At 35.7% G+C, this 47169-nt stretch carries 46 protein-coding genes; 6 read left to right on the forward strand and 40 right to left on the reverse strand.

The genetic code is table 11. The annotated features are described in order from the left end of the window. Nucleotides 1-13: 13 nt before the first annotated feature. From ilvC to pdxR, 7 genes are all read right to left on the reverse strand, one after another. The gene (ilvC, locus tag ACZLXV_RS06160; protein ID WP_482382825.1) at nt 14-1039 is read right to left on the reverse strand and encodes a ketol-acid reductoisomerase; all 1026 of its coding nucleotides are present in this window, start codon (nt 1037-1039) and stop codon (nt 14-16) included. A gap of 84 nt (nt 1040-1123) precedes the next feature. Then, nucleotides 1124-1627 carry an acetolactate synthase small subunit gene (ilvN, locus tag ACZLXV_RS06165; protein ID WP_022224787.1) on the reverse strand — a complete coding sequence of 168 codons (504 nt, stop codon included), beginning with the start codon at nt 1625-1627 and terminating at the stop codon, nt 1124-1126. 98 nt (nt 1628-1725) lie between these two features. Beyond that, nucleotides 1726-3000: a transglutaminase domain-containing protein gene (locus tag ACZLXV_RS06170; RefSeq protein WP_482382826.1), complete on the reverse strand. Its 1275-nt coding sequence runs from the start codon at nt 2998-3000 to the stop codon at nt 1726-1728. A 48-nt stretch (nt 3001-3048) separates the two neighbouring features. Continuing rightward, the gene (locus ACZLXV_RS06175; RefSeq protein ID WP_022224789.1) at nt 3049-4368 is read right to left on the reverse strand and encodes an ATP-binding protein; all 1320 of its coding nucleotides are present in this window, start codon (nt 4366-4368) and stop codon (nt 3049-3051) included. Nucleotides 4369-4387: 19 nt separating this feature from the next. Beyond that, on the reverse strand, nt 4388-6154 hold the full coding sequence (gene argS / locus ACZLXV_RS06180) for an arginine--tRNA ligase (protein WP_482382827.1): 1767 nt from the start codon (nt 6152-6154) through the stop codon (nt 4388-4390). Nucleotides 6155-6160: 6 nt separating this feature from the next. Further along, nucleotides 6161-7525, reverse strand: a complete 1365-nt coding sequence (locus tag ACZLXV_RS06185) for a 3-phosphoshikimate 1-carboxyvinyltransferase (protein ID WP_022224791.1) — start codon at nt 7523-7525, stop codon at nt 6161-6163. Nucleotides 7526-7655: 130 nt separating this feature from the next. Then, a complete protein-coding gene (pdxR, locus tag ACZLXV_RS06190; protein WP_022224792.1) occupies nt 7656-9146 on the reverse strand; it encodes a MocR-like pyridoxine biosynthesis transcription factor PdxR in 1491 nt (496 codons plus the stop codon). Between the two features lie 230 nt (nt 9147-9376). On the opposite strand from pdxR, the gene pdxS reads away from it, so the two are divergent. Both pdxS and pdxT read left to right on the forward strand, forming a co-directional pair. Then, nucleotides 9377-10249: a pyridoxal 5'-phosphate synthase lyase subunit PdxS gene (gene pdxS, locus ACZLXV_RS06195; RefSeq protein WP_022014755.1), complete on the forward strand. Its 873-nt coding sequence runs from the start codon at nt 9377-9379 to the stop codon at nt 10247-10249. Nucleotides 10250-10338: 89 nt separating this feature from the next. Further along, the gene (gene pdxT, locus ACZLXV_RS06200) at nt 10339-10902 is read left to right on the forward strand and encodes a pyridoxal 5'-phosphate synthase glutaminase subunit PdxT (RefSeq protein WP_482382828.1); all 564 of its coding nucleotides are present in this window, start codon (nt 10339-10341) and stop codon (nt 10900-10902) included. Between the two features lie 173 nt (nt 10903-11075). Here the strand turns inward: pdxT and ACZLXV_RS06205 are convergent, their stop codons facing one another. From ACZLXV_RS06205 to ACZLXV_RS06240, 8 genes are all read right to left on the reverse strand, one after another. Beyond that, nucleotides 11076-12353 carry a glycosyltransferase family 2 protein gene (locus ACZLXV_RS06205; protein ID WP_482382829.1) on the reverse strand — a complete coding sequence of 426 codons (1278 nt, stop codon included), beginning with the start codon at nt 12351-12353 and terminating at the stop codon, nt 11076-11078. A 65-nt stretch (nt 12354-12418) separates the two neighbouring features. After that, on the reverse strand, nt 12419-13327 hold the full coding sequence (thiM, locus tag ACZLXV_RS06210) for a hydroxyethylthiazole kinase (RefSeq protein ID WP_482382830.1): 909 nt from the start codon (nt 13325-13327) through the stop codon (nt 12419-12421). Nucleotides 13328-13489: 162 nt separating this feature from the next. Next, entirely contained in the window at nt 13490-13990 is a 501-nt protein-coding gene (gene thiW / locus ACZLXV_RS06215; RefSeq protein WP_482382831.1) for an energy coupling factor transporter S component ThiW, read from the reverse strand. 138 nt (nt 13991-14128) lie between these two features. Continuing rightward, nucleotides 14129-15070 carry a transketolase family protein gene (locus tag ACZLXV_RS06220; protein ID WP_022224800.1) on the reverse strand — a complete coding sequence of 314 codons (942 nt, stop codon included), beginning with the start codon at nt 15068-15070 and terminating at the stop codon, nt 14129-14131. Nucleotides 15071-15087: 17 nt separating this feature from the next. Beyond that, complete coding sequence (locus tag ACZLXV_RS06225) at nt 15088-15918, reverse strand: transketolase (protein WP_022224801.1); 831 nt, start codon at nt 15916-15918, stop codon at nt 15088-15090. A gap of 86 nt (nt 15919-16004) precedes the next feature. After that, nucleotides 16005-16664, reverse strand: coding sequence for a fructose-6-phosphate aldolase (gene fsa, locus ACZLXV_RS06230; RefSeq protein ID WP_482382832.1), 660 nt, complete (start codon nt 16662-16664; stop codon nt 16005-16007). A 124-nt stretch (nt 16665-16788) separates the two neighbouring features. Then, nucleotides 16789-18624 carry an aryl-sulfate sulfotransferase N-terminal domain-containing protein gene (locus tag ACZLXV_RS06235; RefSeq protein ID WP_482382833.1) on the reverse strand — a complete coding sequence of 612 codons (1836 nt, stop codon included), beginning with the start codon at nt 18622-18624 and terminating at the stop codon, nt 16789-16791. Nucleotides 18625-18666: 42 nt separating this feature from the next. Beyond that, nucleotides 18667-19092, reverse strand: a complete 426-nt coding sequence (locus ACZLXV_RS06240) for an acyl-CoA thioesterase (protein ID WP_367335861.1) — start codon at nt 19090-19092, stop codon at nt 18667-18669. A 144-nt stretch (nt 19093-19236) separates the two neighbouring features. Between ACZLXV_RS06240 and ACZLXV_RS06245 the strand changes: the two genes are divergently transcribed. After that, nucleotides 19237-21087 carry an ABC-F family ATP-binding cassette domain-containing protein gene (locus ACZLXV_RS06245; RefSeq protein ID WP_022224805.1) on the forward strand — a complete coding sequence of 617 codons (1851 nt, stop codon included), beginning with the start codon at nt 19237-19239 and terminating at the stop codon, nt 21085-21087. 174 nt (nt 21088-21261) lie between these two features. Further along, the gene (locus ACZLXV_RS06250; protein WP_022224806.1) at nt 21262-21462 is read left to right on the forward strand and encodes a cold shock domain-containing protein; all 201 of its coding nucleotides are present in this window, start codon (nt 21262-21264) and stop codon (nt 21460-21462) included. 224 nt (nt 21463-21686) lie between these two features. Here ACZLXV_RS06250 and ACZLXV_RS06255 read toward each other — a convergent pair whose 3' ends face one another. The 10 genes from ACZLXV_RS06255 to mtaB all read right to left on the reverse strand — a co-directional run bounded on the left by ACZLXV_RS06255 (nt 21687) and on the right by mtaB (nt 30352). Then, nucleotides 21687-23144 carry an alpha-L-fucosidase gene (locus tag ACZLXV_RS06255; RefSeq protein WP_482382834.1) on the reverse strand — a complete coding sequence of 486 codons (1458 nt, stop codon included), beginning with the start codon at nt 23142-23144 and terminating at the stop codon, nt 21687-21689. Between the two features lie 66 nt (nt 23145-23210). Beyond that, on the reverse strand, nt 23211-24452 hold the full coding sequence (locus tag ACZLXV_RS06260) for a peptidase U32 family protein (RefSeq protein ID WP_367335863.1): 1242 nt from the start codon (nt 24450-24452) through the stop codon (nt 23211-23213). Between the two features lie 63 nt (nt 24453-24515). Then, nucleotides 24516-25190, reverse strand: coding sequence for an O-methyltransferase (locus ACZLXV_RS06265; RefSeq protein ID WP_482382835.1), 675 nt, complete (start codon nt 25188-25190; stop codon nt 24516-24518). A gap of 17 nt (nt 25191-25207) precedes the next feature. Continuing rightward, a complete protein-coding gene (locus tag ACZLXV_RS06270; RefSeq protein ID WP_482382836.1) occupies nt 25208-25597 on the reverse strand; it encodes a hypothetical protein in 390 nt (129 codons plus the stop codon). Between the two features lie 2 nt (nt 25598-25599). Next, a complete protein-coding gene (locus ACZLXV_RS06275) occupies nt 25600-25941 on the reverse strand; it encodes a YlbF/YmcA family competence regulator (RefSeq protein ID WP_022224811.1) in 342 nt (113 codons plus the stop codon). 45 nt (nt 25942-25986) lie between these two features. Continuing rightward, nucleotides 25987-27624 (reverse strand): ribonuclease J, encoded by a 1638-nt coding sequence (locus tag ACZLXV_RS06280; protein WP_367335873.1) that lies wholly within the window; start codon nt 27622-27624, stop codon nt 25987-25989. A 209-nt stretch (nt 27625-27833) separates the two neighbouring features. Continuing rightward, nucleotides 27834-28106 (reverse strand): DUF1292 domain-containing protein, encoded by a 273-nt coding sequence (locus ACZLXV_RS06285; RefSeq protein ID WP_482382837.1) that lies wholly within the window; start codon nt 28104-28106, stop codon nt 27834-27836. 40 nt (nt 28107-28146) lie between these two features. Next, nucleotides 28147-28572: a Holliday junction resolvase RuvX gene (gene ruvX, locus ACZLXV_RS06290; protein WP_367335866.1), complete on the reverse strand. Its 426-nt coding sequence runs from the start codon at nt 28570-28572 to the stop codon at nt 28147-28149. Nucleotides 28573-28601: 29 nt separating this feature from the next. Beyond that, nucleotides 28602-28862 (reverse strand): IreB family regulatory phosphoprotein, encoded by a 261-nt coding sequence (locus ACZLXV_RS06295; RefSeq protein ID WP_022014735.1) that lies wholly within the window; start codon nt 28860-28862, stop codon nt 28602-28604. Nucleotides 28863-28951: 89 nt separating this feature from the next. Next, nucleotides 28952-30352 carry a tRNA (N(6)-L-threonylcarbamoyladenosine(37)-C(2))-methylthiotransferase MtaB gene (gene mtaB / locus ACZLXV_RS06300; protein ID WP_482382838.1) on the reverse strand — a complete coding sequence of 467 codons (1401 nt, stop codon included), beginning with the start codon at nt 30350-30352 and terminating at the stop codon, nt 28952-28954. A 245-nt stretch (nt 30353-30597) separates the two neighbouring features. On the opposite strand from mtaB, the gene ACZLXV_RS06305 reads away from it, so the two are divergent. After that, complete coding sequence (locus ACZLXV_RS06305; protein WP_022014733.1) at nt 30598-30831, forward strand: HPr family phosphocarrier protein; 234 nt, start codon at nt 30598-30600, stop codon at nt 30829-30831. 197 nt (nt 30832-31028) lie between these two features. Here ACZLXV_RS06305 and thiI read toward each other — a convergent pair whose 3' ends face one another. From thiI to ACZLXV_RS06330, 5 genes are all read right to left on the reverse strand, one after another. Continuing rightward, complete coding sequence (gene thiI / locus ACZLXV_RS06310; protein WP_367335868.1) at nt 31029-32210, reverse strand: tRNA uracil 4-sulfurtransferase ThiI; 1182 nt, start codon at nt 32208-32210, stop codon at nt 31029-31031. Between the two features lie 101 nt (nt 32211-32311). Further along, the gene (locus ACZLXV_RS06315) at nt 32312-33505 is read right to left on the reverse strand and encodes a cysteine desulfurase family protein (RefSeq protein ID WP_022224820.1); all 1194 of its coding nucleotides are present in this window, start codon (nt 33503-33505) and stop codon (nt 32312-32314) included. 35 nt (nt 33506-33540) lie between these two features. Next, nucleotides 33541-34278, reverse strand: coding sequence for a 16S rRNA (uracil(1498)-N(3))-methyltransferase (locus tag ACZLXV_RS06320; RefSeq protein ID WP_482382839.1), 738 nt, complete (start codon nt 34276-34278; stop codon nt 33541-33543). 243 nt (nt 34279-34521) lie between these two features. Next, complete coding sequence (locus ACZLXV_RS06325) at nt 34522-35268, reverse strand: hypothetical protein (RefSeq protein ID WP_482382840.1); 747 nt, start codon at nt 35266-35268, stop codon at nt 34522-34524. A 189-nt stretch (nt 35269-35457) separates the two neighbouring features. After that, nucleotides 35458-37515, reverse strand: a complete 2058-nt coding sequence (locus tag ACZLXV_RS06330) for a YgiQ family radical SAM protein (RefSeq protein ID WP_022224823.1) — start codon at nt 37513-37515, stop codon at nt 35458-35460. A gap of 173 nt (nt 37516-37688) precedes the next feature. On the opposite strand from ACZLXV_RS06330, the gene ACZLXV_RS06335 reads away from it, so the two are divergent. Further along, on the forward strand, nt 37689-38489 hold the full coding sequence (locus ACZLXV_RS06335) for a Cof-type HAD-IIB family hydrolase (RefSeq protein WP_482382841.1): 801 nt from the start codon (nt 37689-37691) through the stop codon (nt 38487-38489). 187 nt (nt 38490-38676) lie between these two features. On the opposite strand, the gene ACZLXV_RS06340 is transcribed toward ACZLXV_RS06335, so the two are convergent. From ACZLXV_RS06340 to ACZLXV_RS06385, 10 genes are all read right to left on the reverse strand, one after another. Next, complete coding sequence (locus tag ACZLXV_RS06340) at nt 38677-39117, reverse strand: hypothetical protein (RefSeq protein ID WP_022224825.1); 441 nt, start codon at nt 39115-39117, stop codon at nt 38677-38679. 1 nt (nt 39118) lies between these two features. Then, nucleotides 39119-40144 carry a response regulator gene (locus tag ACZLXV_RS06345; RefSeq protein WP_482382842.1) on the reverse strand — a complete coding sequence of 342 codons (1026 nt, stop codon included), beginning with the start codon at nt 40142-40144 and terminating at the stop codon, nt 39119-39121. 49 nt (nt 40145-40193) lie between these two features. Further along, nucleotides 40194-41261, reverse strand: coding sequence for an aldose epimerase family protein (locus ACZLXV_RS06350; protein ID WP_482382843.1), 1068 nt, complete (start codon nt 41259-41261; stop codon nt 40194-40196). A 97-nt stretch (nt 41262-41358) separates the two neighbouring features. Next, complete coding sequence (locus tag ACZLXV_RS06355; protein WP_482382844.1) at nt 41359-41706, reverse strand: hypothetical protein; 348 nt, start codon at nt 41704-41706, stop codon at nt 41359-41361. Continuing rightward, nucleotides 41672-41938: a hypothetical protein gene (locus ACZLXV_RS06360; protein ID WP_482382845.1), complete on the reverse strand. Its 267-nt coding sequence runs from the start codon at nt 41936-41938 to the stop codon at nt 41672-41674. Before ACZLXV_RS06360 ends, ACZLXV_RS06355 begins: the two co-directional genes overlap by 35 nt. A gap of 174 nt (nt 41939-42112) precedes the next feature. Continuing rightward, a complete protein-coding gene (locus ACZLXV_RS06365; RefSeq protein ID WP_482382846.1) occupies nt 42113-43504 on the reverse strand; it encodes an LTA synthase family protein in 1392 nt (463 codons plus the stop codon). A gap of 87 nt (nt 43505-43591) precedes the next feature. Then, nucleotides 43592-44323 carry a hypothetical protein gene (locus tag ACZLXV_RS06370; RefSeq protein WP_482382847.1) on the reverse strand — a complete coding sequence of 244 codons (732 nt, stop codon included), beginning with the start codon at nt 44321-44323 and terminating at the stop codon, nt 43592-43594. A gap of 86 nt (nt 44324-44409) precedes the next feature. After that, nucleotides 44410-44622 (reverse strand): 4Fe-4S dicluster-binding protein, encoded by a 213-nt coding sequence (locus ACZLXV_RS06375; RefSeq protein WP_482382848.1) that lies wholly within the window; start codon nt 44620-44622, stop codon nt 44410-44412. A gap of 60 nt (nt 44623-44682) precedes the next feature. After that, nucleotides 44683-45618, reverse strand: coding sequence for a Coenzyme F420 hydrogenase/dehydrogenase, beta subunit C-terminal domain (locus tag ACZLXV_RS06380; protein ID WP_482382849.1), 936 nt, complete (start codon nt 45616-45618; stop codon nt 44683-44685). Nucleotides 45619-45622: 4 nt separating this feature from the next. Continuing rightward, nucleotides 45623-47169: lipopolysaccharide biosynthesis protein (locus tag ACZLXV_RS06385; protein WP_482382850.1), on the reverse strand; the 1547-nt coding region annotated here is incomplete at its 5' end.

Here is a 47169-nt window from a genome sequence, read left to right on the forward strand (position 1 = left end):
GATCAAAACCGAATTAGTTATTGATGAGTTTGTCTCCCTCATTATTCCAGCTGTAAAGCTTACGGATTTCTTCTCCGACTTTCTCTGACTGATGCTCTGAAGCAAGTTTTCTCATAGCCTTGAAGTGAACCTGACGTCCTGCTGGTGACATATCAAGAAGGAAGTCTTTTGCAAATGTACCATCCTGAATATCTGTAAGAATCTGTTTCATAGCTTTCTTTGTCTCAGCAGTAACAATCTTAGGTCCTGTGATGTAATCACCGTACTCAGCTGTGTTGGAGATAGAGTATCTCATTCCTGCGAAACCTGACTGATAGATAAGGTCTACGATAAGCTTCATCTCATGGATACACTCAAAGTATGCATTTCTTGGATCGTATCCTGCTTCAACAAGTGTCTCAAAACCTGCCTGCATAAGTGCACAAACACCACCGCAAAGTACAGCCTGCTCACCGAAGAGGTCTGTCTCTGTCTCTGTACGGAATGTTGTCTCAAGAACTCCTGCTCTTGCTCCACCGATACCAAGTGAATATGCAAGTGCAATGTCGAGTGCTTTGCCTGTTGCATCCTGCTCTACAGCAACAAGACAAGGTGTTCCTTTTCCTGCCTGATACTCTGAACGTACTGTATGACCCGGTGCCTTAGGTGCTATCATTGTTACGTCTACATCCTTTGGAGGTACGATACATCCAAAATGAATATTGAATCCATGAGCAAACATAAGCATATTTCCAGCTTCAAGATTTGGCTCAATGTCAGCTTTATACATATCTGCCTGTTTCTCATCATTGATAAGAATCATGATAATGTCAGCCTTCTTTGCAGCTTCTGCTGCTGTATATACTTTAAAGCCCTGCTTCTCAGCCTTTGCCCAAGATTTTGAACCTTCATAAAGACCGATAATGACATCGCAACCTGACTCCTTAAGGTTGAGCGCATGAGCATGACCCTGACTTCCATAGCCGATAATGGCGATTGTCTTGCCATCCAATAAAGATAAATTACAATCATCCTGATAAAAAATTCTTGCTTCTGCCATTTTTATTTTCCTCCTGTGAAAAATTAATTATTATATGTGAAGTACAGACCTTTGCCTGTGCTATCGCCAATTTTATATGTCTGCTTAATCAAACTCATCAAGCATAACCTCTGCCCCTCTGCTAAGACCTGCTATACCTGTTCTGACAAGTTCTTTAATTTCATAACCATCAAGAAGTTTAATGAATGCATTAAGCTTTGTCTGATTTCCGGTAAGTTCAATCATCATAGTGTCAACTCCTACATCCACTATCTTACCTCTGAATGTATCTGCTATAGCAATAATCTCCGGTCTGTTTGATGCCTGAACTCCGACTGTTATCAAAACAAGTTCCCTGCATACAGAATGTCCGCTTTTAAGTTCCTTTACACATCTTACATCTTCAAGTTTTGCAAGCTGTTTTTCTATCTGATCCAATATATGGTCATCACCTCTGACTACAACTGTCATTCGTGAATATTTTGGATTCTCTGTCTCTCCAACCGTGAGACTGTCTATATTGTAACCGCGTCTGCTGAACAAGCCCGATATACGGCTAAGCACACCCGATGTGTTGTCAACCAGTATTGATAATACCTTTTTCTTCATAAGTTTCCTCCAAAACCGGATTTTTTCTTTACCACCATGTTTCATTTTAGCAATATGCCTTTAGTTTGTCAATAAAGTTAAAAACAAAAAAACCGCTTTTACACAAACCCGCCTTTTTTTATTTCAAGTGAACCGCTTTTCACTTTATTATTTTTTGCATTAAGCACACTATACTTAATTTTTCCTGATGCACATTTTAACTGCACTATATAGTATGAATAACCGTATTTTTTTACAGGGCTCCAGACAAGTGCAGATTTATTGCTCTTGCTGCTGAATATATATAATCTGTTGTGCGATATATAATAATACTTTATGGAATTATATTTTATAAAGCATTTTCCCTGAACCTTATAAAGACATTTAGCCATATCTGAGTTAATATGTCTGCGCCTGTATATGCCTGATGAATTCATATAAACCCAATTGCCGCCACTATAATCAAAGGCACTTGTAACACTTTTAACATAACTTTTGTCATAGTTGGTATTTTGAGCTGCTGTCTTTTCATATCCATAATGCCCGTTCTTTTTCATATAACTGTCACTTGCAAGAAAATACTTGTGATATACGACCCCATCCTGATTTTTGCCTCTTATACTGTCAACCGGGTCATCCCATGTAACATCTATGTTATACCACTTTGCACCTATTTTCACCAGATTCCAGACATGCTCCATCGAATCCGAATTAACAAAACCGACTGAAAAGCCAAGCTTTTCCATAACCGCAGCATAAGCCAATGAATAGCCCTGACAGTTTCCTTTGTGTTTTACTAAAACACCGTATTCCGTAAGTCTGCTGTTGTTGGAACTTTTATTTTCATATGAAGTATTTTTTACAATATAATCATGAACAAATAAAGCCTTATCAACACTGTTCATTCCGGACTTTATCTGCGAAGTTATCTTTTTTATCTCTTTGTTAATTTTATTTGATGCCTTTTTTATCGCACTCTCATTTACATTTCCGCTTGAATTTTTGTATTCTGATGCGTACCCAAGCTGTATATTCACTATTTTTCCATTTAATGTATTGTACTCTAATGAATAACTGTGATTTGTATAAAATAGTGACGGGGTCTTATTTACAACCTCAGTCATTATATCTTTTATACTGCTTTTATCATCATTTATGTAAAATTCAAACGCACCTATATCCAATTCTGTTTTATATTCTTTGTATGCTTTTATCACCTTTGTTTTAAGCTTATCATAATCAGACTGCACTGCTGCCGATGCAGATTCTGCTCCGCACACGGAAACAATGCAGCCTGCAAAAATAAGCCACATAAAAACATATTTTTTTATAAATTTATATAAAAAATTTTTCTCTAAATCCTCATTTATTATGTTTTTTCTGTTTATATCCACACACCTGCCTAGTACAACTAATAATACCAAAACCATTGATACAGTACACTAGTTATCCGCAACACCAATAAGATGGTTGATAAATTGCTGTGCTGTTCGACCTGAGATTCCGCCATGGCTCAATTCCCATTTGTTCGCCTCAAGTCTGAGTTCGTCTTCCGTAAGTTTAATCTCCGGATACTTCTTCGCAAGATTGATAACAATATCAAAATACTCCTGTTGTGAAGGTCTGTAATAACCGATAGTAACACCAAACCTTGCAACAAGCGAAAGTTTTTCCTGCATGGTATCGGAACGATGAAGCTCATCTTTTGACATATCAGAGCGGTCACTCCATGTCTCTCTTATAAGATGTCGTCTGTTTGAAGTAGCATAAATAAGAATATTGTCAGGCTTTGTCTCAAGACCACCTTCTATAACCGCTTTAAGATATTTGTATTCAATCTCAAATTCCTCAAATGAAAGGTCATCCATATATATAATAAATCTGTAATTTCTGTTTTTAATCTCAGAAATAATTGTCGAGAGGTCTTTAAATTCATGCTTGTAGACTTCTATCATGCGAAGCCCCTGACTGTAATATTTATTTAAAATTGCCTTGATGCTTGTAGATTTGCCTGTACCCGCATCACCAAAAAGGAGTACGTTATTCGCCTTCTTTCCCTTGACAAACGCTTCTGTATTTTCAATAAGCTTCTGTTTCTGAGACTCATATCCGATAAGGTCATCGAGCGACATATTTCCCGTTGTCGTGATAGGCTCCAAAATCTCACCTGTCTGTCTTGCAGTCTCATTGTGATTTACCCTGAATGCCTTGTTTAATCCAAACTTTCCAACACCGTAAGTTCTGTAAAAGTCAGTGACAATCTTGTACATTTCAGTCTCATCTTCAGCCTTTTCTATATCACTGCTTAATTTCTGGACTTTCTCGCTTACACTCTTGTTGAAAATCTGCTCACTCTTAACTATTGCCTTATAATTTACCACAACGCTGAAACAGTCAATTCCAAGTTCTTTTTCAATAGCAGAAAAATCATAATCAAATAACTGCTTAAAGATTGCAAAGTCACCTTTTGCAAACTCATTTACTGTTCCCTCATTTGCACCTACTTTTTCAGAAACGAGTGTAAACGGATTTTCACTCATCGCAAGTAAAAAAGCAAGATAATTGTGCCACAGATTTTTGTCAAAACCGTAGCGTGTTGATAAGTCAAGAAGATTATGTATCTGGTCATAAATCTCAGTGATAAGATCTTCTTTCACATACTGGCCTGTTGAAAATCTCTGAAAAATATCAGCAAGCTTAAATAAAATACTGTCTTTTCCTATATTTCTGTATATTACAAGTTTTGATGTCAAACGATACATCAAAAATCGCCTCCATTCTCTACATTCTCTCCGGTGCCTCAAGTCCTAAAAGGTCAATTGCCGTTTCAAGAACTTTTCCAACCAGCGCACTAAGTTTTATATATGACTCTCTCTGCTTTTCATTTTCGTTTGTTACTATCTTGTTTTCATGATAGAACTTATTGAATGTGTCTGAAAGTTCATATACAAACTGGCATATCTTGTGTGGTGCATGTTCCTCAAATGCAGCATTAACTGTCTCTGACCATTTTGTGAGTGCAAGCATCACATCTGTTTCAGATTTGCTGTCGGCAGGCTCTATTGCACTATTTTCATCAACTGTTATATTCTGCGCTTTCACTTTTGCAAGAAGTGATTTTGTACGGACAATAGTATATAAGATATATGGTCCTGTATTACCCTCAAATGATGTAAATCTCTCAACATCAAATATATAATCTTTTGATGCCTGATTGCTGAGGTCACCGTATTTGATAGCGGCAAGGCTTATCTTAGCTGCTGCATCATCTATCATATCCTTGTCCATATCCCTGTCTTTCATCTTGTCAAGTACCTGCTCATTTACATCTTCAAGCAGTTTTTCAAGTCTTAAAACTCCGCCGTCACGAGTCTTAAACGGTTTGCCGTCCTTGCCGTTCATAGTACCAAATCCTACAAACTCAAGTTTTACATCTTCACCGATAATTTTTGTCTTTCTCGCACATCTGAATACCTGTTCAAAATAAAGCGACTGTCTTTTATCAACTACATAAATTATCTCATCCGGATCAAACAATTTGCGTCTTTCCACAATAGTTGCAAGGTCTGTTGTATTGTAAAGAGTTGCTCCGTTTGATTTAAGAATCATACATGGAGGAATCTCTTTTGTATCAGTATCTTCTTTTACATCTACAACAAGTGCTCCCTGATCTATATGTGCATATCCGCCATCTTTCATATCCTGAACCATCTGTGGAATGTAAGGCTGTGCGTCTGATTCTTTCTTCCATAAATCAAATTCAACATTTAACTTTGTATATATTTTCTTTAAGTCAGCTACAGATACATTTATAATATGCTGCCAAAGCGCAAGATAACCTCTTCTTCCCGACTGAAGTTCTGCCGTCGCAGTCTGTGCTTCTTCTTTATATTCAGGATGTTCTTTTGAATAACCTGATGCGTAAGGATAAATTTCCTCAAGGTCAGACATTGTAAAAGGAGGTTCTGTTGGATATTCTCCGTCAAAATTCTCATCAAAATATACAAGTTCAGGCTTGCGGTGTTTTAATTCTGTAATAATAAGACCAATCTGAAGTCCCCAGTCACCGAGATGCACATCACCGACTACCTTGTGTCCGAGATAACGTGCTGTTCTCTTTATGCTCTCACCGATAACGGCTGAACGAAGATGACCAACATGAAGCGGTTTTGCAACATTTGCTCCGCCGTAATCTATAACTATAGTTTCAGGTTTTTCTGCTTTTTCAAGGCCAAGTGTCTCCGAAACCGCCATTTCATTTATATAATCAGCAAGAAATTTGTCACTTACAGTCATGTTTATAAAACCGGGTGCCTGTGCCACTATCTCCTTAAAGCTGTCACTTCCGTTTAATAATTCAACAACTTCGTTTGCCATCTGAATAGGTGCTTTGTGATACTCCTTAGCTGCCGCAAGAGCACCATTACACTGATACTGGCAAAGGTCAGGTCTGTTTGAAACACCGACTTTCGCATACTTCTTATCATAACCTGCTTTCTCAAAAGCGGCACTGAGTTCTTCCTGCAATATTTCAATTACTTTCTTCATTAAATTCTATTCCTCCAATCTGTCTATTTCATCAAAAAATCCCGCAAATGTTTTTTTGCAGCATTCAGGATTTAATATTGTCATACCGTCACCCGCAAGTCCTGTAACTGCAAATGACATTGCAACTCTATGGTCATTGTATGTCTCTATCTCAACATTTTTCGGTGTACCCGGATATATTTCCACACCATCTGTCAGTTCATTACATGATATCCCCATTTTAGTAAGTTCGTCAACAATAACTTTTATCCTGTCAGATTCCTGCCCTCTGATATGTGCTATGCCTGTTATTGTCACTTTTGAATCTGCAAAAGGAGCAATAGCGGCAAGCGTAAGTGCCTGATCTGAAAAATCCGACATCTTTACTTCAATTCCTTTAAGCTTGCCATCAGGTCCTTTAAGCCAAAGATTATTTTCTTTACCTTTGTCCCATCTCACTTCACAGCCCATCTTTTCAAGCATACCTATAAATTTCATATCGCCCTGTAATGAATCTTTTCTCATTCGCTTTACCATTGCACGTTTACCCGTCGCTGCCGCAAGTGCATAAAAATAACATGCCGCCGATACATCCGGCTCTATATTATAATTCAGTGCGGTATATTTCATTCCTCTGACTCTGTAACAGTCACCGGCAAGCTTTTCAATCCCTGTATGACCAAATTGCTTCATCATCTGCTCCGTCATCTCGACATATGACCTCGCCTGTCTTGTCCCTGTCATTTTTATGGTAACATCATCAAAAGCTATCGGAAGCACCAATAACAATGCACTGAGAAACTGACTGCTCCTGTCTATATTCAAATCAACCTGTTTAGGCTCAATTACTTTATCTGCTATAACACCATTCAGATTCATTTCAGATTTTTTTGCCGAATTTATATCTGAATTTCTTCCATATAATATGCCCTTTACTTTCATAGGAAAAGTATATTCATCTTCGAGCCATGTAAATTCCGCTCCAAGACTTTCAAGTGCCACAAGAAGTTCCCTCATCGGTCTTTTTCTCATCTGGTCTGACGATTCAAGTATATATTCTCCATCCCCCATAGCCGTAAATGCTGTAAGAAATCTTGCAGCGGTACCCGCACTCCCAACATATATCTTTGCATTTTTATTTGGGATTTTTCCGCCGTGTCCCTCAATTACAACACTGCATTTTTTTTCATCAGCCTGTGCAGTAAATCCTAATTCTTTAAGTGCATTTAAAAAATGAACTGAATCTTCACTGAACGCAGCTCCCTCCAGCCTTGAAGTTCCATCTGCCATAGCCGCAAGCAAAAGAGCTCTGTTTGTAATACTCTTTGACCCCGGAACCTCAGCTACTATATCATCCTTCAAATATTTTTTAACTTTGTACTCGGTCATCATTTTATTCCTTAATCAATCTTATTATTTTTGATGCAAGGTTCAAAATACCTTTTGACCCTTGCATCATTATTTTCGCACCATAAGCGAAAAAACAAGCTACATAATAGTGTACGATACGATTATAAATTAGTCAAACAATAGTACACAATTTTTCAACTACTTTTTCTATATTATTTTCTTCAACTCCCAGATAATTCATCACAAACATATGCTCAGATTTATTTTCCTCCAAACGATAAAAACCTGACAGAGGCGACATTTTTATTCCCAGTTTGTTTGCTCTTTTCACAAATTCCTCGTCAGTGTATTTTGTTTTTATCTCCATAAGAAACTGCAGTCCCGCGTCCTCCTCATGTACTGTTACATATTTGTTTAATTTGCTTTTCTTTATTGCAGTCAAAAACTTCTTTTTCTTTTCAGTGTAATATTTTCTCATTCTGTTTATATGTTTTTCAAAACAGCCTTCATCTATAAACTTTGCAAGCGTGTATTGTTCAAAATTAGATACCGTGCAGGAATAAAAAAACAATGTCCTGTAAAACTTTTCAAGCAGCTTTTCAGGCAGTACCATATAACTTATCCTGACTGTTGAAGAAAGTGTTTTCGTAAATGTATTTATATAGATTACTTTTTCTGATACATCAATACTTTGAAGTGCAGGTATCGGCTGACCGTTCAGTCTAAGCTCACTGTCATAATCATCTTCTATTATGTATCTTTTTTCATCCTGATTCGCCCATCCAAGCAGTTCATATCTCCTGCTTATCGGCATAACTATCCCTGTCGGAAAGTGGTGTGACGGTGTAATGTGAAGAATATCAATCTTTTTTTCACTTACCTGCGACGGTATAACACCATATTCATCCATTCCTATATAATCCTGTTTTACACCATGACACCTGTATATCTTTGAAATTTTATCATATCCCGGATCTTCAACTCCGTATTTTTTATCCATTCCAAGAAGCTGTATTATAAGTCCGTAAAGATACTCTGTTCCAGCGCCGATTATTATCTGCTTAGGCGCAACAATCATCCCCCTAAACTCCTTAAGATGCTTTGCAATCGCTCTTCTAAGTTCCATAGCCCCTCCGCTTGGCGGATTTGTCATAAGCGCATTCTGCTGTTCAGATAAAACCTCCCTTATAAGTTTTGTCCATATCGTAAAAGGAAACATATCGGAAACCATCTTATTCTTTGTAAAATCGGCTATATATTTTCCCTCTGAGCCGTCATACGAAACAGAAAATTCTTCATCAATCCTGTCACGCATTTTTTCCTTTACAATCTCAATCTGTCTGGCACTGTTTTTCATATTGTCAGACATACCTCTTTCATGTCTGTTTACTTCATAATCACTATCCCAGTCATAAGTATCTTTAATGTCAGATACATAATATCCTTTTTTTGCAATTGAATAAATGTATCCTTCTGCAATCAACTGGGCATATGCATTCTCAACTGTAATGACACTTATACCCAGATTTTTTGCAAGACTTCTTTTTGATGGAAGTTTCTCATTTTTACCTAAAACTCCCTTTTTTATGTCATTTTTAATACACTTGTACAGGTGTTCATACAACGAATCTGAACCTATATCCGCAAATGAATATGTAAGCATACCAACTCTCCTCTTTAAACTGACCTTTTTGAATATATTTGTTTTGATGATTTTTTTATATCCAGAAGTTATTATATCATAAATTTGCAATGCAAGAGAGCTTGTTCTCTTGCACAAAATTTATGAACGACAAAATCAACTAGCACGAAGTGCGGCAGATGCAATGCATCTGGATTTTGGAGTTATTATATCATACACATATCAGTTGTAAAGAATATGGAGGAAACACAATGAATAAAAGATACGAACTTAATAAGGAACTCGCACAGATGTTAAAAGGCGGAGTTATAATGGATGTAACTACTCCTGAACAGGCAAAAATCGCACAAGAAGCCGGAGCATGTGCAGTTATGGCACTTGAAAGAATTCCTGCTGACATAAGAGCAGCCGGCGGCGTTTCACGAATGAGCGACCCTAAAATGATAAAAGGTATTCAGGAAGCTGTTTCAATTCCCGTAATGGCTAAGTGTCGTATCGGTCATTTTGCAGAGGCACAGGTACTTGAAGCTATCGAAATTGATTACATAGATGAAAGTGAAGTTTTATCTCCTGCCGATGACGTTTATCATATCAATAAAAGAGATTTCAAAGTTCCTTTTGTATGCGGTGCCAAAGACCTTGGCGAAGCACTTAGACGAATCAATGAAGGTGCTTCTATGATAAGAACAAAAGGTGAACCGGGTACAGGTGATATAGTTCAGGCAGTAAGACATATGCGTATGATGAACAGCGCAATAAGAAAACTTACAAGTCTCCGTGAGGATGAACTTTTTGAAGCAGCAAAACAGTATCAGGTTCCTTATGAACTTGTAGAATATGTACACGAAAACGGTAAACTTCCTGTTGTAAACTTTGCAGCCGGCGGTGTTGCTACTCCTGCTGACGCAGCACTTATGATGCAGCTCGGTGCAGAAGGTGTATTCGTAGGTTCAGGTATATTCAAATCAGGGAATCCTGCTAAAAGAGCTGCTGCCATCGTAAAAGCAGTAACAAACTATACAGACGCAAAACTTATCGCAGAACTTTCTGAGGATTTAGGAGAAGCAATGGTCGGTATCAACGAACAGGAAATTGCACTTCTTATGGCTGAAAGAGGAAAATAGTTATAAAAAATCATATGCGCAAATTTTTTATACCAAAAAAATCTGTGTTGATTGAATAAGATAAAAACTAGAAAAGAGGTAATGCTTCTATGAATATAGGAATTTTAGCTTTACAGGGTGCTTTTATTGAACACGAAAAGGTACTTGATAAGCTTGGTGTTGAATATACTGAACTTCGTCAGAAATCTGACCTTGATACCAGACTTGACGGTATAATTCTTCCCGGTGGCGAAAGCACTGTCCAGGGCAAACTTTTAAGAGAACTTGATATGTTTGACAATATAAAAGAACAAATTGAAGGCGGACTTCCTGTCCTTGCAACATGTGCGGGTATGATTCTTCTTGCAAAAGATATTGAGGACGACGCTACAAAACATCTCGCAACACTTCCTATCACGGTGAAAAGAAACGCTTACGGCAGACAGCTTGGAAGTTTTTATACAGAAAGTGATTATGAGAGACTTGGCGAAATTCCTATGACTTTCATAAGAGCACCTTATGTTGCCGAAGCAAAACCGGAAGTTGATGTAACGGCAGTAGTTAATGATAATATCGTGGGAGTAGAATATAAAAATCAGATTGCCATCTCATTCCATCCTGAACTTGATGAAAGCACAAAAATCCATGAACGATTTTTAAAGATGTGTCACTAGAAACAAAGCATGTTGTAACTGTTTCTGTTTTTTGTATATTGCAAATACTTTTTGCATACCATATAATGTCGTCAGACAAAAGATATCATATATCCATGTCGGATAATACACGCAAACCCCGAAAGTGTGTGAGACTTTCGGGGTTTTCTATTCCTTTTTTGAATAATTTTTAATTATTCCATCTTCGCTCTAAGTTCTTTAATCTTCTGCATAAATACCGGTTTATTTGCAAATGAAAAACTACGCTTGCTATAGTTGTAATTTATCACATCAAGCATATCGTCCTCCGTCCTTAATATGCAATCATTTATATCTATGTAAATCTTCTCTCCTGAAAGGTCATCTATATCAAAAATATTATCACATATTATAATTTCCTTTACATCGGCTTCTGCTCTTTCACACCAATTTATATCATATCCAAAATTTTGTGCAAGTAATCTTACTCTCTCTGCCATAACAGGATGATTATTTTCATTTATAAAAAAGCTCTGTGCACTCTCAAAAAGTTCTCTAAACGGCGTCTCATTAAAATCAAGTTCAAATATTCTGTTTTCGCCCGCTTTTCCTGTAATGCCATGAATTGCATCATCATATGCAAGCATTACGGTTTTTGCCCTGTTATATTCGCCGTTATGAAGCCCCTCATATACTATTTGGAACATTGAATTTAAGAATGTATCTGTCATTCTGTCAAGGTCTTTTTCAGGCGTATATTTCACGAAGAAATTTATCCAGTTTCTCCATGCATAATATGTAGGAAATGTATTAACTGTCTCCCTTTTTGCCCCCATTGCATGAAGTGCCTTTGACGTTCCTACTGATGCCACTTTCATTCCTGCCTTATTGCACAGATAACACCATTCTGTATCATCCCAATAAAGGAAATTCTCCTCCGGCATAAATCCGATTTTATCTATTGTACTTCTTCTTATCATGAGCGAGCATGCCGCTACGCTGTCTACATACAGATAATCAGGCATTGAACCGTCTTCATACATGTCAAGATGAGGTACATCCGTACAAAAATATTCAAAGTCAATCGTCTGTCCAAACTGCTGGATATAGTCAGGTGCTTCCAAATGATATATTTTTGACGCTGCCATACCAACCTCGTCATGCTCTTCAAGAAATTTATAGAGATTTCCTATTGCATTCTCATCAAGCATTGCATCATTATCTACACACATAAGATATTCATATCCCTCTTTATATGCAACACGAAGCCCTGTATTAAAACCACCTGAACCGCCAAGATTTTCTTTATTTACAATAAGCTTTACTTTATCACCATATTTGTCTCTTATAGCATCCGGTGCACCATCTGTTGACGCATTATCAACAACATATAAATCATAATCCGTAAATTTATTTTCAAGAATGCACTGAATACATTCAAGTACTTTGTCAACTTTATTAAAATTGCATATTACTATACCTATTTTCTTCATTGCTTTCCTCCACTTCCATTTTTGTGTTTATTTTTAGTTTCCTCCATTTATACACTTCCACTTATCTAACATTTTGCCATCATCTTCTCCAGTTCATCAAACAACATGCTGTGATATGTCCCTATCCCCTCACCATTTATATCGGCTAAAACTCCTGTGCTCTTCGCTGTTTCTTTCCAAACTTTTCCTGCCGAATAAGCGGCATAAAAATATTTTTCATTAATAATAGAATTTTCATCATCTGCTACATAGCTTACATTTTTTTCCGTTTTCGAGGCAGCATACATGCCTGCCGCACACAATGCACACAAAGCAGACAACATACATCCCGTACCGCTTACTCTTCTCATTCTGCTGTCACCGCCGTCTATCTTCAAAACAATATTTCCATCTGAAATCGTATCAAGCCTGCCACTGATGAAAGCTATTGTATCAAATTTATTTGCAAGGGCTATAGCAGTTTTTTCCTGCTCACTCTCTGTTAACTTTATACTGCTTTCAACTCCATTTGACACGATTTCACTATTTAGTCCCAGTAATACTTTTGCCTCTTCCTGATTGCACCGTATTATATCTGGTGTTACATTTGTAAGTATTTCATTTGCACAATTTTTCCTGTACTTACTTGCCCCAACACCAACAGGGTCAAACACAACCGGATGACCAAGTCTGTTTGCTGTTTTGCCTGCAGCAATATATGCTGCTATCTTCTCATCAGACGGAACACCCATATTTAAAAGTGTTGCCGAAGTAATCTGCGTAATTTCATCAACTTCCTTTATGTCCTGTGCCATTATTGCACTGCCGCCTGCTGCAAGTAACATGTTGGCTACATCCTGCATTGTCACAACATTTGTAAGACAATGTACATTCGGTGCTGTATTTTTTATATATCCGATATATTTTTTTACAATGTCATTTTTGACATTGTTATTTGCATATTTTATTTTACTACTTTTCCTATCTATTAACATACAAAATCCTCATTCTCAAATAATCTTTTATGAGATGTAAACCACTTCTACACATCTACACACTTACACCTTTTTAAATCTTGCAAATTTATGTGAAATATAAATTCTGAGGGTGAAAATTTTATCACCACAATGATTTATATTTTTCTACCGCTTTTACCTTTAATTTTCAAAAAACTCTGTCACGCCACTTTTCTTAAGTGCAGCCACAAGTATAAATGCAAGAACACTTCCTGCTACTGTTGATATAAGAAATGGTAAAACATACACAAATACACCTATATCAGGAACTCCCATCGCATATTTTGCTACCGGATATGCAGCGATGCCACCAAGAATTCCCGTTCCAAATGCCTCTGCAAAACATGTCGGAAAAACTTTTTTTGTATACTTATAAACAAGTCCGCAGCATAAAGCACCAACCATACTTCCCGGAAATGCTAAGAAGCTTCCAAGTCCTAAAATATTTCTAAGAAGGCTTGCCACGAATGCTATACCTACACTGTAACCCGGTCCCAAAAGGACAGCCGATAAAATGTTTATCATGTGCTGGACAGGTGCGCATTTGCTTGATGCAATAGGCACACTGAGCATACTTCCAACAACCGCAAGCGCAGTAAATACCCCTGCCATAGCCAATTTTCTTGTTGTTTTCGATTTCATTTTATACTCCTTTTTCAAAAAAACACTCCCAAAGCAATACTCTTTCGATTTCTCACTTTGAGAGTGTATATATTCATTTCTAATTTCTAATCTTCCTGACTTTAATCAAGAAATATCCCACGCTTTTAGTTCAGCTAATTAAGCCATAAAAGCCTTAACCTTTGCGTAAATTCCCTCACTGTCAAGTCCGTATTTCTTTATAAGTTCTACAGCCGGACCGGACTCTCCGTAAGTATCATTTACACCAATCTTGAGAACCTTTGTAGGAGCTTTCTCGCTGAGACAATCACATACTGCACTTCCAAGTCCACCGATAACTGAGTGTTCCTCTATAGTAACAACTTTTCCTGTCTCTTTTGCTGCTGCAACGATAAGTTCCTCATCAAGAGGTTTAATAGTATGAATATTGATAACTTTTGCATCTATTCCGTCTGCCGCAAGCTTCTCTGCTGCCTCAAGCGTCTCAGAAACTTCAAGTCCTGTCGCAACAAGTGTAACATCCTTTCCTTCACGAAGAACAACACCTTTGCCAAGTTCAAACTTGTAATCCGGTCTGTCGTTTATAACAGGTACGGCAAGTCTTCCGAAACGGATATATACAGGACCTTCATGGTCAAGTGCAGCTTTAACTGCTGCCTTTGCCTCTACATCATCTGAAGGGTTCATTACTACCATTCCCGGTATTGTACGCATAAGTGCTAAATCTTCACAACACTGGTGTGTAGCACCGTCTTCACCTACTGATATACCTGCATGTGTAGCACCAATCTTTACATTGAGTTTTGGATATCCTACTGAGTTGCGTACCTGCTCAAAGGCACGTCCTGCTGCAAACATTGCAAATGAACTTACAAACGGAATTTTTCCTGTTGTTGCAAGTCCTGCTGCAATACCCATCATATTACACTCAGCGATACCACAATCTATATGTCTTTCAGGATAAGCTTTCTTGAAGATACCTGTTTTTGTTGCTGCTGCTAAATCAGCATCAAGTACAACAAGATTTGGATACTGCTCTGCAAGTTCTGTCAAAGCATTACCATAGCTTTCTCTTGTAGCAATTTTCTTTACGTCTGCCATTTTTTCCTCCTATCCGCTTATTTCAAGCTCTCACCGATTTTGTCAAGGTCAGCCATTGCCTGTGCGTACTGCTCATCATTTGGAGCTGTACCATGCCAGCTTGCATTATTCTCCATGAAAGATACACCTTTACCTTTCACACTCTTCATAACGATAGCTGTAGGCATTCCTTTAGTTTCTCTTGCCTTCTTGAATGCATCTGCAATCTGCTCAAAATCGTGTGCATCAATCTCAATAACATTGAAATTGAATGCCTTAAACTTATCTGTAATAGGATATGGTGAACAAACATCCTCAATCTTTCCATCAATCTGGAGACCGTTGTTGTCAACGATAACAACAAGATTGTCAAGTTTTCTTGCTCCAGCAAACATAGCTGCCTCCCAAACCTGACCTTCCTGAATCTCACCATCACCAAGAAGTGTATATACTCTGTATGAAGCATTGTCAAGTTTAGCAGAAAGTGCCATACCTACTGCTGCCGATACACCCTGTCCGAGTGAACCGCTTGACATATCTACTCCAGGAATGTGCTTCATATCAGGATGTCCCTGAAGATAAGAACCAACATGACGAAGAGTCTTTAAATCCTCAACCGGGAAATATCCTCTCTGTGCAAGTGTTGAATATAATCCCGGTGCGATATGACCTTTTGATAATACAAAACGATCTCTGTCTGCTTTTTTAGGATCCTTAGGGTCAATATTCATCTCCTCAAAGTATAAATATGTTAAGAGATCTGCTGCAGATAAAGAGCCGCCCGGATGTCCGGATTTTGCGCTGTGCACTGCTGTAACAATACCTTTGCGGACTTCATTTGCAGTTTTCTTTAAAGCTAAAATATCCATGATATCTTCCTTTCTGATTTTATTATTTTTACTTTCAAATTCCAATTTTTTTGTTCGCTATGCTGTCAAAAAACTTTTCTCAGCCTCTACTCTCCAAAGACAGCTATGTAGTCCTTCTGGAATTTCTCGATTCCCTTGTCTGTAAGCGGATGTTTTGTCATCTGCTCAATTACGTTGTAAGGAACTGTTGCTATATCGGCACCTGCAAGTGCACAATCTGTTACATGAATTGGATTACGAACACTTGCTGCGATAATTTCTGTCTTAATTTCAGGATAGTTTGCAAAAATATCTGCAATACTCTGAATAAGATCAATTCCCGGTGTTGAAATATCATCAAGACGTCCAAGGAATGGTGAAACATAAGCTGCACCTGCTCTTGCTGCAAGAAGTGCCTGATTTGCCGAGAAAATAAGTGTTACATTACATTTGATTCCTTCGCTTGAAAGAACTTTTGTTGCCTTAAGTCCTTCTACTGTCATAGGAATTTTAACAATCATGTTCTTATGAAGTTTAGCGATTTCTCTTCCTTCTTCAATCATTCCCTCTGCATCAACTGTTGTCGCCTTAACTTCTCCGCTTATAGGACCGTCAACGATTTCTGCAATTTCCTTTAAAACTTCTTCCTGGCTCTTTCCGCCCTCTTTTGCAATAAGTGATGGGTTTGTTGTTACACCACAGATAACACCCATATCATTTGCTTTTTTAATGTCCTCAATCTTTGCTGTGTCTACGAAAAATTTCATACTCTTACTTCCTCCTTAAAAATATAGTTAGTTAAATAAACATTAAAATATTATACAAAACTCTAAATAGATTTGTTAATGTGATTATACAACTTTTCAGGTAACAGGTCAACGATTTTAGCTCTTAATAAAACCAAAAATTCTTCCAGTCATTTTTGTAAACTCTGTAAGCACCATCACTTGTTTTAAAGCTCTTTATAAGCTTTCCTGTCGCATCTGTTTCCATAAATTTGTTTTTGCTGCTGCAACAATATATGTACAGATTTTTGTCTTTAATTATGTTTCCATAATCAGATGTTTTTTCAAAAGCTTTTTTGGCAGTAACACGATAATTTTTTGCACTCTCATTTACTTTAAACTGATAGTAATATGAATTGTTGTTTGCTCTTTTCGCATATTTTCCTGAATTGTTGTTTAACATCGTGATAACATTACCTGACGAATTGCAAGTAAGCGCATTCTGATTATACTGTGACCTGAACGGATCAGGCTTTTTCTTTCCCTCATTGAGTATAGCATCTATGCTGTCAGGTTCCTCTGTTGCCTCAGCATCTGCCTGTTCTTCTTCCTCTTTTGAGTATTTTTTCAATACCTTTTTCTTAAGTTTTTTACATTTTTTCCATATCTCTTTATCTGCAATAATATAATCAAGTTTCGGAATAATACTTCCAACATTACTTACCTTAAAAATACTTGACAGAGATTTTGAACCTATTATAAGTTTGTTTGTTCCGCATACCTGAACGGAATTTATATCAATCCAGTTTGTCTTTTTGCCGGATTTATTATATATTTCTGAAAGCAATGAATCAAAGTCAAGCTTTAGACTTACATTGCCCGTTTCCAATTCAAGTCCCATTATCTTGCTGTTTCTCGTAGCCTTTCTTCCAAGTGCGGTAGCTATGAAATAAATATTTCCAAAACCGTCGTATGCAAATTCTCCATCCTGCCTGTATCCGTTTACCGAATAAACTTTAGTAACCTGTCCAAGCGAATTTACCATTGCAAATTTATTGTCTGCACACGGATAAACAATGCCGTCATATATCACCTGCATGTTCTTTGCCATATGACCGTCAAGCGGCATCTCACTTCTTAACACGCCTGAATTGTCATACATCGCAATTGCATATTTTTTTATTTTCCTGTTTACGGTCTTTTTTATTATTTTAGTTGTCTTTTTTCCGTTTTTGTTTATCTTCTTTGTAATAACTTTAACAGACTTTTTGTTCACGGTTCTTCCTTTTCCAAAGACCGTATAAAGACCGTTGCTTATCTCCTGCTTGCTTCTTCCGTTTATAACAGAAAGTCTTGTCTGCATGCCTGTGCTGCTCTTAGGAATATCTACACTGTACACCAGCTGTTTTGATAACTTGTCCTGTTTATTATACAATTTCAGTGTTATATAATTTTTCATTCCGGGTACAAGACCTATAAGCTGATATTCATGTTCCGTTGCAATATTTCCTGAACCGTCTGCTATCAATGTTCTTGTAAAATCTGGAATTTTCTTATCTTTAACTGAAATTGTATATTTACAATAACAATTTCCGTCTGTATTAAAATATACATACATCGAACAATAATTTGTACCGTATGGGTTGTATGCCCACAGTGCATCATCCGGAGTATATTCTTTTACTTTCTTTTTTATGTTTGTAAGCGTCTCTTCCGCTCTCGCCGACTTTGCCTGATTATAAACATCTTTTGGTGATTTATAATTTATGGTAACAACATTTTTTCTTTTACCTGAAAGATATAAATTTTTAATATCTATCGGATTCATATTATCTATAGCTTTTCCGCTTTGATTTTCAAGAAGATCCTTTTCTTCCTCAATCTTCGCTTTATCCTCACTGCTCAATTTGTCTGAAATACCACTCATCTTCCATACAAATATCCCCATCGCCGCAAGCATTACAACACTTGTAAGTAATGCCGTTATCAGTTTTTTCTTCATCACAATCCTCATTTCCTTGAAAATAATATAAATAATATTTTTCTATCTATCTTCAACCAATTCTTTTAATTTGTTATATATATCCGGATAATTTCTCTTTATATTCACAGGCTTCAAATCTTTGTCAAGCAGACAATGCTCACTTCTGCCTGTTGTAACCAGTTCTTCGTCCCTATTATAAATCTCATATTCTACAGTCAGCTTCATTCCATTATATTTTGCAACCCTTGAATTTACATAAAAATCCTCACTGAAATGAAGCGGCTTAATGTACTTACATTCAACGCCTAGAACAGGCATAATCAATCCCATGTCTTCAATCTTTTTATAATTCAGTCCGATTTTATCGAGAAAGTCTATCCTTGCCTCTTCAAAAAATCTGATATAATTCGAGTGATGAACTATCCCCATCTTGTCTGTTTCATAATAATTTACCTGACGCTTATACGCCAAACCCTTTTCATCCATAACCATATGCCTCCAAAAATAATGGTTGCTTTGCCTTTTGTAATAGGCTATACTTATTCACACCTAATTATAATTATAACTTATTAAATGTTGCTTTGCAACAGCAAAGGCATACATTATAAATTGAGAAAAGAGGAAATCAGTATGAATCTAATTACGGCAGAACATCTTACTCATTCATATACGGAAAGACTTTTGCTTGATGATACTTCATTTAGTTTGAATGAAAATGAAAAGGTCGGTATTATCGGTATTAACGGCACAGGCAAATCAACCTTACTAAAAATTCTAGCCGGAACAGTCGAACCCGACAACGGAAAAATTATTATGGGAAGAAATTTACGAATAGGTTATCTTTCACAAAAACCTGAGTTTTCTCAAAATATCTCTGCTCTTGAAGCAGCGCTTCCACTCCAAAAAGATATTTCAGACTCTCCTGCAAATTATGAACCTCAGGCAAAAAACATGATGAACAAACTTGGGTTTAAAAATCACAGCCAGCCTATAAATGAACTTTCGGGCGGTCAGAGAAAAAGAATTGCTCTCATCCGTACACTTCTCACTCCGGCTGACATCCTTATTCTCGACGAGCCGACAAACCATCTTGACAGTGCAATGAATGAATGGCTTGAAGACTATCTGAAAAAATACCGCGGAGCTCTCATAATGATTACTCATGACAGATATTTTCTTGACAGTGTCGTAAACAGAATCGTTGAGATTGATAAGGGTAAATTATACAGCTACGATTGTAATTATCTGGGATTTTTGGAAAGAAAAGCTCAAAGAGAAGAAATTGCAAACGCAACAGAGCGAAAGAGACAGAGTTTACTCCGCACTGAAATTGCGTGGATGATGCGTGGTGCCAGAGCACGTTCCACAAAACAAAAAGCACATATACAAAGATACGAGACTCTCCGTGATATGAAATCTCCTGTTACAGACAGTACTATTGAAATAAGCTCTGCATCGTCAAGACTCGGCAAAACGACAATCGAACTTGAAAACATTTCAAAATCATTTGATGGAATACCTGTTATCAATGACTTTACATATTTCTTTTTAAGAAATGACAGAGTGGGTATTATCGGACCAAATGGCTGCGGCAAATCAACTCTGATGAACATAATAACAGGAAAAACAAAGCCTGATTCAGGCCAGGTTACGATAGGACAAACCGTAAAAATAGGTTATTTCTCACAGGAAAACGAAGCCATGGATGACTCTTTGAGAGTTATCGATTATGTAAGAGAGGGCGGTGAATTTATCCATACGAAAGACGGCACCATATCCGCTTCCGTAATGTTGGAGAGATTTTTATTTCCACCAGACCAGCAATACTCAATTGTCGGCAAACTTTCAGGCGGTGAAAAAAGACGTCTTTATCTTCTGAGAATACTTATGGAAGCACCGAATATCCTTATTCTCGACGAGCCGACAAACGACCTTGACATTGCCACTCTCACACGACTGGAAGATTATCTTGATTCGTTTGACGGCATTGTTATAACGGTTTCCCATGACCGCTATTTCCTTGACAGGGTTGTATCAAGAATATTCTGTTTTGAAAACAGTACCATAAATCAATATGAGGGCGGCTACACAGACTATCTGAACCACACAACCCACAAACTTGATGTTACCGATGCAGGTTTAGCTTTATCAGAAAGCACTGACAATAACTGTAGTGAAAATCCCGAAAACAATTCGGGCAAATCAAAAGTGACAAAAGACAACTGGAAAGACGGTCAGGTTAAAAAGAAAAAAATGTCTTACAAGGAAGAAAAAGAGTTTGAGACTATAGAAGCAGACATTGCTGCCCTTGAACAGGAGATTAAGGAAACCGACAATGCCATGTTAAAAGCCGCAAATGACTTTGTAAAACTTGGAGAGTTATCATTAAAAAAAGAGGAGCTCTCACAAAAACTTGACTACAAAATGGACAGGTGGATGTACCTCGAAGAACTTGCCGCAGACATAGCAAATAATTCCTGATTTTACACACTGCCATATGGTGATAAAAGAAAGTATTCCGCCACAAAAATGCGTTGACACTGAACATTTTATATGATAGATTTAATTGTGTTGGTGGTTACATAGACACCATATCAGCCCTATGGCATGCCATTTTGGGCATAAATATTTTTTAAAGTTTTAGGAGGCAGTACAATGAAGGGTACAGTTAAGTGGTTTAACGCAAAAAAAGGTTTTGGTTTCATTTCAGACGAGACAGGTAAGGATGTATTCGTACATTATTCAGCACTTCAGATGGATGGTTTCAAAGTTCTTGACGAAGGTGAAGAAGTGGAATTTGACGTTGTAAACGGAGAAAAAGGACCACAGGCTTCAAATGTTGTAAAGGTTGGCTAATTTACCTTTACATTTGTTATAATCGAAGCATGGATTCATTCTTATTTTTATAGATATATTTTTATTTTAATTTTTTTGATTTTTTGACAAGATTATAATAAAGCATTAATTAAGGGACATCATTTTATTGATGTCCCTATTCTTATATATTTATGTTTTATAAATATCATGATTATAAGTTATATAAACATTTTTTGATTTTATATAGTCACACATTCTTATACCTATTTAAGTCTCATTCTGTACACAACAGGCTTGTCGCTCTTTACAAACGGTGCTTTTATTATCATTCTGTCATCTTCTCTGATAAACTCCGGCTGTTCATCATAACCGAGTGCCTTAAATTCCTCAATAATGCCATGAAAATCTTTGCTGTTTTCTCCCATGCTCTTAACGATTATATCTTCACCATTCTGCTTCATAGGTATTATGTAAATGCAATCTGCCTTACATGTAAATCGTATATCCTCAGATGTGAAATCTTTTCTTCCCTCTTCTGAGAACATTCCTTCTACAACTTCCGTACTTCCCTCTTCCTGAACTCTCCAAGGATGTGTACCGTAGATTGCCTCTCCATTTACATCCATCCACTCTCCGATTTCTTCCATTATATTTATCTCTTCGTCGCATATCGTACCGTCAGCTTTTGGTCCGACATTTAACAAAAGACAGCCATTCTTGCTGACAATATCAACCAAATCCTGAAGTATGTCACTTGATTTCTTAAATCTGTTCTGCTCAGTATAACACCATGAATTAAATGCCATAGATGTGTCTGCCTGCCAGTAAAATGGTTTTGCCTCCGAGAAATGACCTCGCTCCATGTCGAGTATTCCCGTTCCAAGCATCATGGCATCATGTTTATATGATATGCCAACTTTCATGCCCCACTCATTGGCACGGTTATAATAATATGCCGCAAATTTCTTTAAATATTCCTTTACGGAATCGTGCTGTATCCACCAGTCAAAATAAACCATTGACGGCTTATATTTTTCAACAAGTTCACAGTTTCTTGCAAGCCAGTCCTCAAGAAATTCCTTCGGAGGTGCAGGACTGAAAAGATCCTGATTGTCAGGTTCGGGCATTGCCGGCCAATAGAAATCACCGAGTTTCATAGGCTGCTTTATATCACTCTCAAACTCACAGCCATGTCCCATAAAGAAAGCATGCTCAACACGATGATTAGACTCACAAAAAACAAGACCCTCATCCTGAATTGCTTCTTTGAGTTCACCGAGTACATCTCTTTTCATGGCTTTTTTTACGCTTGTCCACTCACTTATCTCACTGTCATACATCTGAAATCCGTCGTGGTGCTCAGCTACAGGCATAACATATTTTGCCCCCGCTTTTTTAAACAATTTAACCCACTCTTTCGGATTAAATTTCGGTGCAGTAAACATCGGTATAAAATCCTTATATCCAAACTTAGTATGCTCGCCAAAAGTCTCTCTGTGATGTTTCCATTCTTCCATGTCCTGAATGTACATATTTCTTGAATACCATTCATTGTTGAAAGCCGGAACACTAAACAATCCCCAATGGATAAATATCCCAAACTTGGCATCTCTGAACCACTTCGGTGCTTCGTACTCAGACAAAGATACCCAGTCCGGCTTATACGGTCCTTTTTCAATCACTTCGTCTACAATCTTTAAATATTTTTCCTGTACTGTCATTCAGAAACCTCCATACTCTATATTATTGATGTTGAGGGCAAAAAGTATTTTGACCCTTGTAGCATATTATTTATTCTCTTCCTTAACTCTTATCAGATTCATAACATCCGGTGTTTCACTGAGAAGTATTTTCACAAGTTCTCCCGGATGAGGACAGCTCTCAACTTTTTCACCCTTTTCATTTTTCATGTCAAGAACTTTAACCGTCACATTCTCTCCCGATGGCTTCATTATCTCTATCTCATCACCCACGCAGAATTTATTTTTCTGTTCTATAAGTGCATAACCTTCCTCATCAACTTCCCTGATAATTCCAAGGAAAACATATCCTCTCACATATGTGTTGTTGTCATAAATCTGTGTCTCATGAGTAGTCGGTCCATAGAAAAATCCCGTTGTGAACTGTCTGTACGTACACTTTGAGATTTCTTCCATATAATAATCTTTTTTTGACTCATAAAGCTTTGGTGACTCGAAATAATCATCAATCGCCTGACGATAAGTTCTTGCCACATCTGCCACATAAAGTGCCGTTTTCATTCGACCCTCTATCTTAAAGCTGTCTATACCCGCATCTACAAGGTCAGGTATATGCTCTATCATACACAAATCCTTTGAATTAAAAATGTATGTTCCTCTCTCATTTTCTTCGATAGGAAGATACTCGCCCGGTCTGCTTTCCTCAACAATATGATACTTCCATCTGCATGGATGTGTACATGCTCCAAGATTTGCATCTCTTCCCGTAAAATAATTGCTGAGCAGACATCTGCCTGAATATGAAATACACATTGCACCGTGTACAAATGTCTCTATCTCAAGGTCATCAGGAATATTCGCTCTTATGTCCTTAATCTCAGCAACCGAGAGTTCTCTCGCTGAAACAACTCTTTTTGCCCCCTGTCTCTGCCAGAAAAGATATGTTGCATAATTTACATTATTTGCCTGTGTACTTACATGAATTTCAATTTCAGGACATACTTCTTTTGCTATTGTAAACACACCTGGATCAGATATTATCAGCGCATCCGGCTTAATCTCTTTTAATTCCTCAAAATATTTTCTGACGCCCTCAAGATCCCTGTTGTGTGCTGTAATATTCGCAGTTACAAATACTCTCTTTCCATATTTGTGTGCAAACTCTATTCCTTTTTTAATATCTTCATTTGAAAAGTTTTTTGCTTTCGCTCTAAGTCCATATAACTCCCCACCGATATAAACTGCGTCTGCACCATACATAACGGCAACTTTCAAAACATCAAGACTACTTGCAGGCACAAGTAATTCCGGTTTTCCATTTGCTAACATAATTTCCTCCTATTTTATCTCTTTGCATTGTTATTTTAAATTTTTCATTTCTTTTTCTGATTTCTAATCGTTATTACTGATACTACCAGGTACAACCTGTGACAATGCCGCACCGTCTCCGACCGGCAGCACAACAGTTTTAAACCTTTCAGAATGAGTCAGAAAATATAAATATTCTCTCATTCTGCCATGAATTGTCCTGTCACGCTTTGTTATCGCATATCTTGACTGTATAATATCCCCATCCTGTAAAACATTATCAGTCACCAAAAGACCGTCCTCGGCAATCATTTCAATAACAGGTTCCAAAAAATTAAGATACTGTCCCTTGGCTGCATCCATAAAAATAAAATCATATTTATTCCCTGCCGCCGCAAGTTCTTTTAAAACATCTGCCGCATCACCTTCAAAAAGATTTATTCTTTCTGTCTTTTCATATCTGGCAAAATTTTCTTTAGCACATTTTATGCGTATCGGAACTTTCTCTATAGTATCTATAATCGTATTATCTGATACATATTCACTCATCAACATACTTGAAAAACCGACTGCAGTACCTATCTCTAATACTGCCTTCGGTTTTTTTACTGTCAAAAGAAATGAAATAAGCGACTGCATGGGGCGTCTTATTATAGGTACACCGTCTGCCAAAGCCTCTTTCTCAACCTCTTTTAAATATTCAGGTATGCTCCAGGATATTGAATCAATATATGTTGACAACCTCTCATCAATAATCAAAACAAATACCTCTCTTTTCAATCGCTTTTTGTAAGCATATCAAGTATTTCTTCATAATCCATACTTGTATTTAATATATAATCTCCCGGTTTCAATTTCATTTCATCTCTGTCCATAAGCATGGTTCTTATATAAAATGAATATCTGTTTACAATCAATCCGTCATCATATAATTCTTTTGCCACCTTGTACATTGACTCGTCTTTTGAAATTGAAAACCGTATATCAGTTCCCGGTGCTTTTTCTACAACAACCGGACCATAAATTTCATAACAAATATCATAACAAATTTTGCATGCATGAAACATCATAAAAATAATTAAAACAGATACTAAAACATTGACCAGAAGAAGAATACCTCTGCGGAAAAAATTTAATGCCTGTCCTGCACTTCGGGAACCACTCATATCTATCCCTCCAGAAAATCAGTTTCAATACTGATTTCCTCCAAATAACACTCCTGAATTTTTCGTATCATCACACAATACTGATGTTCAGCCGCAAAATATTCATTTGAAAGACCAATATTCAGTAAGTCAGCAAATTCATTCTGAAGATTGTTATTTTCCTGAATAAAATTCTCATTATCCGAAAGCTGCAGAGCGAGACTTTTTCTTCTGTAATCACATATTCTTCCATATAATTCCGGTTCATTTTTTACTTTTTTCAAAAGTGTCTGATACTGATTATATTCTTTTGTCGATTTTATAACATTTATCAGTGCATTTAATGCATCATCAATTTCTTTCATTATCCCGCTCCCCTCTGTACAGCCATATATAGAACTAAGCCATAATTACTCAACTTCCATGATAATAGGTAAAATCATAGGATTACGTTTCATTTTCTTCCAGAGATAATCACTGAGACTGTCTTTTATTTCAGTCTTTATCTTGCTCCAATCAGAAACCTTATTGTCAAGACATCTTTCAAGAGCTGCATAAACTATACTCTTTGCCTCATCCATAAGGTACTCTGATTCTCTTACATAAACAAATCCCCTTGAAACAATATCAGGACCTGCAAGAAGCTGGTTAGTATATTTTTCAAGTGTAAGTACAATTATAATAAGACCATTTTCAGAAAGATGCTGTCTGTCTCTAAGTACAATATTTCCTACATCCCCGACTCCAAGACCATCTACCATTATGCCCTGAGCCTGAACCTTGCCGATAAGTGTAGCTCTCTCCTGTGTAAGTTCAAGTACATCACCTGATGACAATACTATTGTATTTTCTTTAGGTATACCCATTCCCTGCGCAAGTTCAGCATGTGCTTTCAAATGCTGATATTCACCATGTACAGGTATCGCATATTTTGGTCTTGTAAGAGAATATATAAGTTTTATCTCTTCCTGAGAAGCATGACCTGATACATGTGTATCCTGCACAATAACTTTTGCACCTTTCTGTGCAAGTTCATTTATGACCTTTGAAACATTTTTTTCATTTCCCGGAATCGGTCTTGAACTGAAGATTACAGTATCGCCTGGTTCTATTGAAACTTTTCTGTGAAGATTTGCAGCCATTCTCGAAAGAGCCGCCATCGCCTCACCCTGACTTCCGGTTGTGATAAGCACAAGTTTTTCAGGCGGATAATTCTTCATCTGTTCCATTTCTATTATTATATTTTTAGGAACGTCCAGATAACCGAGTTCTGTAGCCGTAGTAATAACATTTACCATGCTTCGTCCCTCAATTACAACTTTTCTTCCATACTTTTCTGCTGAATTTATAATCTGCTGCACTCTGTCAACATTTGATGCAAATGTCGCAACAATTATTCTGTGTTTTTCATTGTCGGCAAATATATTGTCAAAAGTTTTGCCAACGGTTCTCTCTGACATTGTATAGCCCGGCTTCATGACATTTGTACTGTCACACATAAGCGCAAGCACACCTTTTTTTCCAAGTTCGGCAAATCTCTGAAGGTCAATAGTCTCTCCGTTTACAGGTGTATAATCAACCTTGAAATCACCTGTGTGAACAACTATGCCTGCCGGTGAATATATCGCAAGTGCTGCCGCATCTGAAATACTATGATTTGTTCTGATAAATTCTATTCTGAAACATCCGAGATTTATTGACTGACCGTATTTCACAACTTTTCTCTTAACCGGTTTTGGAAGTACATGCTCTTTTAATTTATTGTCGATAAGACCCATTGTAAGCTTTGTCGCATAAACAGGTACGTTTATCTCTTTTAATACATATGGCAGTGCACCTATATGATCCTCATGACCATGTGTTATCACGAATCCCTTAACTTTGTCGATATTTTCCTTAAGATAAGTAATGTCCGGTATAACAAGGTCTATTCCAAGCATCTCGTCCTCCGGAAATGACAAACCGCAATCTACAACAACTATGCTGTCCTCATATTCAAATGCCGTGATGTTCATACCTATCTGTTCTAATCCGCCGAGTGGTATAATCTTAAGTCCTTTTCCAAGTGGAGCATCTTCTTTTTTCTTTGTGCTCCTTGCCGCAGTCTTTCTTACTGTTGCTGGCTTGTCAGTTGTTTTTCTTCTCGGTCTCCCCGGTCTTTTTGCAGTTTTTTCTTCCACCGCCGGCTCTTCTATATTTATGTTCTCATTCTGAGAATTTTCTGTCTCTGTTTTCAATTTTTTTCCCTGCCTTTCATTTAGTTTTCAAATTCCACATCGTCCAATAATTCTGCAAAAACTTTTGAGATTGCATTTATTTTATCATCATCTTCAAGCATCTCATAAAAGCTTTCTTCCGTGTTTTCAGAAACCTCTCTAAGAATATATGCATCCGCTTCATCATCTTCACTGTCAGTAACAAGGAGATAATTTTCCCCTGCTATCTTAGTTTCTTCTACCACAAAAAAAGGAATTTCCTCTCCATTATCCGTTGTAAAATTAACAACTTTAGTTTCCTTATTCTCTTCCATATTAAATTGTATCCTTTCGCTATAAACAGGCAGAAAGCACTTATTTCCGCTCTAAACTATCTAAGTAACTCTGTAAAATCAATGATGCTGCCATCTTATCTATATACTGCTTTCTTTTTTCTTTACGGATTCCGCCTTCTGAAAGCACACTGTCAGCCTGAACTGTTGTGAGACGCTCATCCTGATATATAACCTCAAGTCCGCTTCTTCTCTCTACCATTTCCCCGAACTCTCTTGTCTTTTCGCATCGCTCGCCTTCTTCGTTGTTCAGCTTTTTGGGCAGTCCTATAACCACTTTTTCTACATCATATTCTTTCATCAGAGTCTCAATTCTCGCAAGAGTCTGTCTGAGCTTTGTCGGACGTTCACGCCTTATTGTTTCGACAGGCTGTGCCGTGATAAGCATATCATCACTAATTGCTACACCTACTGTCTTTGCGCCATAATCAAGCCCCATGATTCTCATATTTTCACCCGTTTTTTCTTTCTGTATTTTTATTTAAAATTGTTATTTATATAGTCCTCTAAAAGAAGTTCAATTATCTCATCACGTTCCACACGTCTGATAAGACTTCTTGCTCCCTTATGACTTGTAATATAAGTCGGATCACCGCTCATAACGTAACCGACTATCTGATTTACAGGATTATATCCTTTCTCTGTAAGAGCTTCATATACTCTCGCTATAACATCTTTAACTTCAATTACCTGATCTTTTTGTACTTTAAAATATTGTGTATTATTTATTTCCTGCATAAAGGCAGTAAACCTCCATTCCTTTTCACGTTCAAAAATATATACATATATACTAATATATCCCACCAAAAAAAACAATATAATTTTTTTTAAAAGTTGTCATTTAACTCTGCAAGAACCACTTCATTATTCACTTTTCCGATAATTTTCACGCTGATTATCTTATTGCATTTACTTTGTGCATCCTCAATATTTTCAGCACTTACAGCAATTCTTATATATCTCTCATTATATCCTGTTATATATTTTTTCCCGTTTATCTGCGTAATTTCCTCAAATAAAACTTTTTCCTCATTTTTTAATGCACGTTCTCTAAATTCACTCTCAAGAACTTTTTCTTTTTCTATCAGCCTTTCACTTCTTGCTGATTTTTCACTCTCAGCTATCTGACCGTCCATCTTATCTGCAGCGGTTCCCTGTCTCCTTGAATACTTGAAAACATGAATTTGTGCAAACCGCACTTCTTTGACAAATTTAAGCGTTTCAACAAATTCATCTTCTGTTTCCATCGGAAATCCCACAATAATATCTGTCGTTATTGCCGGATTTTCAAAATATTTTTCAAGTATTTTTACTCCCTCGAGGTACTGTTCAGACGTATAATGCCTGTTCATTCTCTTTAAAACACTGTCACTTCCGCTCTGCAAAGACAGGTGAAAATGAGGACATATCGATGATATTTCCGACAACCTTTTTGCAAATTCATCGGTTATTATTCTTGGTTCAAGCGAACCAAGCCTTATTCTCTCAATCCCTGTGACGCTGTTTATTGCCTCCAATGCTTCAAGTAACGGCTTTCCCTCTTTTTCAAGAAAAGCACCTGACTTTTTGCCATCCACGCCATACGAGGACAGATGAATACCTGTAACAACAATCTCTTTGTATCCCTGTCTTGAAAGTTTTTCAACTTCTGCGGTAATCTCATCAATTGATTTGCTTTTCAACGGTCCTCTCACATACGGAATTATACAATATGTACAAAACTGGTTGCACCCATCCTGTATCTTTATATATGCTCTTGTATGTTCTTCTTCAACGGCTGCCTCTGACATATGAATATGAGCTGTTTCTTCAAACACTGTTTCACTGCTGTTTTGCTGCTGACTTTCCATATCCACGTCATCCATTTTTGTGTCATAGCTGCCGTTCTGAGATAATTTATTTAAAACAAGTTCTACAAGCTTTTCCTTGTCTTTATTGGAGATAAATAAGTCTACACTGTCATCAACCTCGCCTTTAGCTTTTGCCGAATCGACATAACATCCGGCAGCGACAATGACAGCGTCAGGATTTATGCGCTTCGCACGATGAAGCATTTTTCTTGACTTCCTGTCGGCAATGTTAGTTACAGTACATGTGTTTATGATATATGCATCCGCCTTTTCCTCAAATGCAACAACCATATGACCCTTTTTTTCAAAATTTATCTTCATCTTCTCAGTCTCATAAGAATTAACCTTACAGCCTAATGTCAAAAAAGCAACTCGCACTTTTTTCCTCCTTGTTATTATTTAATATAATTTTACATCGTATCAATTTTTAAAATTTATGCCAAAAAAACACCTCCGATTTTTGTTACATATTACAAAACATTTTAATAATTTATCAATTATTTGCAATCTGATAGTAACTATATACACACTTACGCCATTTTTTTTGGCAACATTGTATATTGACTTTTCATCATTCAATGTCTAGTATTATATGTGAACAAAATATAAGGGAGGTAGTTAGTATGAAAACCGTAAAGATTTCTTTAAACTCTATCGACAAAGTAAAGGCATTTGTAAATGATGTAACTAAATTCAATACAGATTTTGATTTAGTTTCAGGAAGATATGTTATCGATGCAAAATCCATCATGGGAATTTTCAGTCTTGACCTTTCAAAGGCAATTGACTTAAACATTCATGATGATGACAACATGGATGATATCCTCAAAACATTAGCACCTTACATCGTTGAGTAAAAGAGTGTGTCAGTTTGGACACAACAGTTTATACTAAACACCGGGAAGGCTGTGCCTTCTCAAATTTTAAATGCAATTTCAGAGAACACCATAGACATATCGTAAGGTGTTCTCTTTTTTTACGTTTAAACTTCTTAAAGCATTTTTTACTTTATTTTTTTCTGATGCCGGTGTCAAAATATATTTTGACCCTTGCATTATTTTCCTATCTCTATTATCTCAATAGTATCAAGAGCCTCTTTTACCATCTCGTCAATCTTTTCCGTAAGATTTTCTTCTGACTTGTTGATTGCTTTAAGATTTGGTTTTGTGACAGGATGTTTTGCCACGAAAATTGTACAGCAGTCCTCATATGGCTGTATTGATGTCTCATATGTTCCAATTTTTTCAGAAATATCGACTATATCCTGCTTATCAAATGCAATAAGCGGTCTGTAGACAGGTATATCACACACTTCATTTGTAGCTGCAAGGCTCTGCATAGTCTGGCTTGCCACCTGACCTATACTCTCTCCCGTGACAAGACCGAGACAGCCATTCTCTTTTGCAAGATGCTGTGCTATTCTCATCATGTATCTTCTCATAATGATAGTCAATTCTTCATGAGGGCACTGTTCGTAAATATACATCTGAATATCTGTAAAATTGACAACATGAAGTCTTATCTTGCCTGTATATTTTGAAACAAGCTTTGCAAGGTCAACAACCTTTTGTTTTGCTCTCTCACTTGTGTATGGCGGTGCATGGAAATAAACCGCATCTATCCAGACACCTCTCTTAGAAATCATATAACCTGCAACTGGACTGTCGATTCCACCTGACAAAAGAAGCATTGCCTTTCCTGCTGTTCCAAGCGGCATACCGCCTATACCCTTATAAACCTTTGAGTATACATATGCTTTTTCTCTTATCTCTACCCATATATATACGTCAGGATTATGCACATCTACTGAAAGTTCAGGAAATCTTTCAAGAAGATATCCGCCCATCTCCACACATACTTCCGGTGATGTATAAGGATAATGCTTATCGCTTCTCTTTGATTTTACCTTAAAAGAAAAATCACATTTGGCATACTGCTTTTCTACAAAGTCACCTACTGCTTTTGTTACATTGTCCCAACTCTTATCTTCAATCACTTCCACTGGACTGATTCCAGCAAGACCAAATACTCTCTGTAACGTCTCAATCACTTCATCAAAGTCAAAGTCTCCGTCAGCCTGAACAAATACTCTTCCTGATTCTTTCTCAACAGTAAACTCACCGTCAATCTCAGAAAGTCTTAATCTTATCTGATTGCATAACGCATCTTCAAACTTATAACGGTTCTTTCCCTTAACCCCTATTTCTGCGTATTTTAATAAAAATCCCTGCGCCATTTTTTCCTCCATTTTTTATTTTATCAGGTATTTATTCCGACAGCCTGCCGCACCTTATGTGTGCATGGCAACCCATTTTTGATTATTACCTGTGTTGTTTATTATTGTTTTGTAAAACGTTTCAATATCGGAAGCTGCTTCATCAATACTTCCAATGCATACTCTATCTGCTCTTTTGTCGTCTCAACAGAAAAACTGAATCTGATTGTCGAGTCAAGAAGTTCATCACTGACACCTATTGCTTTTAATGTTCCGCTAAGGTCAGGATGATTTGAAGAACATGCTGAACCCGATGAGACATAAACACCTTTTGAAGCAAGTGCATGAAGTAAAACCTCACTCTTTATTCCATAAAATGACGCACTAACTATATGTGGTGCCGTGTCTTTTATATCAATTCCATCTATGCCATTTATTACAACTCCACACGAACCGTCAGCACATTTATTCTGATTTCCTATATCATACAAACCATCAATAAGCATCTGCTTCAATTCATAAAGTTTCTCTATTTTTTCATTCTGATTATCATATATCATCTTTGCGGCAAGTCCTAATCCTGCTATCGCAGGAACATTTTCAGTTCCCGAACGCATGCCTTTTTGCTGTCCACCACCGAAAATTATAGGTCTTATTTTTGTATTTTCTTTTATATATATATATCCACTTCCCTTAGGTCCGTGTATCTTGTGACCGCTTACCGACATAAGATCAATACCTAACTTCTTTGGTACTATTTTATATTTGCCATATGCCTGAATCGCATCCACATGAAATATTATATTTTTATTTTTACTCTTGATTAGCTCAGATATTTTTTTAATATCTTCTACCGCACCAATCTCATTATTGACAAACATAACAGAAACAATAACAGTATCATCTCTTATTGACTCTTCAAGTTCTTTCATGTCAACATGACCAAGCTTGTCAACTTTCAGATAAGTCACTTCATAACCCATCTCTTCAAGAAAAGCCAGCGGTTCATGTACAGATGCATGCTCTATTCTTGTAGTAATAATGTGTTTTCCGGCTCTTCTGTTTGCTAACACCGTACCAATAAGCGCCATATTATTTGATTCTGTTCCGCCGGACGTAAATATAATTTCCTTAGGCTGGCATTTAAGTGTTGACGCAATATTTTCTTTCGCCTCATTTATATAATTTTCCGCCTGCATTCCTTTTGTATGCTTTGATGACGGATTTCCAAAATCAATCATCATAACCTTTTCAACTTCCCTGCATACTTCATCAAATGCCTGTGTCGTAGCGGCATTATCAAGATAAGCCTCCATTTGTATTCCTCCGTACTTTAAAATATCTCTAAATCTTAATCCTGCATCTCAAACATCATAATCGAAACAATTGCCATTCCTGCCGTCTCTGTCCTAAGAATTCTCTTTCCAAGCGATATTGGCTTTATCCCCTTAGATATAGCTTCTTCAACTTCTTCTTTTTCAAAACCGCCCTCCGGTCCTATAAATATTCCAACTGATTTTTTCGTGCAGCTTTCTTTTACTATTTTTCTCGACTCTTCAATTCCGTCCTGTAACTCATATGGTATCATATTGTACTCTAAGCTGCCCGCAATGTCAAATGCCTCTTTAATACTTACAGGATTTGCCACTTTAGGAATAATCCCTCTGCCGCTTTGTTTTGCGGCTGCCTCAGCTATAGCCTGCCACCTCTTTGCCTTTTTGTCACTCTTATTGTCGTCCAACTTCACAACACATCTTTTCATAGCAACAGGAACAATTTCGGACACGCCTAATTCCACAGCTTTCTGTATGATAAATTCCATCTTATCTTTTTTGGGAATTCCCTGAAAAAGCACAATCTTACACGGAAGTTCTGTATCTGAGTCCTGCACTTTTTCAACATCAAGCAAAATCTGCTCAGAAGATAAAGTATTTATTCTTGAAATGTAATCTGTTCCTTCTTTGTCACAGGCAATTATCCAATCACCCTTTTCCAGTCTTAAAACATTTTTTATATGATTTACATCCGTTCCCTCTATATAAATTTTATCAGCCGCAATCTGCTCCTTAGATACATAAAAACGATACATATTTTTTCCTCTCATCTTTAATTTTTCCGACCAGCCATAAACAAATACAAATAAAGTAAATTTATTTTCTGCCACATAAAGATACAGGCATGTCAAAGATTACAATGAGTATCCCAAATACCCTGTCTGCTTATCCATACACGCCTGTATTTTTATTTAAGTCTGATTAATTGTAATTAAAATGATGGTAGGATCATGACCCTTGCATCATTTTAATGCTGATATTGCATATTCAAATTGATACTACATAAGTCCCTCAAACCAACTGTTTGTGTTCGCAAATGTCGTATATGCACCGCTATAGGTGTATGAAGCTGCATGATTATTGTTAAATACAGCACTGTTTGCAATACCATAACTCTCATTTGCCTTTGATGATATTGTATCACTCAAAGAACCTACACCTGTAAATAAAGTCTTTAAAACATTAACATCTGTTTTCTTCAAAGTATCTTCATCAAGTGAAAGTTTATTATCTTTTCCGATGCTGATACCACTCTTTGAAAGCAGAACCGAATTCGCATTTGTGTTATTGACAATACTCACACTTCTTCTTAAAAGACTTGTCGAATCAGCATTTCCACTCGCATCAATATAATTATTATAGGCATCAACAAAATTTTTAACCGCACTTGTAATGGCATCTCTGTCATAGTCACTTTTTCCGTCTTTGTCTGTCTTTTTCTCATATAATGAAGTCTCTGACAACTTAGATAAAGATTGTTTTAATTTAACTGCAGTTGTCTTTATATCCACTAAATTTGCGGTTGAACCTGAAGTTGAAGTCCCATTGCTCTTATTATCTGTTTTTTGCGAAGCATAATATGCAGTTAAAAGCTTCTTGTAACTGCCTGATTTAATCATTGAATAGTCGCCAAGCAAAGTGCTTGTCTCACCAAAAATTGATGACACCGAATTATTTGAGTTTTTACTGCTGCTATCCGCAAAAAACATACTGTTTGCACCACTTATTGAAAAAACTGATGGCATAACAATCACACTCCTTTATCATCATATGCTCATTTCCGGTACATCGTAAATTACATCTTTGATATATTGATTATCAATTATTCATTGTACAAATACATCGTTTTTCAAATATCCTTTCTATAAACAAGGATGTTATTTGTACGATATACCATTTATCTATATTTTATATCGTCTGTTTTCTAATAAATTTTACCTTCTTTTTGATTTTGTACCATATCTTTTTTCAGATGTTACTTTTCTTTTTCCCGATGACTTAACAGTTCCCCTGTTTTTTCTGTTTCCATTTGTGGTATTGTCATTTTTGTTTAATTTGCTAATACTTCCTTTACCGCTTTCACCGTTCTTTCTCTTTCCTGAATTCTTTCCTGAATTCTGCCCTGTCTTGGAACTTTTACCATTTTTAGCATTCTTCTTTTCCCATGCCTCCTCACGCCACTTTTCTTTTCTCGGTCTGATAAGACATTTTTCGTCAAAGCCTATAAGATCCTCTCTTCCTGCTTTTATAAGTGCCTCTTTTACAAGATCATAATTTTTAGGATTCTTATATTGTATAAGTGCTCTCTGCATCGCTTTCTCATGCGGATTTACAGGTGTATACACCTTTTTCATTGTCCTTGGATCAACCCCTGTATAATACATACATGTTGAAATAGTTGACGGTGTCGGATAAAAATCCTGAACCTGTTCGGGCATGTAACCTAAATCCCTTAAATGAACGGCAAGTTCTACGGCTTCTTTAAGTGTTGAACCTGGATGTGATGACATTAGATACGGCACGACAAACTGTTTTTTACCAACCTTTCTGTTTATCCTGTCATACCTTGCCTTAAACGCTTCGTATACTGCATTTTCAGGTTTTCCCATATTTTTAAGGACTTCATCAGAAATATGTTCCGGTGCAACTCTCAACTGTCCGCTGATATGGTATTCACAAAGTTCTTTCAAAAATGTATCATCACTGTCTGCCATTATATAATCAAATCTAAGACCTGAACGCACAAAAACTTTCTTTACTCCGTCAAGCTTCCTGAGCTTGCGCAAAAGTTTAAGATAATCACTGTGGTCAACTTTGAGATTTGGACAGGGTTTTGGAAAAAGACATTGTCTGTTCATACATACCCCATGTTCAACCTGTTTGTCGCATGCTCTTCCTCTAAAATCTGCCGTCGGTCCGCCTACGTCATGTATATACCCTTTAAAATCCGTCTCTTTTATCATCTGTTTTGCTTCTGTAATTATTGATTCATGGCTCCTTGTCTGTAACACTCTGCCCTGATGAAACGTCAAAGCACAAAAGCTGCATCCTCCGAAACATCCTCTATTACTTGTAAGACTGAACTTTATCTCTGACAAAGCAGGTACTCCACCATCTTTTTCATACATAGGATGATATGCCCTCATATACGGAAGTGCATAGACATCATCCATCTCAATCTGTGTGAGCGGTCTTGCCGGCGGATTCTGCACTATATAAAGATAATCATTGTATTTTTCAACAAGTCTGCTGGCAGTAATTGAATCAGTGTTGCAATACTGAATATAAAAACTTTTTGCATATTCAAGTTTATCATTCTGCATTGTCTCATAGTCAGGAAGCATCTTTGCATCATACACACTGTCAAGATTTTTGGCTCTGTAAACCGTACCGTTTACAAAAGTAATATCAGATATGTCAATTCCGCTCTCAAGCGCATCTGCTATCTCGACTACAGAAAGTTCACCCATTCCATATATACATATATCAGCCTGTGAATCAACAAGTATCGAATGTTTTAATTTATCAGACCAATAATCATAGTGTGCAAGTCTTCTAAGACTTGCCTCTATCCCTCCAATGATAATCGGCACCCTTTTATAAACTTTTCTTATAAGATTGCAATACACTATCGTGGCATAATCAGGTCTTTTTCCTATAACACCGCCCGGAGTGTACGCATCAGAACTTCTTCTTTTCTTTGACACAGTATAATGATTTACCATTGAATCCATATTTCCCGCTGAAACAAGAAAACCAAGTCTCGGCATACCAAATACCTGAATACTCTCCTCATCCTTCCAGTCCGGCTGAGCAATAAAACCTATTTTATATCCGTGTGCCTCCAATACCCTTGTAATGATTGCAGCACCAAAAGAAGAATGGTCGACATAAGCATCACCGCATACATATACAAAATCGACCTGTTCCCAGCCACGCTTTATCATATCTTCCCTGCACACAGGCAAAAAGTCTTTTTTCTCGTAACTCATTTATATAAAACCTCATTTCTAAAACACCAAACCATAATAACCGATTACGTTTTGTTGTTGTCCATAACTTTATTTGACTTTATCATCTTTTATGCATTATAATAAACAACATTGTAAAAACAAAGAAAAAATCACAAACACAAAAATTATATCATTATCGAAAGGATTTGCATATGAGAAAATTATTATTTTTTGATGTAGATGGAACTATAGCTGACAGAGTCGGCAAAAAAAATGTAGTTCCCCAGTCAGCAAAAGATGCAATTAAAAACCTTCAGAAAAATGGACATCTCTGTTTCATAAACACCGGTCGTGCCTTGTCAGAAATTGATGTCTATCTTAAAGAATTAAATATGGATGGTTTTATATGCGGATGCGGTACTTATATTTTATATAAAAATGAGATACTCTTTTCTCAAACAATACCATTTGATATTGGCAACGAGCTCATCAAAGACCTTGAAAAATATGATATTGAATGGCTTTTAGAGGGCGAAAAAACACTTTATTACAGAAACAAACCATACACTACACATATAGGCGATTTTAAAAACGAGCAGAAAAAACTATATCCTGATGCATATAAAGAACTTGATCCGGCAATGGCATCAAATCTTGTATTTGATAAATTTTGTATCGGCGTTCATAAAAACAGTGATTTTAAATCTTTCAGTGAAAAATACTCAAAAATATTTACAATAATCGACCGTGGCAACAGCTTTTATGAGATAGTTCCCTCTAATTGCTCTAAAGCTACCGGTATCGAATTTCTTATGGAATATTTTAATGTAGAGAAAAAAGATACTATTGCAATAGGGGACAGCAACAATGATCTGCCAATGCTTGAATTTGCCGGAACAAGCATCGCGATGAAACACAGTCCTAAAACAGTTCTTGATAAATCAGACTATATAACAGATGATGTATTTGGTGATGGTATATATAATGCAATGAAACATTTTAAGCTTATCTAAGATAATAATACTAATAATGTACACATGATAAATTTCTTATAATACTGTATGACTATAGACATACAGTATAATTTCAACAATCAAGTAGGAGAAAATTCCTCTAATGAGGAATTTTCTCCTACTTGATTTCAATAGTTTCCTAACACTCTGACACATCCACTATGTCTGTTATCATCCCGTATATCAGCTACCTGATTTTCTCAAGCACTGCTTTATATATCATTATCAGATATGCATCAATAAAGCAAAATTTATTTTCCAGAAATTCAAGAAGCTTATACAAAAATGCTGCTCCCAGTATTGCTATACTGGCACATGTAACATAATAATCCAATTCAAGCATAAGCAACACAATATTTGCCAATGCATATACAAACAATATTCCCGAAAATTTTCTTATTATTTGCAGTGCATTATATAATGTGACAGATAAATTTTCCAATTTTTCTTTGATAACCGTCTCTGAATCTTTTGAGAGAATTTCATACATATCTTTATAAATCTTCTTATCTTCTATATTTAATCTGACATTTTTCTTATCTCCAATCTCCTCAGAAAAAAGTTTTACATATTTTTCATACCCTTTTTTTCCAAATTCTTTACGTAAACACTTTTTAAAGACGTTCATATTAATTCTCCGTAATATTATTTAATATTTCATATGCCGCATCATATTCAAAATTCTGTATATTGTCATAAACTTTGTTTAATATCTCTTGTCTGTCTGCTGATGCACTTCCCATCATCTTTTCTAACATTTCAATAATATCTATATAGTTGAAATCCTGAATATATTCCTTAAGTTTTTCCACATTCTTCATAAATTCTGAAACAGGCATAACTTCTGAGTTACTCTTATTTTTATCCTGCTCTTTGAAAAAAATACACGCTTTCTCAAGCTGGTCGTGAAATTTTTTTACTTTTTCAAGATACCCATCCATCATCTCATGAACATATGGATTTTCAAATTCTCTCGCAGCAAACTCAAGCCGTTTTGACTGCTCCGCAAGCTCATCTGCACCTATATTTAAAAATATACCTTTCAAACTGTGAAAGTGCAAGGTCATAGTCTCCATCTGTTCAGTGTTTCTTATAACATCTATCATATTATAATTTTCGATTATGTTTCTAACACTGACTACAAGAACTTTCATATAATTTTCAAGACTTCCTGCCATAAGTGACAATCCCTCTTCATAATTAAGTCCATCCACAGATGAAAGGAACATCGTCTGATCTTCATCTTCCTGTTCTTCACTTTCAGTAACATCAATCTCAAATCCATTTGCGATGAGAGCTGCTTCTAATTCTTCTTTTTTTACAGGTTTTCTGAGAACATCTGTTGCACCCGCCTTGTCAAACAATTCCTTTACCTGTGCATCAACTGTAGCCGAAACTCCAAAAAATACCGTGCCATCCGTCCCACTTGTAACAAATTTTATCTGTCTTATGGCTTCAACACCATCCATATCAGGCATGAGATAATCCATAAGCACAAAATCATAACTTTTTGAGCACGTTTTTTCGATTGCTTCCATACCTGATTCCGCAGTGTCAACGTGAACACCATATCTCTCAACCATTGCTTTAAGAACAAGTGTATTTGCACTATTGTCATCAACAACAAGAACATCTGAACCACTTAGTTTTTTCATAAGTATTCAACAATCCCTTCTGCATTCATAATAAGCTCTATTATTCTTTTTAATCATTAACCGAAAAGCGAAATACTGTTGTTGTACTATACTCTTCTCCTGCCTTCAGAACTGCATTTGGAAAGCCTTCTGTGTTTATTGCATTAGGGAAATTTTGTGTTTCAAAACATGCACCACTGAAATTTCCATAACTCATGCCATCTTTTGCATTTTCAACAGTAAGCGTACCTGCCGTATAAAGCTGCATGCCCGGCTGGTCTGTATAAACTTCTAGCATTCTACCTGTATCTTCACATATAAACTGTGCAGCCTTCGCAACATCACATATTTCATCCCCGTTTAGTACAAAGTTATGATCATACTCAGTAACAGTCTTTTCATCCTTGTCAAAAGCACCAAGTCCATCACGAATCTTTTTGCCCTTTCTAAAATCAAGTGCCGTATTCTCAACACTCTTTATCTCACCTGTAGGAATTAAAATATCATTTACAGGTGTATAATTATCCGCATAAATGGTAACTTCCTGGTCAAGAACATCTTTACACTTATGACCGCCTTTTCCAAGATTAAAATATGAGTGATTTGTAATATTCACAATAGTATCAGCATCTCCCACAGCATAATAATCTATCATAAGTTCATTCTGATCGTTTAATGTATATGTAATCGCAACATTAAGATTTCCCGGCAATCCCTGTTCTCCATCAGGACTCATTCTTGAAAATGTAATGCTGTCTCCATTTTCTACCGAATCTGTCTCCACATCATACATCATACGATTGTATCTTGTATTTCCACCATGCAGACAATTTGTATTGTCATTCATATCAAGTTTATATTCTTTGCCGTTTAAAGAAAATGATGCATTTGAAACTCTGTTTGCATATCTTCCTATTGGAGCACCAAAGCCTGGCATATTCACCTCATAATCTGAGACTTTATCATAGCCCAAGACAATATCATCAACATTGCCATCCTTATCCGGCATCATAATATTTGTGATAACTCCACCCAAGTCAATAAACGACACCTCTAAACCATTTGTATTCTTTAATGTATATTTCGTAACTTCATTACCTTCTTTTGTAACTCCGAATTTAGACTTTAAAATACTCATACACCGTTCCTCCTAAAAAATATTTGACTTTATTATAACAATATTTGACTTTATTTACAACTTAATAAAAGGTAAGTTTTTGATAATATTTTCATTCCTACAAACACGCCGCTGTCAACTTTTTTATAACCTCTTTGACATACTCTTCCGGTTTTGCCACCTTTTTTGCTATATCAGGTATAGACATATCACATTCTTCATATAATGTCTCGATTTTGCCCTTAATTTTACCTTCAAGTCTCCCCTCATTCTTGGCATTATTTATTGAATTTTCCCACGCTCTGCACATATCTATAACCTCCTCTTTTTCTTCACCGGCAATCTGTGAGCCGGTTATCAGATTTATAAGCTCCACCGCTTCTTTCTCTACATGTTTAAACCTTGGTTTTCCTTTTATCCAGCTGCCATCTTTATCTGACTGATTTTTCAATTCCAAGTACAACATACACCGCCTCGTCATCCATAGCCACAGTCCACAGCATAAGATTGTCTCTCAATTTCTGTATTGCAATATCTGCGTCATTTCCATATGGCAGTAACACTTCAGTATTATCTATCTTTTGCAATTTTTCAGGCTTTATCACCTGTCTGCCATCATAAATATAGAAATTGAAAGCATCTGCTATAACATCTCTATGCGACATATATTGCTTCGTTGCTATATCTACCTTCCCCATAAGCTGCTCCTTTCACACATTATACATACGGTATAACAAAAATGCAATGTTTTACGCCTTTTGCAAACATTTGTTTGTTTTTTCTCTTGTTTGTATAATAACATGTGAATATATGTTCGTCAATAATAAAAAACTGCATTTCAGATTATTGTTCTAAAATGCAGCTTTTTATTATCATTCATTTAAAATATCTTTATTATAAAATTTAGAATTTTTGGCAAGCTCTTTGTCTATATACTCATATCCGTATTGCTCTGCCAAAGTTTCTTTATCAGAATATAAATTCGTTCCCAGCCCGAGTCTGTCGCCATCTATTTTTGTTCCAATAGCAGCAAGCGTAGTCGGGAATAAATCCATACTTGTAAATTTGCGATTCTTATTATTTGATGTATCTACTGCTGAATTTATGAAGCAATTGTATACACGTCTCCCTTTAGAATTATCATAGTGTGAACCCATATACACATTATCCATCGTTGGATGATCTCCCGAAATAATAATCGTCGTGTTCTCATAGAAATCCTGTTTTTGCAGCCATTTCACAAATTTATTCACCTGAGCACTTGCACATGCAAGAACATTCTCGTATTGGTCATCATATTTATCACCGCATAAGTCACACTTATAACCGCCTATGTGATGCGTATCAACAGTAAGCATTGTAAAATTAAACGGCTCATCCTCGTCTGCCATCTTAGTAACTTCCTCTTTTGCATACTCATATAGCTTATTATCTTCAAAGCCCCACCATACACGATAATCTTGAGATATTTTTCCTTCATCCTTTGCTGTCTGATAGTCCCAAAGCTTATAATTACCATGCTGTGAAAAATATAAACCTCTTCCGCCAAAATTTACATCTGAACCAACCATCAGCTCCTGATTATAACCTGCTTTTTGCAAAATCTCTCCAAGTGTAACAGCTCCCGGTAAAAATGATGCATAATTTCCATATGAATTTCCATCTATAGGAAGCAATAACGGTAATCCACTTGTCTGCGATACCATGGCTCCTACCGTCCAAGTTGAACCATATGCCGCATATGAGCCACCTACCATACTATCCTCAGAAAAATTGGTATTATTCTGAGCCAACTTTGTCAATTCCGGAATAAGATTATAATTCATGGCTCCGCCTTCATCCTTTGATATAAATGTTGACTCCATCGATTCCATAAAAATATATATAAGATTTCTCTTTTTTTCGGGAAATGTTACATTTACCGTATCGGGTTTCACATAATTATCTTCAATAAACTTTGAACTTTCCATCTGATTTTTAAGGTATTCGACCATTCCAAGCTGATTCAGACACATACCTCCAATTAACAAAAATGCAATCATTGAACAACCAAAAGAAAAAATATAAGTAAGTCTGTTAAGCAAAAGCTGTTTTACCTTTAATATACATATATTGGCTACAACAAGACATAATACTGTTATTATCAATATGCTTGATTTTGCTTTAAAATACTCTGAAACCATATCCGTGCTCGTACCTTCCATAGGTACTTTAAGATGGAATACTATTTCAGAAAAAGATAACCCATTAAAATTCGCAATCAAAAAATCTTTTATGGTATAAAATATTACAATCATTAAAATCAGAATATTGGAGATTACCAATATAATATATTTGAACACTCCTGATTTTTATAATCTGTTTTTTTCTGCAAAGCTCCTAAAAATTTCTTTTATCCTATTATTTCTTTTAAATATATATTGAGCAAATAATAATACAACTACTATGGAACAAAAAATGATAATAGCTCTAAACATTTTCGTCACTAAATCAGCAGACTTTATTTTATCTTCTACAGCTTTTTTTAGATTAGAAGCTAAATTCTCTGAAAAATAAATGTTTGAATCATCTTGTATATTTGTCAATTTCAGATTTTTTTCATTTATAACTGCATTTGACACGGACAACACATATTTTCTAAGTGCTCCAGAAGAATATACCAAAATATTTTTACCGTTACATTTTACACAAATTTCTTTTATTGCAAAATCATCCTGCTGTTCAGCTACAGGATCTAAGCGAAGCCGATTTATCTTACTAATGGTATCTTCACCTACAATAAACTCTGCCTTTTTGTCAGACACTTCTGCCTTAAAAGAATTTTCTTCCATGTATCCTGAACCGGTATCATAAAACAATTGTGCTACAGATGTTAATTGTTTATCATACTCTACACAAATTGATACTTTAGATTTTGATACTGGAATAAATATTGTAATAATAGCAATAAATAGAGCCAATAATACGGTATATTTTCTAAATTTACTCTCAATAATTGTACTAAAAAAATTTTTTCTATTATTATTTTGTAATTTTAAGTTTGTTTCTTTTGACGCTAATAGTGGTGTCTTTTTCTTACTCATCTTTTGTTTCTCTTTCCTATTTCTTCATAAAAATAATTTTTTATTGTATCTTCCCACCCACTATATTAACGCATTTCTACTATAAATTATTCTAATTTCTTTATAGGGCATACTTTTATACACATACCACATCCAACGCAACTTTCCTCATATATTTCAGGATATAAAAAACCCTCTTCATCTTCTTTCATTTGAATTGCATTCTTTAAGCAAATAGCATAGCATGCTGTACAACCACAACAATCTTCTTTGTAAACAAATAGTTTTGGAACCAATTTATTATTTTCATCTATTTTCATTTCCTTTTCCTTCCAACTATCTAATTATTTTTATATTTAATAACTCTACATACAACTATATTATAGTTTTTTTCTTATTTTTATTATACTGCTCACTTTATTTATTAATCTATCAAATCTCCTAATTTTAAGGTATTTTTCTACCAACTCTTGATATGACATTACTTCCATGTCTTTATAAAATGTATCTCTTAACTTCGGTCTTTTTGAAGATTTGTATTCACATGGATTATCAATTACTGCCTGTTCATAAGTAATTACCTTTATAATCAATTCATCTTTTAATTGCTCAAATAATTTTTCAGCCTTTTTTGTCCTTATAAATATAACCGAAATTCCTCTATCATCATTTAACTCAGGGGCTACTTCATGTACTCCCCATAAATCACCTAATGTAAAATCCGACAGCTTATTTGTTTTACATAAACACTTATAACAAGAAGGGCGCAAACACAAATCTTTAATAAATAAATTCATATACGAATTTTGTTTTTGAGGTGTAAAAATTTTATTTTCTTTAATTCCTGAATCATACCACCCCTGTTCTTTACTTCTAAAATTTAATTCGTTGCATTTTCCTATTTGTCTTTCTCTATCAACTAAGTACTTCATCCATAATTTATTAGATGGTGTTCCATGACAAATTACATCAATACAATATAAATTTTCATATTCCTTATTCAAGTATCCTTTCAAACCATTTATTTGACAAATTGTGCCTGAAAATAAAACATTCAAACCATTATCCAAGTCTCTTTTGACATTAATAAAAGTATTACCTACATAGGCTTGCATATATTTAGATCCCAATATTTTCTCCAAAGACTTTTCATCACTTATACGTTCAAAATTTGCCGAATAGTTATCTTCTGACATACATACACCATAAACAATGCCACCTTTACCAAGTATTTTCAAAGCTATTGCACAAAAAATAGCTCCTGACGAAGATTTTTCTCTTATTTCTTTTTTATAATATCCTGCATATGTTTTCATAAATTTACTTCCTTTTTATTTTTGAAATATATATACGATTAAACATTAATTTTTCCTCATTATTCACAGCAATAATATACTCTGAAATTAAATAAGCAACTAAAAATATCAAACTTTTTATAATAAATTTTACTAATGATACTTTTGGAAGAATATGATTAATTCCTATTCCTATCAATACTGGAATTATTGCAGTAAATATTATCGGCAATACATTTCTCCAAAATTTCAAGACATCTAGCCCTATATACTTTGCATAAATTATATTCATCGTTATTCCATTACCTATAATCAATGAAATTGCTGTTCCTAATGCTGCTCCTGAAGCACCCATTTTATAAATCAATGGTATACTAATTATTATATTTGTAATTGATAACAAAGCATATACAACGGATCTAATTTGATGTTTATTTAAAGCTCTTTGTATATCAACTCCTAATGATTGCATAAGTGGAATTGCTGCTGGTACAATTAAAAAAAGTGTAATATAATATGCTTCTTTGTAAGAATTTCCCACCCAAAGAATAATAAAATCTTTTCCTAATACCAAAAATCCTGTTACAATTGCTAAAATAATATATGCCTGAAGTCGCCCAACCCTTATAAATAATTCATTTAATTTTTCAATTGGATTACTGTCTCTTGCCACTATCAAATTAACTTTAGTAGCCATAACCGATGCTGTCATATCTGAAACCTGAATATAAATTGCATTAATCTGAGAACCTACACTATATATAGCAATTGCAACTGAACCTACTATTCTTCCTAAAAGATATTTGTCTACATTCCAATTAATCTGATCAATAATTGAATTTAAAAAAATAAAAAAAGAAAATAAGGCAATTTCTCTAATTAATTTTGTATCTATTTTTTCAAAAGAAAACCTTGCCCCAATTATTCTTTTAACATACCAAATATCCACACCTCCTGCTATTATTGTAATCATTGTAGTTATACAAACCATTCCTATTGAGCCTTTTCCCATAAACAAAATAATAATAGTTAAAAATGGGTTTGCAATACTCTTCACTAATTCAACTAATTTCTGAAAAACAAATGCTTCTCTAGAACTTATTATAGATGAAAATACACTTATAGGAAAAGTTAATGCCATGTTAATTGCCAAAATAAAAAGTAATATCTTAGAAAGTGAAATCTCATTCGTTTTAAGTTTATTGCCCAGTATTTTTTCTGCATTAACGCTAATTAAACAACCTATTAAAAATGCCAACAAGGCAAAGAATAAAAAAATCAACAAAAAAGTTCCATTTAACTGCTTCTCCTTTTTGCTGTCTCCCTTACACTTGGCATAAAATCTTAAATATGAACCTCCAAATCCAAAATTTAACAGACTTAAATATGAAATAATACTCGCTACTAATTGATACACACCATACTCATTTTGTCCTAAAATTCCAAGCATAATCGGGACATATATCAATTGGGTAGCCATATTAACAAAAAAATTTATATATCCAAGTATAATACCAAGTCCTCGTTGTCTGCTTTTATCTAATATCATCCAATACTCCTTTGCAATAGAGA

This window comes from Butyribacter sp. (genome assembly GCF_056818865.1).

Bases quoted from the DNA above. Each gene is read 5' to 3' on its own strand.
- pdxS (WP_022014755.1), top strand. From the start codon at position 9,377: ATGAATAAAAGATACGAACTTAATAAGGAACTCGCACAGATGTTAAAA.
- ACZLXV_RS06345 (WP_482382842.1), bottom strand. From the start codon at position 40,144: ATGAAAAAACTAAGTGGTTCAGATGTTCTTGTTGTTGATGACAATAGT.
- ilvN (WP_022224787.1), bottom strand. From the start codon at position 1,627: ATGAAGAAAAAGGTATTATCAATACTGGTTGACAACACATCGGGTGTG.
- ACZLXV_RS06330 (WP_022224823.1), bottom strand. From the start codon at position 37,515: ATGAGTTACGAGAAAAAAGACTTTTTGCCTGTGTGCAGGGAAGATATG.
- ACZLXV_RS06235 (WP_482382833.1), bottom strand. From the start codon at position 18,624: ATGAAGAAAAAACTGATAACGGCATTACTTACAAGTGTTGTAATGCTT.
- ACZLXV_RS06285 (WP_482382837.1), bottom strand. From the start codon at position 28,106: ATGGAAGAGAATAAGGAAACTAAAGTTGTTAATTTTACAACGGATAAT.
- ACZLXV_RS06275 (WP_022224811.1), bottom strand. From the start codon at position 25,941: ATGAAAGAAATTGATGATGCATTAAATGCACTGATAAATGTTATAAAA.
- ACZLXV_RS06245 (WP_022224805.1), top strand. From the start codon at position 19,237: ATGAATCTAATTACGGCAGAACATCTTACTCATTCATATACGGAAAGA.
- ACZLXV_RS06375 (WP_482382848.1), bottom strand. From the start codon at position 44,622: ATGAAAATAGATGAAAATAATAAATTGGTTCCAAAACTATTTGTTTAC.
- ACZLXV_RS06185 (WP_022224791.1), bottom strand. From the start codon at position 7,525: ATGATGACCGAGTACAAAGTTAAAAAATATTTGAAGGATGATATAGTA.
- ACZLXV_RS06325 (WP_482382840.1), bottom strand. From the start codon at position 35,268: ATGCCATCAGTTTTTTCAATAAGTGGTGCAAACAGTATGTTTTTTGCG.
- ACZLXV_RS06370 (WP_482382847.1), bottom strand. From the start codon at position 44,323: ATGAGTAAGAAAAAGACACCACTATTAGCGTCAAAAGAAACAAACTTA.
- ruvX (WP_367335866.1), bottom strand. From the start codon at position 28,572: ATGAGAATCATGGGGCTTGATTATGGCGCAAAGACAGTAGGTGTAGCA.
- ACZLXV_RS06320 (WP_482382839.1), bottom strand. From the start codon at position 34,278: ATGTATCGTTTTTATGTATCTAAGGAGCAGATTGCGGCTGATAAAATT.
- ACZLXV_RS06360 (WP_482382845.1), bottom strand. From the start codon at position 41,938: ATGGGGAAGGTAGATATAGCAACGAAGCAATATATGTCGCATAGAGAT.
- ilvC (WP_482382825.1), bottom strand. From the start codon at position 1,039: ATGGCAGAAGCAAGAATTTTTTATCAGGATGATTGTAATTTATCTTTA.
- ACZLXV_RS06305 (WP_022014733.1), top strand. From the start codon at position 30,598: ATGAAAACCGTAAAGATTTCTTTAAACTCTATCGACAAAGTAAAGGCA.
- ACZLXV_RS06350 (WP_482382843.1), bottom strand. From the start codon at position 41,261: ATGAGTATTTTAAAGTCTAAATTCGGAGTTACAAAAGAAGGTAATGAA.
- thiI (WP_367335868.1), bottom strand. From the start codon at position 32,210: ATGGCGCAGGGATTTTTATTAAAATACGCAGAAATAGGGGTTAAGGGA.
- thiM (WP_482382830.1), bottom strand. From the start codon at position 13,327: ATGTTAATAGATAGGAAAAGTAGTAAAATAAAATATGCAAATAACAAT.
- pdxT (WP_482382828.1), top strand. From the start codon at position 10,339: ATGAATATAGGAATTTTAGCTTTACAGGGTGCTTTTATTGAACACGAA.
- ACZLXV_RS06355 (WP_482382844.1), bottom strand. From the start codon at position 41,706: ATGTTGTACTTGGAATTGAAAAATCAGTCAGATAAAGATGGCAGCTGG.
- ACZLXV_RS06315 (WP_022224820.1), bottom strand. From the start codon at position 33,505: ATGGAGGCTTATCTTGATAATGCCGCTACGACACAGGCATTTGATGAA.
- ACZLXV_RS06340 (WP_022224825.1), bottom strand. From the start codon at position 39,117: ATGAACGTCTTTAAAAAGTGTTTACGTAAAGAATTTGGAAAAAAAGGG.
- thiW (WP_482382831.1), bottom strand. From the start codon at position 13,990: ATGAAATCGAAAACAACAAGAAAATTGGCTATGGCAGGGGTATTTACT.
- ACZLXV_RS06270 (WP_482382836.1), bottom strand. From the start codon at position 25,597: ATGAGTGGTTCCCGAAGTGCAGGACAGGCATTAAATTTTTTCCGCAGA.
- argS (WP_482382827.1), bottom strand. From the start codon at position 6,154: ATGAAGAAAGTAATTGAAATATTGCAGGAAGAACTCAGTGCCGCTTTT.
- ACZLXV_RS06250 (WP_022224806.1), top strand. From the start codon at position 21,262: ATGAAGGGTACAGTTAAGTGGTTTAACGCAAAAAAAGGTTTTGGTTTC.
- ACZLXV_RS06240 (WP_367335861.1), bottom strand. From the start codon at position 19,092: ATGGATGAAAAGGGTTTGGCGTATAAGCGTCAGGTAAATTATTATGAA.
- ACZLXV_RS06380 (WP_482382849.1), bottom strand. From the start codon at position 45,618: ATGAAAACATATGCAGGATATTATAAAAAAGAAATAAGAGAAAAATCT.
- ACZLXV_RS06205 (WP_482382829.1), bottom strand. From the start codon at position 12,353: ATGAAGAAAATAGGTATAGTAATATGCAATTTTAATAAAGTTGACAAA.
- ACZLXV_RS06175 (WP_022224789.1), bottom strand. From the start codon at position 4,368: ATGTATCGTTTGACATCAAAACTTGTAATATACAGAAATATAGGAAAA.
- ACZLXV_RS06295 (WP_022014735.1), bottom strand. From the start codon at position 28,862: ATGCAGGAAATAAATAATACACAATATTTTAAAGTACAAAAAGATCAG.
- ACZLXV_RS06260 (WP_367335863.1), bottom strand. From the start codon at position 24,452: ATGTTAGCAAATGGAAAACCGGAATTACTTGTGCCTGCAAGTAGTCTT.
- ACZLXV_RS06220 (WP_022224800.1), bottom strand. From the start codon at position 15,070: ATGGCAGACGTAAAGAAAATTGCTACAAGAGAAAGCTATGGTAATGCT.
- ACZLXV_RS06255 (WP_482382834.1), bottom strand. From the start codon at position 23,144: ATGACAGTACAGGAAAAATATTTAAAGATTGTAGACGAAGTGATTGAA.
- fsa (WP_482382832.1), bottom strand. From the start codon at position 16,664: ATGAAATTTTTCGTAGACACAGCAAAGATTGAGGACATTAAAAAAGCA.
- ACZLXV_RS06335 (WP_482382841.1), top strand. From the start codon at position 37,689: ATGAGAAAATTATTATTTTTTGATGTAGATGGAACTATAGCTGACAGA.
- ACZLXV_RS06225 (WP_022224801.1), bottom strand. From the start codon at position 15,918: ATGGATATTTTAGCTTTAAAGAAAACTGCAAATGAAGTCCGCAAAGGT.
- pdxR (WP_022224792.1), bottom strand. From the start codon at position 9,146: ATGCTTACATATTCATTTGCGGATATAGGTTCAGATTCGTTGTATGAA.